Source organism: Variovorax sp. 679 (assembly GCF_003952185.1).
Classification (GTDB): Bacteria; Pseudomonadota; Gammaproteobacteria; order Burkholderiales; family Burkholderiaceae_C; genus Variovorax.
Genome location: NZ_RXFS01000001.1, coordinates 1 through 52,984, shown reverse-complemented (window position 1 = coordinate 52,984; position 52,984 = coordinate 1). Strand labels below are relative to the sequence as shown.

The 52,984-nt window shown below is 65.0% G+C and carries 63 protein-coding genes and 3 tRNA genes (1 of these 66 cut by a window edge); 44 read left to right on the top strand and 22 right to left on the bottom strand.

What is annotated here, in order from left to right; all coding sequences use genetic code 11:
• The 4 genes in view from EJO71_RS00325 to EJO71_RS00310 are tightly spaced (at most 32 nt apart) and all read left to right on the top strand, a layout consistent with a single transcriptional unit that may run on beyond the window.
• A protein-coding gene (locus EJO71_RS00325) for an ATP-binding cassette domain-containing protein (protein WP_125947331.1) crosses the window boundary here: on the top strand, window positions 1-763 show its 3' portion. 110 nt of this gene lie to the left of the window's left edge; the window shows 763 of its 873 coding nt (coding positions 111-873); the start codon falls outside the window, past its left edge; the stop codon is at window positions 761-763.
• On the top strand, window positions 756-1,418 hold the full coding sequence (locus EJO71_RS00320) for a methionine ABC transporter permease (protein WP_093200265.1): 663 nt from the start codon (window positions 756-758) through the stop codon (window positions 1,416-1,418). Before EJO71_RS00325 ends, EJO71_RS00320 begins: the two co-directional genes overlap by 8 nt.
• Before the next feature lie 32 nt (window positions 1,419-1,450).
• Window positions 1,451-2,278: a MetQ/NlpA family ABC transporter substrate-binding protein gene (locus EJO71_RS00315; protein WP_125947332.1), complete on the top strand. Its 828-nt coding sequence runs from the start codon at window positions 1,451-1,453 to the stop codon at window positions 2,276-2,278.
• Window positions 2,279-2,303: 25 nt separating this feature from the next.
• Window positions 2,304-2,654 (top strand): hypothetical protein, encoded by a 351-nt coding sequence (locus EJO71_RS00310; RefSeq protein ID WP_125947333.1) that lies wholly within the window; start codon window positions 2,304-2,306, stop codon window positions 2,652-2,654.
• Window positions 2,655-2,718: 64 nt separating this feature from the next.
• Here EJO71_RS00310 and EJO71_RS00305 read toward each other — a convergent pair whose 3' ends face one another.
• From EJO71_RS00305 to EJO71_RS00295, 3 genes are all read right to left on the bottom strand, one after another.
• Window positions 2,719-4,071 carry an LLM class flavin-dependent oxidoreductase gene (locus tag EJO71_RS00305; protein WP_125947334.1) on the bottom strand — a complete coding sequence of 451 codons (1,353 nt, stop codon included), beginning with the start codon at window positions 4,069-4,071 and terminating at the stop codon, window positions 2,719-2,721.
• A complete protein-coding gene (locus tag EJO71_RS00300; RefSeq protein ID WP_125947335.1) occupies window positions 4,068-4,901 on the bottom strand; it encodes a MetQ/NlpA family ABC transporter substrate-binding protein in 834 nt (277 codons plus the stop codon). Before EJO71_RS00300 ends, EJO71_RS00305 begins: the two co-directional genes overlap by 4 nt.
• A 103-nt stretch (window positions 4,902-5,004) precedes the next feature.
• Window positions 5,005-5,907 (bottom strand): LysR family transcriptional regulator, encoded by a 903-nt coding sequence (locus tag EJO71_RS00295; protein ID WP_125947336.1) that lies wholly within the window; start codon window positions 5,905-5,907, stop codon window positions 5,005-5,007.
• Between the two features lie 127 nt (window positions 5,908-6,034).
• On the opposite strand from EJO71_RS00295, the gene EJO71_RS00290 reads away from it, so the two are divergent.
• Entirely contained in the window at window positions 6,035-7,045 is a 1,011-nt protein-coding gene (locus tag EJO71_RS00290; RefSeq protein WP_125947337.1) for an aldo/keto reductase, read from the top strand.
• 6 nt (window positions 7,046-7,051) lie between these two features.
• On the opposite strand, the gene EJO71_RS00285 is transcribed toward EJO71_RS00290, so the two are convergent.
• Window positions 7,052-7,984: an alpha/beta hydrolase gene (locus EJO71_RS00285; RefSeq protein ID WP_125947338.1), complete on the bottom strand. Its 933-nt coding sequence runs from the start codon at window positions 7,982-7,984 to the stop codon at window positions 7,052-7,054.
• Between the two features lie 126 nt (window positions 7,985-8,110).
• Between EJO71_RS00285 and EJO71_RS00280 the strand changes: the two genes are divergently transcribed.
• The gene (locus EJO71_RS00280) at window positions 8,111-9,172 is read left to right on the top strand and encodes an aldo/keto reductase (RefSeq protein WP_125947339.1); all 1,062 of its coding nucleotides are present in this window, start codon (window positions 8,111-8,113) and stop codon (window positions 9,170-9,172) included.
• A gap of 9 nt (window positions 9,173-9,181) precedes the next feature.
• Here EJO71_RS00280 and EJO71_RS00275 read toward each other — a convergent pair whose 3' ends face one another.
• Genes EJO71_RS00275 through EJO71_RS00265 form a run of 3 tightly spaced genes read right to left on the bottom strand, consistent with a single transcriptional unit; the run spans window position 9,182 to window position 10,534 of the window.
• Window positions 9,182-9,748: a hypothetical protein gene (locus EJO71_RS00275; protein WP_125947340.1), complete on the bottom strand. Its 567-nt coding sequence runs from the start codon at window positions 9,746-9,748 to the stop codon at window positions 9,182-9,184.
• Window positions 9,748-9,969 carry a helix-turn-helix transcriptional regulator gene (locus EJO71_RS00270; protein ID WP_125947341.1) on the bottom strand — a complete coding sequence of 74 codons (222 nt, stop codon included), beginning with the start codon at window positions 9,967-9,969 and terminating at the stop codon, window positions 9,748-9,750. The genes EJO71_RS00275 and EJO71_RS00270 overlap by 1 nt, the downstream gene beginning before the upstream one ends.
• A 7-nt stretch (window positions 9,970-9,976) precedes the next feature.
• Window positions 9,977-10,534: a DUF2975 domain-containing protein gene (locus EJO71_RS00265; protein WP_125947342.1), complete on the bottom strand. Its 558-nt coding sequence runs from the start codon at window positions 10,532-10,534 to the stop codon at window positions 9,977-9,979.
• 91 nt (window positions 10,535-10,625) lie between these two features.
• On the opposite strand from EJO71_RS00265, the gene EJO71_RS00260 reads away from it, so the two are divergent.
• The 3 genes from EJO71_RS00260 (at window position 10,626) to EJO71_RS00250 (ending at window position 12,226) form a co-directional block, all read left to right on the top strand.
• Window positions 10,626-11,120: an aminoacyl-tRNA deacylase gene (locus EJO71_RS00260; RefSeq protein ID WP_125947343.1), complete on the top strand. Its 495-nt coding sequence runs from the start codon at window positions 10,626-10,628 to the stop codon at window positions 11,118-11,120.
• 97 nt (window positions 11,121-11,217) lie between these two features.
• Window positions 11,218-11,856 carry a glycerol-3-phosphate 1-O-acyltransferase PlsY gene (gene plsY / locus EJO71_RS00255; protein WP_125947344.1) on the top strand — a complete coding sequence of 213 codons (639 nt, stop codon included), beginning with the start codon at window positions 11,218-11,220 and terminating at the stop codon, window positions 11,854-11,856.
• A gap of 16 nt (window positions 11,857-11,872) precedes the next feature.
• On the top strand, window positions 11,873-12,226 hold the full coding sequence (locus EJO71_RS00250; protein ID WP_093200323.1) for a RidA family protein: 354 nt from the start codon (window positions 11,873-11,875) through the stop codon (window positions 12,224-12,226).
• Between the two features lie 117 nt (window positions 12,227-12,343).
• On the opposite strand, the gene EJO71_RS00245 is transcribed toward EJO71_RS00250, so the two are convergent.
• The gene (locus EJO71_RS00245) at window positions 12,344-12,988 is read right to left on the bottom strand and encodes a TIGR02281 family clan AA aspartic protease (protein WP_125947345.1); all 645 of its coding nucleotides are present in this window, start codon (window positions 12,986-12,988) and stop codon (window positions 12,344-12,346) included.
• A gap of 141 nt (window positions 12,989-13,129) precedes the next feature.
• Entirely contained in the window at window positions 13,130-13,615 is a 486-nt protein-coding gene (locus tag EJO71_RS00240; RefSeq protein WP_125947346.1) for a YajQ family cyclic di-GMP-binding protein, read from the bottom strand.
• Between the two features lie 47 nt (window positions 13,616-13,662).
• On the opposite strand from EJO71_RS00240, the gene murB reads away from it, so the two are divergent.
• Window positions 13,663-14,715, top strand: a complete 1,053-nt coding sequence (gene murB / locus EJO71_RS00235) for a UDP-N-acetylmuramate dehydrogenase (protein WP_125947347.1) — start codon at window positions 13,663-13,665, stop codon at window positions 14,713-14,715.
• Between the two features lie 16 nt (window positions 14,716-14,731).
• On the top strand, window positions 14,732-15,568 hold the full coding sequence (locus tag EJO71_RS00230; protein ID WP_125947348.1) for a hypothetical protein: 837 nt from the start codon (window positions 14,732-14,734) through the stop codon (window positions 15,566-15,568).
• 81 nt (window positions 15,569-15,649) lie between these two features.
• On the opposite strand, the gene argG is transcribed toward EJO71_RS00230, so the two are convergent.
• From argG to EJO71_RS00210, 4 genes are all read right to left on the bottom strand, one after another.
• Window positions 15,650-16,990 carry an argininosuccinate synthase gene (argG, locus tag EJO71_RS00225; RefSeq protein WP_125947349.1) on the bottom strand — a complete coding sequence of 447 codons (1,341 nt, stop codon included), beginning with the start codon at window positions 16,988-16,990 and terminating at the stop codon, window positions 15,650-15,652.
• Window positions 16,991-17,018: 28 nt separating this feature from the next.
• Complete coding sequence (locus tag EJO71_RS00220) at window positions 17,019-17,345, bottom strand: pyrimidine/purine nucleoside phosphorylase (protein ID WP_093200341.1); 327 nt, start codon at window positions 17,343-17,345, stop codon at window positions 17,019-17,021.
• Window positions 17,346-17,470: 125 nt separating this feature from the next.
• Window positions 17,471-18,085 (bottom strand): hypothetical protein, encoded by a 615-nt coding sequence (locus EJO71_RS00215; RefSeq protein ID WP_125947350.1) that lies wholly within the window; start codon window positions 18,083-18,085, stop codon window positions 17,471-17,473.
• Window positions 18,086-18,144: 59 nt separating this feature from the next.
• Window positions 18,145-18,501, bottom strand: coding sequence for an ArsC family reductase (locus EJO71_RS00210; protein WP_125947351.1), 357 nt, complete (start codon window positions 18,499-18,501; stop codon window positions 18,145-18,147).
• Window positions 18,502-19,198: 697 nt separating this feature from the next.
• Here EJO71_RS00210 and EJO71_RS00205 point away from each other — a divergent pair.
• From EJO71_RS00205 to EJO71_RS00190, 5 genes are all read left to right on the top strand, one after another.
• The gene (locus tag EJO71_RS00205) at window positions 19,199-19,543 is read left to right on the top strand and encodes a hypothetical protein (RefSeq protein WP_125947352.1); all 345 of its coding nucleotides are present in this window, start codon (window positions 19,199-19,201) and stop codon (window positions 19,541-19,543) included.
• Window position 19,544: 1 nt separating this feature from the next.
• Window positions 19,545-19,685, top strand: coding sequence for a hypothetical protein (locus tag EJO71_RS34250; protein WP_164546738.1), 141 nt, complete (start codon window positions 19,545-19,547; stop codon window positions 19,683-19,685).
• Window positions 19,682-19,990 carry a hypothetical protein gene (locus tag EJO71_RS00200; RefSeq protein ID WP_125947353.1) on the top strand — a complete coding sequence of 103 codons (309 nt, stop codon included), beginning with the start codon at window positions 19,682-19,684 and terminating at the stop codon, window positions 19,988-19,990. Before EJO71_RS34250 ends, EJO71_RS00200 begins: the two co-directional genes overlap by 4 nt.
• Entirely contained in the window at window positions 19,987-22,233 is a 2,247-nt protein-coding gene (locus EJO71_RS00195) for a phage/plasmid primase, P4 family (protein ID WP_125947354.1), read from the top strand. Before EJO71_RS00200 ends, EJO71_RS00195 begins: the two co-directional genes overlap by 4 nt.
• Before the next feature lie 175 nt (window positions 22,234-22,408).
• Window positions 22,409-22,840 carry a hypothetical protein gene (locus EJO71_RS00190; RefSeq protein ID WP_125947355.1) on the top strand — a complete coding sequence of 144 codons (432 nt, stop codon included), beginning with the start codon at window positions 22,409-22,411 and terminating at the stop codon, window positions 22,838-22,840.
• A gap of 626 nt (window positions 22,841-23,466) precedes the next feature.
• Here the strand turns inward: EJO71_RS00190 and EJO71_RS34245 are convergent.
• Window positions 23,467-24,009 carry a hypothetical protein gene (locus EJO71_RS34245; protein ID WP_137860451.1) on the bottom strand — a complete coding sequence of 181 codons (543 nt, stop codon included), beginning with the start codon at window positions 24,007-24,009 and terminating at the stop codon, window positions 23,467-23,469.
• Window positions 24,006-24,332 carry a hypothetical protein gene (locus EJO71_RS00185; RefSeq protein ID WP_125947356.1) on the bottom strand — a complete coding sequence of 109 codons (327 nt, stop codon included), beginning with the start codon at window positions 24,330-24,332 and terminating at the stop codon, window positions 24,006-24,008. Before EJO71_RS00185 ends, EJO71_RS34245 begins: the two co-directional genes overlap by 4 nt.
• A 103-nt stretch (window positions 24,333-24,435) precedes the next feature.
• On the opposite strand from EJO71_RS00185, the gene EJO71_RS00180 reads away from it, so the two are divergent.
• The 8 genes from EJO71_RS00180 (at window position 24,436) to EJO71_RS00145 (ending at window position 29,534) form a co-directional block, all read left to right on the top strand.
• Window positions 24,436-24,894 carry a hypothetical protein gene (locus EJO71_RS00180; protein WP_125947357.1) on the top strand — a complete coding sequence of 153 codons (459 nt, stop codon included), beginning with the start codon at window positions 24,436-24,438 and terminating at the stop codon, window positions 24,892-24,894.
• Window positions 24,891-25,322 (top strand): hypothetical protein, encoded by a 432-nt coding sequence (locus EJO71_RS00175; protein WP_125947358.1) that lies wholly within the window; start codon window positions 24,891-24,893, stop codon window positions 25,320-25,322. Before EJO71_RS00180 ends, EJO71_RS00175 begins: the two co-directional genes overlap by 4 nt.
• 13 nt (window positions 25,323-25,335) lie before the next feature.
• The gene (locus tag EJO71_RS00170; protein WP_125947359.1) at window positions 25,336-26,592 is read left to right on the top strand and encodes a hypothetical protein; all 1,257 of its coding nucleotides are present in this window, start codon (window positions 25,336-25,338) and stop codon (window positions 26,590-26,592) included.
• 3 nt (window positions 26,593-26,595) lie between these two features.
• Window positions 26,596-28,311 carry a hypothetical protein gene (locus EJO71_RS00165; protein ID WP_125947360.1) on the top strand — a complete coding sequence of 572 codons (1,716 nt, stop codon included), beginning with the start codon at window positions 26,596-26,598 and terminating at the stop codon, window positions 28,309-28,311.
• Entirely contained in the window at window positions 28,295-28,558 is a 264-nt protein-coding gene (locus tag EJO71_RS00160) for a hypothetical protein (RefSeq protein WP_125947361.1), read from the top strand. Before EJO71_RS00165 ends, EJO71_RS00160 begins: the two co-directional genes overlap by 17 nt.
• A 2-nt stretch (window positions 28,559-28,560) precedes the next feature.
• Entirely contained in the window at window positions 28,561-28,812 is a 252-nt protein-coding gene (locus tag EJO71_RS00155) for a hypothetical protein (protein WP_125947362.1), read from the top strand.
• A complete protein-coding gene (locus EJO71_RS00150) occupies window positions 28,793-29,128 on the top strand; it encodes a hypothetical protein (protein WP_125947363.1) in 336 nt (111 codons plus the stop codon). The genes EJO71_RS00155 and EJO71_RS00150 overlap by 20 nt, the downstream gene beginning before the upstream one ends.
• A 205-nt stretch (window positions 29,129-29,333) precedes the next feature.
• The gene (locus tag EJO71_RS00145; RefSeq protein WP_125947364.1) at window positions 29,334-29,534 is read left to right on the top strand and encodes a hypothetical protein; all 201 of its coding nucleotides are present in this window, start codon (window positions 29,334-29,336) and stop codon (window positions 29,532-29,534) included.
• Here EJO71_RS00145 and EJO71_RS00140 read toward each other — a convergent pair.
• A complete protein-coding gene (locus EJO71_RS00140) occupies window positions 29,531-29,806 on the bottom strand; it encodes a hypothetical protein (RefSeq protein WP_125947365.1) in 276 nt (91 codons plus the stop codon). The two genes, EJO71_RS00145 and EJO71_RS00140, sit on opposite strands and share 4 nt — an antisense overlap.
• Window positions 29,807-29,938: 132 nt before the next feature.
• On the opposite strand from EJO71_RS00140, the gene EJO71_RS00135 reads away from it, so the two are divergent.
• Window positions 29,939-30,346 (top strand): hypothetical protein, encoded by a 408-nt coding sequence (locus EJO71_RS00135; protein WP_125947366.1) that lies wholly within the window; start codon window positions 29,939-29,941, stop codon window positions 30,344-30,346.
• 1 nt (window position 30,347) lies between these two features.
• On the opposite strand, the gene EJO71_RS00130 is transcribed toward EJO71_RS00135, so the two are convergent.
• Window positions 30,348-31,502 (bottom strand): tyrosine-type recombinase/integrase, encoded by a 1,155-nt coding sequence (locus EJO71_RS00130; protein WP_164546739.1) that lies wholly within the window; start codon window positions 31,500-31,502, stop codon window positions 30,348-30,350.
• Window positions 31,503-31,504: 2 nt separating this feature from the next.
• Entirely contained in the window at window positions 31,505-31,834 is a 330-nt protein-coding gene (locus EJO71_RS00125) for a hypothetical protein (RefSeq protein WP_125947368.1), read from the bottom strand.
• Between the two features lie 205 nt (window positions 31,835-32,039).
• Between EJO71_RS00125 and folC the strand changes: the two genes are divergently transcribed.
• The 9 genes from folC to EJO71_RS00075 all read left to right on the top strand — a co-directional run bounded on the left by folC (window position 32,040) and on the right by EJO71_RS00075 (window position 39,318).
• Entirely contained in the window at window positions 32,040-33,347 is a 1,308-nt protein-coding gene (gene folC, locus EJO71_RS00115; RefSeq protein ID WP_125947369.1) for a bifunctional tetrahydrofolate synthase/dihydrofolate synthase, read from the top strand.
• Between the two features lie 61 nt (window positions 33,348-33,408).
• Window positions 33,409-34,278 carry an SPOR domain-containing protein gene (locus EJO71_RS00110; RefSeq protein WP_125947370.1) on the top strand — a complete coding sequence of 290 codons (870 nt, stop codon included), beginning with the start codon at window positions 33,409-33,411 and terminating at the stop codon, window positions 34,276-34,278.
• A gap of 30 nt (window positions 34,279-34,308) precedes the next feature.
• The gene (locus tag EJO71_RS00105) at window positions 34,309-34,794 is read left to right on the top strand and encodes a CvpA family protein (RefSeq protein ID WP_093051684.1); all 486 of its coding nucleotides are present in this window, start codon (window positions 34,309-34,311) and stop codon (window positions 34,792-34,794) included.
• A gap of 12 nt (window positions 34,795-34,806) precedes the next feature.
• The gene (gene purF, locus EJO71_RS00100; protein WP_125947371.1) at window positions 34,807-36,309 is read left to right on the top strand and encodes an amidophosphoribosyltransferase; all 1,503 of its coding nucleotides are present in this window, start codon (window positions 34,807-34,809) and stop codon (window positions 36,307-36,309) included.
• A gap of 11 nt (window positions 36,310-36,320) precedes the next feature.
• Window positions 36,321-37,544 carry an O-succinylhomoserine sulfhydrylase gene (locus tag EJO71_RS00095; RefSeq protein WP_125947372.1) on the top strand — a complete coding sequence of 408 codons (1,224 nt, stop codon included), beginning with the start codon at window positions 36,321-36,323 and terminating at the stop codon, window positions 37,542-37,544.
• A 4-nt stretch (window positions 37,545-37,548) separates the two neighbouring features.
• Window positions 37,549-38,937, top strand: a complete 1,389-nt coding sequence (gene gltX / locus EJO71_RS00090; protein WP_125947373.1) for a glutamate--tRNA ligase — start codon at window positions 37,549-37,551, stop codon at window positions 38,935-38,937.
• A gap of 35 nt (window positions 38,938-38,972) precedes the next feature.
• A tRNA-Ala gene (locus EJO71_RS00085) sits at window positions 38,973-39,048 on the top strand.
• A gap of 48 nt (window positions 39,049-39,096) precedes the next feature.
• A tRNA-Glu gene (locus EJO71_RS00080) sits at window positions 39,097-39,172 on the top strand.
• Between the two features lie 69 nt (window positions 39,173-39,241).
• Window positions 39,242-39,318 (top strand) — tRNA-Asp (locus EJO71_RS00075).
• Between the two features lie 74 nt (window positions 39,319-39,392).
• Here EJO71_RS00075 and EJO71_RS00070 read toward each other — a convergent pair.
• Window positions 39,393-40,373: a LysR family transcriptional regulator gene (locus tag EJO71_RS00070; protein WP_164546740.1), complete on the bottom strand. Its 981-nt coding sequence runs from the start codon at window positions 40,371-40,373 to the stop codon at window positions 39,393-39,395.
• 86 nt (window positions 40,374-40,459) lie between these two features.
• Here EJO71_RS00070 and gstA point away from each other — a divergent pair, with 86 nt between their 5' ends.
• Together gstA and EJO71_RS00060 are read left to right on the top strand one after the other, a co-directional pair.
• A complete protein-coding gene (gstA, locus tag EJO71_RS00065) occupies window positions 40,460-41,071 on the top strand; it encodes a glutathione transferase GstA (protein WP_125947375.1) in 612 nt (203 codons plus the stop codon).
• A gap of 132 nt (window positions 41,072-41,203) precedes the next feature.
• Complete coding sequence (locus EJO71_RS00060) at window positions 41,204-41,581, top strand: HU family DNA-binding protein (RefSeq protein ID WP_125947440.1); 378 nt, start codon at window positions 41,204-41,206, stop codon at window positions 41,579-41,581.
• Window positions 41,582-41,693: 112 nt separating this feature from the next.
• Here EJO71_RS00060 and EJO71_RS00055 read toward each other — a convergent pair whose 3' ends face one another.
• Window positions 41,694-41,903, bottom strand: coding sequence for a hypothetical protein (locus EJO71_RS00055; protein ID WP_125947376.1), 210 nt, complete (start codon window positions 41,901-41,903; stop codon window positions 41,694-41,696).
• 175 nt (window positions 41,904-42,078) lie between these two features.
• Between EJO71_RS00055 and EJO71_RS00050 the strand changes: the two genes are divergently transcribed.
• A complete protein-coding gene (locus tag EJO71_RS00050) occupies window positions 42,079-42,552 on the top strand; it encodes a hypothetical protein (protein ID WP_125947377.1) in 474 nt (157 codons plus the stop codon).
• Window positions 42,553-42,669: 117 nt separating this feature from the next.
• A complete protein-coding gene (locus EJO71_RS00045) occupies window positions 42,670-44,502 on the top strand; it encodes a bifunctional metallophosphatase/5'-nucleotidase (protein WP_125947378.1) in 1,833 nt (610 codons plus the stop codon).
• A 30-nt stretch (window positions 44,503-44,532) separates the two neighbouring features.
• Here EJO71_RS00045 and EJO71_RS00040 read toward each other — a convergent pair whose 3' ends face one another.
• Entirely contained in the window at window positions 44,533-45,192 is a 660-nt protein-coding gene (locus tag EJO71_RS00040; protein WP_206168989.1) for a DUF418 domain-containing protein, read from the bottom strand.
• 287 nt (window positions 45,193-45,479) lie between these two features.
• Between EJO71_RS00040 and EJO71_RS00035 the strand changes: the two genes are divergently transcribed.
• Window positions 45,480-46,055: a YSC84-related protein gene (locus tag EJO71_RS00035; RefSeq protein WP_240651271.1), complete on the top strand. Its 576-nt coding sequence runs from the start codon at window positions 45,480-45,482 to the stop codon at window positions 46,053-46,055.
• Window positions 46,056-46,094: 39 nt separating this feature from the next.
• On the opposite strand, the gene EJO71_RS00030 is transcribed toward EJO71_RS00035, so the two are convergent.
• Window positions 46,095-46,949 (bottom strand): plasmid replication/partition related protein, encoded by an 855-nt coding sequence (locus tag EJO71_RS00030; protein ID WP_125947381.1) that lies wholly within the window; start codon window positions 46,947-46,949, stop codon window positions 46,095-46,097.
• 281 nt (window positions 46,950-47,230) lie between these two features.
• On the opposite strand from EJO71_RS00030, the gene EJO71_RS00025 reads away from it, so the two are divergent.
• The 5 genes from EJO71_RS00025 to EJO71_RS00005 all read left to right on the top strand — a co-directional run.
• Window positions 47,231-47,752: a sigma-70 family RNA polymerase sigma factor gene (locus EJO71_RS00025; RefSeq protein WP_125947382.1), complete on the top strand. Its 522-nt coding sequence runs from the start codon at window positions 47,231-47,233 to the stop codon at window positions 47,750-47,752.
• A 54-nt stretch (window positions 47,753-47,806) separates the two neighbouring features.
• On the top strand, window positions 47,807-48,073 hold the full coding sequence (locus EJO71_RS00020) for a DUF4880 domain-containing protein (RefSeq protein ID WP_125947383.1): 267 nt from the start codon (window positions 47,807-47,809) through the stop codon (window positions 48,071-48,073).
• Window positions 48,074-48,225: 152 nt separating this feature from the next.
• Window positions 48,226-48,477, top strand: a complete 252-nt coding sequence (locus tag EJO71_RS00015; protein ID WP_125947384.1) for an MbtH family NRPS accessory protein — start codon at window positions 48,226-48,228, stop codon at window positions 48,475-48,477.
• The gene (locus tag EJO71_RS00010) at window positions 48,477-49,223 is read left to right on the top strand and encodes an alpha/beta fold hydrolase (protein ID WP_125947385.1); all 747 of its coding nucleotides are present in this window, start codon (window positions 48,477-48,479) and stop codon (window positions 49,221-49,223) included. The genes EJO71_RS00015 and EJO71_RS00010 overlap by 1 nt, the downstream gene beginning before the upstream one ends.
• A 128-nt stretch (window positions 49,224-49,351) precedes the next feature.
• The coding region (locus EJO71_RS00005) for a condensation domain-containing protein (RefSeq protein WP_125947386.1) at window positions 49,352-52,984 on the top strand (3,633 nt) is incomplete at its 3' end.

Here is a 52,984-nt window from a genome sequence, read left to right as displayed (position 1 = left end):
CGTGCAATCGCTATCGCTCGACATCCAGCAGGGCGACGTGTTCGGCCTGATCGGCAAGAGCGGCGCCGGCAAGTCCACGCTGCTGCGCCTCATCAACCTGCTCGAGCGGCCCGACGCGGGCCAGGTCTTCGTCGGCGGGCGCGACCTCACCACGCTCTCGCGCAGCGAGCTGCGCGACACGCGCCAGAACATCGGCATGATCTTCCAGCAGTTCAACCTGCTGCAGAACGCCACGGTGTTCGACAACGTGGCCTTTCCGCTGAAGATCCACGGCCGCCACTCCAAGGCCGAGATCGACGCGCGCGTGCGCGAGTGCCTGGCCCTGGTCGGCCTGGTCGAGAAGATCGACACCTACCCGGCCCAGCTCTCCGGCGGCCAGAAGCAGCGCGTGGCCATCGCCCGCGCGCTGGCGCCGCGCCCGCAGGTGCTGCTGTGCGATGAGCCCACCTCGGCGCTCGATTCCGAAACCACCCGCTCGCTGCTGGAGACGTTGCGCGACATCAACCAGAAGATCGGCGTGACCATCGTGATCGTCACGCATGAACTGTCGGTGGTCGAGGTGCTGTGCCGCAACGTGGCCATCCTCGAGAAGGGCCGGCTGGTTGAGCAGTTTGCGGTCGACGCTGCAGGCGCCGCCGAGCGCAAGACCGCGCTGGGCCGCGAGATCGACGAACTGGTGCGCCGCCGCGAGCGCGAGGCGCGCGAATCGCGCTCGGCGCAATCGCCGGCGCAGTTCGGTGCACAGGAGCTGGCCTATGTTTGAGAACATCGCCCCCATCCTCCCCGAGCTGTGGGTCGCTACCGGCCAGACCTTCATGATGCTGGCCATCGGCCTTTCGGCCGCCGTGCTGATCGGCGGGCCGCTGGGCATCCTGCTGTTCCTGTTGGGGCCGGGCCAGTCGCTGGAGAACAAGCCGGCGTTCCTGGTGCTCAACTGGCTGGTAAACACGGTGCGCTCGTTCCCCTTCATCATCCTGCTGGTGGCGCTGGTGCCGTTCACGCGGGTGATCGCGGGCACGTCGATCGGGCCGCTGGCGGCCGCGGTGCCGCTGTCGTTCGCGGCCATTCCCTACCTGGCGCGGCTGGTCGACCAGTGCCTGCGCGAAGTGCCGCGCGGCGTGATCGAGGCGGCGCACGCCATGGGTGCGACCGAGCTGCAGATCGTCTGGCGCGTGCTGCTGGTCGAGGCCCGCTCGGGCCTGGTGCTGGCGCTGACGGTGCTGGCCGTGAGCTTCCTCTCGTACTCCGCCGTGGCCGGCGTGGTGGGCGGCGGCGGCATCGGCGACCTGGCCATCCGCTACGGCTACTACCGTTTCCAGACCGACGTGATGGTGCTCACCGTGGCGCTGCTCGTGGTGCTGGTACAGATCCTGCAATTCGCCGGCAACGCCACGGCACGCAGGCTCGACAAGCGCTGATTCCTTTTCTTTCTTACTGTTTCTCCAATCTCATGAAGACCGTTTTCCTGCGCCGTTCCGTTCTCGCCCTGTCGCTGGCAGCCCTTTCGCTGGGCGGCTTCTCGCTGCAGGCCCATGCGCAAGACCCCGCCAAGAAGAACCTCGTGATCGGCGGCACCGCCGGCTCCAACGCCGACCAGCTCAAGCAGGGCATCGTGCCCATCCTCGAGAAGAAGGGCTACAAGGTGAAGCTGGTCGAGTTCAACGACTACGTGCAGCCCAACCTCGCGCTGGCCCAGGGCTCGCTCGATGCCAACTTCTTCCAGCATCAGGTCTACCTGAAGAAGTTCGCGGTCGACCAGAAGCTCGACCTCGCCGAACTGGTGCAGGGCCCGATCGCGCCCATGGGCGTGTACTCGACCAAGCGCAAGACGCTGGCCGACGTGAAGGAAGGCGATCGTGTGACGCTGCCGAACGACCCGAGCAACCTGGCCCGCGCGCTGGTGCTGCTGGAGCAGAACAAGCTGATCACCATCAAAGCCGGCATCGACCCGCTGCGCGCGTCCGAAAAGGACGTGGCCGAGAACCCGAAGAAGCTGAAGTTCATTCCGCTCGAAGCCGCCCAGCTGCCGCGCTCGCTCGGCGACACCGAGTACGCCATCGTCAACGGCAACTTCGCGATCTCGTCGGGCCTGAAGCTCACCGAGGCTGTGGTGCTCGAGAAGACGCCCGACTACTACCTGAATGTGGTCGCCGTGAAGACCGCCGACAAGAACACCCAGTGGGCCAAGGACATCGCCGAGGCCTACCGATCGAAGGAATTCAAGGCGGTGGTCGACAGCAAGTTCCAGGGCTACGCCAAGCCCAGCTTCCTGCAATAACTCTTCCTTCGGAAAAGGACATCCCATGCCCGTTCTGGCCGTATTCGATGCTCAGGGAAGCTGGCGCGACACGCATGTGTGCGACGGCTGGATCACCGAACACCTGGCCGGGCAGGGCGTGAGCTGGGGGCGCGGCAAGAAGAAGGGGCAGCGCGTGCTCGACAGCGCGGGCTTGTTCTATGTGCCGACCGCCGACGGCTATCTGGGGCTGCTGCTGGAAGCCGGCGAGTGGGCCTCGATGCCGGCGGGCAAGCCGCATTTCTTCGATGCGGGCGAGGCCGAATCCATCGAGGGCCTTCCCGCGGAGCTGCCGCTCTTCGAGGCCTTCGTCGAGGAAGTGCTGTCGCTCACGGGCAACGACGCCGACGAGGAGTGACGAAAAGGAAAACGAAAAAGGCCGCGGTTCTCGCGGCCTTTTACTTTGCCTTGCCTGTCGCGCTTCAGGCAGCCAGTCGTTGCGCCGTTCTCCCGCCAGGCCGCGCCAGCCCCAAGTGATCGCGCAGCGTGCGCCCCTCGTACTCCGTGCGGAAGATCCCGCGCTTGCGCAGGATCGGCACCACGCCGTCCACGAAATCCTGCAGCCCGTGCGGCAGCGCATCTGGCATCAGGTTGAACCCGTCTGCCGCACCCGCCTTGAACCAGCGCTCGATGTCGTCCGCGATCTGCTCCGGCGTGCCGACGATCACACGGTGCCCGCCGCCGCCCGCGAGTTCGCGGATCAGCTGGCGCACCGTGTAGCCGTGCGTGCGGCCTGCCGCGACCACCGCGTTGAAGAAGGTGTGGTTGCCGTTGCCATTGGCGGGCAGCGGCAGGTTGTCGGGCAGGCGCTCGTCCAGCTTCAGCCGGTCGGGCGTGATGCCCAGCGTGCCGGCGATGCGCGTGAGGCTGTAGTCCCACGGGATCAGGTCGACCAGTTCGTCGCGCCGGCGAATGGCTTCGGCCTCGGTGGAGCCGACGATGGTGGTCAGGCCCGCGAGCACCTTGACCGCGTCGGGGCCGCGGCCCAGTTCGGCGGCGCGCGTCTTCAGCGCGCTGGCATAGGCCAGCGACTCCTCGAAAGACTGCGAGGCCGAGAACACCGCCTCCGCGTGGCGCGACGCCAGCTCGCGCCCGTCAGCGGAAGCCCCGGCCTGCACCAGCACCGGGTGCCCCTGCGGCGGGCGAGGCAGGTTCAGCGGCCCCTGCACCGCGAAGTGTTCGCCGCGGTGCGCAATGGCATGCACCTTGGTCGTGTCGATGAAGCTGCCGGTGGCCTTGTCGCCGACGAAGGCGTCGTCTTCCCAGCTGTCCCACAGCGCCTTCACGATGTCGGTGAACTCCGAGGCGCGCGCATAGCGCTTCGCATGGTCGGGCACGGTGTCGAGGCCGAAGTTCCGCGCCGAGGGCAGGTCGGCCGTGGTCACCACGTTCCAGCCCGCGCGGCCGCCGCTCACATGGTCGAGCGTGGCGAAGCGGCGGGCGATGTTGTAGGGCTCGTTGTAGCTGGTCGATGCGGTGGCGATCAGGCCGATGTGCGTGGTGGCAGCGGCCACGCAGGCCAGCAGCACCGTGGGCTCCAGCGCGGTGATCGGGCGGAAGTGGATCTGGTCGACGATGGCCGCGTTGTCCGCGAGGAACACCGCGTCGAGCTTGCCCGCCTCGGCGATCTGCGCCGTGCGGATGTAGTGCGCGATGTCGGCGAAGGCCCGCGGATCGCTCTCCGGCAGGCGCCACGCCGAGGGCACGAAGCCCGAATGCAGGATGTTGACGTTGAGGTGCAGCTGTCGTGGCCGGGTCTTGTTCGGAAGGCTCATTGGGAGAAGTAGTCCGGCAGTCGGTAGCCGGCCCATGCCGGGTTTGCCTTGAAGAAGCGCTGGAACTCGGCGGACTGGTAGGCGGCCGCGATGTCCTGCGCGAACTTCGCCTTCTCGTTGCTGCGCTTGACGGCCACCACGTTCACGTAGGGCAGCGTCATGTTCTCCAGCTTCAGCGCCTCGGTGAGCTTGAGCCCCGAGGCGATCGCGAAGTTGCCCTGCACGGCCGCGATGTCGGCGTCGGCCAGCGAGCGCGGGGCCTGCGCGGCTTCGAGCGGCACGAGCTTCAGGCGTTTGGGGTTGGCCACGATGTCGCGCTCCGACACCGAGATCGGGCTCACGCCCGGCTTGAGCGTCACCCAGCCGATGCCCGCGAGGATGTTGAGCGCGCGCGCCGCGTTCACCGGGTCCGAGGGCAGCGTGACGGTGGCGCCATCAGGCACCGTGTCGAGCGACTTGTGGCGCTGCGAGTAGAGGCCCATCGGCGGCGTCGGCACGTGCACCACCGGCACCAGGTCGAAGCCCTGCTGCTTGTTGGTGGCCGCTAGGTACAGCGTGTGCTGGAAGATGTTGGCGTCGATCTGGCCGCGCTCCACCGCGTCGTTGGGCTGCACGCCCTGGCTGAACTCGACGTACTTGACGGTGTAGCCCAGCTTCTTCAGCTGGGGCTCGATGCCGTTCGTGAAGGCATCGCGGTACGGGCCGGGCATGAAGCCCACGCGCAGGTCGGCGGCGTGGGCGGAAAGCTGCACAGCCAGGCTCAGGGTGAAGCCACCGAGCAGCGGTGCGAAGCGGCGCAGCCAGGACGGTGCGCGCGAAGAGGAAGACATGACGACAACTCCAGGGGGACGGCGAAAGGAGTTGGGCACTCTAGGGCGCGGCAGGTGGCGCGCGAACGAAGATTCACGCGCTTGGTTATCCGCTCGGCAAATATCAGTCGGGCTGGCTCTGCGCCTTCAGGAAATCGACGAAGGCCCGCAGCGGCGCCGGCATGTGCGTACGGCTCGGGTAGTAGAGGAAAGGCCCCGAGAAGCCTTGCCACCAGTCCTCAAGGACCGGCGCCAGCGTGCCTCGCTCGATGGAAGGGCGCAGGTACTCGTCGAAGGTGCAGATCACGCCCAGGCCCGACTCGGCCGCATGCAGCTCGAGGTCGAGCATCGATGCGATGAGCGGCCCGCTCGGCGTGATCTTCACGGTCTTGCCCTTGCGCACGAAGCCCCAGGCCGCGAGCACGCCACTGGGAAAGCGATGGCCGATGCAGGCGTGCCGCAGCAGGTCGGTCGGGTGCTTCGGCACGCCGTGCTCGGCGAGGTAGGCCGGCGATGCCGCGGCCACGAACCGCTGGGTGCGTGGGCCCAGGGGCACGGCGATCATGTCGCGGGCGATGCTCTCGTCGTAGCGCACTCCCGCGTCGAAGCCGGCCGCGAGCACGTCGATGAAGGTGTCGTTGGTCGTGATCTCCAGCGTGATGCCCGGGTGCGTGCGCAGGAAGCGGCTGGCCAGCGGCGGCAGCACGCGCTGCGCCACGATGGTCGGCACGTTGAGCCGCAGGGTGCCGGTGGGGCTGTCGCGAAAGCTGTTGAGCGTGTCGAGCGCGCCGGCGATGTCGTCCAGCGCGGGCGAGATGCGGTCGAGCAGCCGCTGGCCCGCTTCGGTCGGCGTCACGCTGCGCGTGGTGCGGTTCAGCAGTCGCACGTCCAGCTGCGCTTCGAGCCTGCGCATGGCCTCGCTCAGCGAGGAGGGCGATACGCCCCGCAAGGCGGCCGCGCCCCGGAAACCACGCGCGCGGGTGACTGCCACGAAGGCGCCCAAGTCGGAGAGATCGGGTTCGGTCATCGCGAGATTGTGCGTTTTTCCGCACAACCCGTGCGATGGCGGACGGATTATCGAACGGCGTGTTTGCTTCCAGACTACCGCCATGCCGCTCGCCATCGCGTCCGGCTCCCCTGAAAGGACAGCTCCAATGAACACACTCCAACTCGGTGCTACCGGCCCCAAGGTCTCGGCCATCGGCCTCGGCTGCATGGGCATGTCGGGCATGTACGGCCCCTCCGACCGCGCGGAAAGCATCGCCACCATCCACGCAGCCATGGACACGGGCATCACCCTGCTCGACACCGGCGACTTCTACGGCAGCGGCCACAACGAGATGCTGATCGGTGAGGCCCTGAAGGGCCTGAAGCCCTCGCAGCGCGATGCGGCTTTGGTCAGCGTGAAGTTCGGCGCCATGCGCGACCCGGCCGGCGGCTGGGTCGGCTACGACGCGCGGCCGGCTGCGGTGAAGAACTTCGCGACCTATTCGCTGCAGCGCCTGGGCGTGGACCACATCGACATCTACCGTCCGGCCCGGCTCGACCCGAACGTGCCGATCGAGGACACGGTGGGCGCCATCGCCGACCTGGTGAAGGCGGGCTACGTGCGCCACATCGGCCTGTCGGAAGTGGGCTCGAACACCATCCGCAAAGCGGCGGCGGTGCATCCGGTCTGCGACCTGCAGATCGAGTATTCGCTGATCTCCCGCGGCATCGAGGACGACATCCTCGCCACCTGCCGCGAACTGGGCATCGGCATCACCGCTTATGGTGTGCTGTCGCGCGGACTGATCAGTGGGCACTGGAAGAAGGATGCCGCGGGCGCGAAGGATTTCCGCGCGCACAGCCCGCGCTTCCAGGGCGAGAACGTGGATCGCAACCTCGCGCTGGTCGAGGCGCTGCGCAGGATCGCCGACGCGAAGGGCGTGACCGTCGCGCAGATCGCCATCGCATGGGTGGCTGCGCAGGGCGAGGACATCGTGCCGCTGGTCGGCGCGCGGCAGCGCACGCGGCTCGACGAAGCGCTCGGCGCGTTGAACGTGAAGCTGGGGCCCGATGATTTCGCGGCCATCGAGCGCGCCGTGCCGAAGGGCGCCGCCGCCGGCGACCGCTATGCAGCGGCGCAGATGGCGAGCCTGGACAGCGAATCGCGCCGCGGTTGAATTGCTTCAGCCCGCCGCCAGGAAGTCTTCGATCATCCGCGCCACGATCTGCGGCTGGTCGTGATGCAGCATGTGGCCGGCGTCTTCCAGGCGCTCGATGCGCACGTTGCCGACCGACTTCAGGCGCTCGTGGAATTCGTCGAGCGTGTAGCGGTTCTTCCACCAGCCCTGCAGGCTGTCGTCGGAGGCCTCGACCATCAGCAGCGGCGCGGTGATGCGCGAATAGAGCGCCAGCGTTTCGTCGACGCGGAAGATGTGTGCGTTGACGATCTTGTGCGCCGCCTCGCCGAGGATCTGCCAGCGCTCGCTGCCGTCGGGCTGCGCGTGGTTCACCGACCAGTGGCTGGCGAGCCAGTTGGCCTTGTCGGGCGTGAGGCGCGGGTTGGTCTTCATGAGGCGGCGGGCCACGCCGTCCACGGCCGAGTAGCCGGCCAGCGCCATCTCGCCGCGGTGCAGGCGCTTGAGTTCGTCGATCCACTGGCCGTAGCGCGCGGGGGCTTCGTCGGGCTTGCGCGCGGGCATGCCGAAGCCTTCGAGGTTGACGAGGCGGCGGATGCGTTGGGGCCGCACGCCGGCGTAGTGCATGGCGACGTTGCCGCCCATGCTGTGGCCGACGAGGTCGACCTGCCGGCCGCTTTCGCCTTCGCCCGCGTAGTGGTCGAGCAGCCACTCGAGGTCCGCCAGGTAGTCGGCGAGCCAGTAGTTGTCGACGCCGCCGCCGTCGGTGAGGCCGAAGCCGCGCCAGTCGGGGGCGATGATGAAGCGGTCTTCTTCCATCGCGTCGACCACGAACTGCCACGACGCTGCCACGTCCATCCAGCCGTGCACCAGCACCAGCGGCGGGCGCGTGTCGGAAGGCTGGCCCCACAGCCGCACGTGGTAGCTGAGGTTGCGCACGGGCACGAATTCGCTGCGGGAGGGGCGGAGGGCTTGGTACATGGGCGTCGATGATAAGGAGGCCTTTGTACTGACGCAGTCCGGCACAGGACAGTGCTCGGACGCGCGGCGCTCGGGTTTTGGCGCGCCGGCCAGCGGGCCATGGGGCAGGGCGGTAGCATCCCGCGCATGAAAAAGATCCAACTCGGTCAAAGCGACCTGCACGTCACCCCGATCTGCCTCGGCACGATGACCTTCGGCGAACAGGTCGACGAGCCCACCTCCCACGCCATCCTGAGTCGCTCGCTGGAGCGGGGCGTCGATTTCATCGACACCGCCGAGATGTACTCGGTGCCCACGCGCAAGGAAACCTACAGCGTCACCGAGACCATCATCGGCAACTGGTTCGCCGCCAACCCCGGCGCGCGCGAGAAGCTGGTGGTTGCGACCAAGGTGGCCGGCCCCTCGCGCGGCATGCCCTGGGTGCGTGAAGGCAGCGGCATGACGGCGGCCGACATCGAGGCCTCGTGCAACGCCAGCCTGAAGCGGCTGCGCACCGACGTCATCGACCTGTACCAGATCCACTGGCCCGAGCGCCACGTGCCGCTGTTCGGCAACATCTACTACGACCCGGCGAAGGAAACCTCGAAGACGCCGATCCACGAGCAGCTCGAGGCGCTGGGCAAGCTGGTGAAGGCGGGCAAGGTGCGCGCCATCGGCCTGTCGAACGAAACGCCCTACGGCGTGCACGAGTTCGTGCGGCTGGCCGAGCAGCACGGGCTGCCGCGTGTGGCCACGGTGCAGAACGTGTACAGCCTCATCAGCCGCGGCCACGAGAACGGGTTGGACGAAACGATGCACCGGCTGGGTGTTTCGCTGCTGGCGTATTCGCCGCTGGCCTTCGGCCTGCTGACGGGCAAGTACGACCAGAGCGGCATCGAGGGGCCGGATGCGCCGAAGGGCGCGCGCATCTCCAGCTACGAATCGGTGCGCAAGCAGCGCTGGGGCCGCCCCGATTCGCTGCGCGCCGCGAAGCGCTACAACCAGCTCGCGCGAGACAACGGCCTGACGCCGACGCAGTTGGCGCTGGCCTTCTGCTACACCAAGTGGCAGGTGGCGAGCACGATCATCGGCGTGACCTCGCTGGCGCAGCTGGAAGAAGACCTGGACGCGTACGGCACCACGCTGTCGCCGGAAGTGCTGGCCGAGATCGACAAGATCCGCTGGGAAATCCGCGACCCTGCGGCGTGAGTCAGTAGATCAACGGGCGCATTCGCCCTGGGCTGCTGCCAGCGCGAGCGCGGGCAGGCTCAACAGGCCCATGTTGCTGCCCTTGAACTGGCCCTTCATGCAGTCGCCGTGCGCGGCCCCCGCGACGCCTGCGCTCAACCTCGAATCGAAGGCCGGGCGCGGGCTGCCGTTGAGGTCCTGGCTGGCCCGGTCGGCAAAGGAGCGCTCGCGGCCCACGTCGCGCAGGGCGCGACGGGTGCTTTCCGAGTTGAGGATCAGGGGCGGGAGGCTTGTGGTTTGCGGCGGCTCCGCGGCTGCGGTCGGTGCAGTGGGTGCCGTGATCGAGTTGTCGCGAGTGGCGATGGTCGAACGCCTGGTTGCCGGGCGCAAGGCCGGAGCTCGCGGCACTGCTTCCTTCAGCCGCGCAGGAGGCGCGGCCTTCACGGGAGGCACGACCTGCACCACTTCCATGGCGATGCGCTTCGGCGGGCCGGCAATGCTGCCATGCGGCTTCGTAGCGACCACCAGCAGCCAGAGCCCCGCCGCGTGCATCGCCACCACGGCCAGCACGAGCGCCGTCAGGGCGGGGCGGCGCATCAGCCCTCTGGCGGCGGTGGCGGCTGCCACTCGAGCAGGTCGCCAGGCTGGCATTGCAGCGCCTCGCAGATGCGCTCCAGCGTGTCGAAGCGCACGCCGCGCACCTTGCCGCTCTTGAGCAGCGAGAGATTCTGTTCGGTGATGCCGACATGCTCCGCCAGTTCGCGCGAGCGCATCTTGCGGCGGGCGAGCATCACATCGAGGTTCACGACGATGGGCATGGCGGGATCAGACGAAGCCGGCGTTGTCGTCGGCCAGGCGCCGGGCCTCGACCATGACGCGGGCGATGGCCACGAGCACGGCGCCGAAGAGGATGTGCAGGCAGTCGAACCACGCGATGCTGATCGACAGGAAGCGCTGGCCCGGCGGGTTGCCGATGCTGAGCGCCACGGTCATCAGTCCGCGCGCCAGCGGAAGCAGCAACGCCAGCAGCAGCACGGCCCACGCGAATCGCACCAGCGCGTCTTGAGCCGTGGCGCCGAAGACGCGGCCACGGCCGTACTCGCCGAACAGCCGCCAGAGATGCAGCAGCGCGTAGAGGCCGCCACCCACCGGCAGCAGGCTGACCAGCGCGGTGCGCCAGCGGCCCGCTGCGTCGGCCGGCAGGTTGGGCAGGCCGAGGAAACTGCCGAGGCCGAAGATTTCGAGCCAGTCGCTGGCCGTGAGCAGCAGCACCGGCTGCGCGACAAGCAGCGCAGCCCCGGCCAGGACGAGCGCCTGCACGACCTGCGCGTGGCGCTTCAGGTAGAACGAGGGCGTGGCGGCCGGGGCTGGCGTATGCTGCATGCGTGAGCCGGTATTCAATGGGATACGGCAAATTTTTATCGTAAAACAATAAATTTCCTGAAGCAATCCTGAACCAGGGACTGCCACCGAGATGGCCAAGAAGAGCACCCACACCTCCGAGACACCCGCTACGCAGTTGCTGCGCGCGCACAAGATCGCCTTTACCGAGCACCCCTACGAGTACGTCGAGCATGGCGGCGCGCAGCGCGGCGCCGAGATGCTGGGGCTGGACCCGTTCACCGTCATCAAGACGCTGGTGATGCAGGACCAGGACGCCAAGCCGCTGATCGTGCTGATGCACGGCAACCGCACGGTGTCGACCAAGAACCTCGCGCGCCAGATCGGCGCGAAATCGGTCGAGCCCTGCAAGCCCGAGGTGGCGCAGCGGCACAGTGGCTACATGGTGGGCGGCACCTCGCCCTTCGGCACGCGGCGCGAGATGCCGGTGTATGTGGAGGCGACCGTGCTCGAGCTGCCGCGCATCGTGCTCAACGGCGGGCGGCGCGGCTACCTGATCGGCATCGATCCGCAGGTGTGCGTGGCCCTGCTGGGCGCGAAGCCCGTGCAATGCGCGCTGGCAGAATAGCCGGCGCCATGGCGACGCCACCGTCCTCTGAATTCAACCGCTGCCTCTGGCGGTCGTCGCCGGATAGAAAAACAACCATCCCTCGCGGAGTGCCGTCTTGAGTTTCACCTTGCCTTCCATCATTGCCATCGTGGCGTCGTACCTGATCGGCTCGCTTTCGTTCGCGGTCATCGTCAGCAAGGCGCTCGGCATGGCCGATCCGCGCAGCTACGGCAGCAAGAACCCCGGCGCCACCAACGTGCTGCGCTCGGGCAACAAGGGCGCGGCGCTCGCGACGCTGCTGCTCGACGCGCTCAAGGGCTGGGTGCCGGTGTTCCTGATTCACCAGTTCGGCGCGCAGTGGGGGCTGGGGGAGGGTGTTGCCGCGCTGGCCGGGCTGGCGGCGTTCCTCGGACACCTGTATCCGGTGTTCTTCGGCTTCCAGGGCGGCAAGGGCGTGGCCACCGCTGCCGGCGTGCTGGTGGGCGTCGCGCCCTGGCTGGGGCTGGCAACCGGCGCCACCTGGCTGATCATTGCCGTCTTTTTCCGCTATTCGTCGCTGTCGTCGCTGGTGGCCGCCTTCTTTGCGCCGGCCTACTACCTGATCGGCGGCGGCATCGCATGGCCGCTCGACCGCACGGCGCTGGTCGCGATCATTGCGATGAGCCTGCTCCTGATCTGGCGGCACCGCGAAAACATCCGCCGGCTCGCGGCCGGCACGGAGTCGAAGCTCGGCTCCAAGAAGAAATCAACCTGAAGAAAGAACACTCTCCATGGCTTCCATCACCCGCTATCACGTCGGCCCGCGTCTCTCGGAGACGGCCGTGCACAACGGCACCATCTACCTCGCAGGCCAGGTGCCCGACGACACCACCCAGGACATCCGCGGCCAGACCACGCAGGTGCTCGGCATGGTCGACCGCCTGCTGGCCGAGGCCGGCAGCGACAAGTCGCGCATTCTCATGACGCAGATCTTCCTGGCCGACATCAACGACATCACCGCGATGAACGAGGTGTGGGACGCATGGATTCCGGCCGGCAACACGCCGCCGCGCGCCACCGTGCAGGCCAAGATGGCCAACGCGGCCTACAAGATCGAGATCGTCGTCACGGCCGCGCAGGCCTGAGCGGCAGGGGAAGTCTGTTCGCGAGGGCCGCCGCGCACGGCCGCCCGAAGCGGCCGGCCCGCCCCCGGTAGGGGGTTGGCGAAGCGCACGCAGTGCGCGCAGCCTGGGGGCGAGCAACTAGTACCGCTTCTCGAGGACCATCTGGTCCGCGTCGCGACGCATCGAGAAGCGGTTGATGAAGCTGTTGCCCAGCAGTACGTAGGGCATGCCCTGCGGCGAGACGATGGCGTCGATGTCATACACCTCCACGTCGCCCACGCGCACCGACTGCAGGCGCAGCCGGTAGCCGGTGGTCGTGCCGTTGGCCGTGTTCATCATGACGCGCTGGCCCTTGCTGTAGTCCAGGCCGATGCGCTGTGCATCGTCGGCCGAGAGCGCGACGGCCGTCGCGCCCGTGTCGAGCATGAAGGTGACCGGCCGGCCGTTGATGGCGCCCTGCGTCATGAAGTGGCCGCGGCTGTCGGCGGACAGCACCACGCGGCTGCCGCCGCCTCCGCCACCACCCCCGCCGCCGATGCTGACCGGCGTGTCCATGCGCAGGCTGACGCGCTTGCCCTCGAGCTCGACCACCGCCTGGTCGGCCTGCAGCGACACCAGCTTCACGCCCTGGTAGCTCTCGCCGACCGCCACTGTCTTGGGCGGATTGCCATTCACGATCAGGATCGCGCGGCTGCCGATGCTGCCGGTCAGGGTGACCGAACCGGCTGCGTGCGCCACGGCAGCGGCAATGAAGAGCTGCGCTGCGACGACGAGTTTTTTCATACGAGGCTTGCTACTCCAAGTGCCGGTTGTTCGGCGTGAATAGACCAGGAATACCGCGGAACCGGCTCCGCCGGGCCGCCGGTATTGCCCCCGGCGAGGGGGGTGGCGGCCACACGAAGTGGGCAAGCCTGGGGGTGTGCGTCAATCCCTGAAGTTGTTGAAGGTGAGCGGCATGTCCGGCACGTCCTTCTTGATCAGTGCCATGGCCGCCTGCAGGTCGTCGCGCTTGGCGCCGGTGATGCGCACCGCGTCGCCCTGGATCGCGGCCTGCACCTTGAGCTTGCTGTCCTTGACGATGCGGGTGATCTTCTTGGCCTGATCGCTTTCGATGCCGCTCTTGACCTTGATGACCTGCTTGACCTTGTCGCCGCCCATCTTCTGGACGTCGCCCTTGTCGAGGAAGCGCACGTCGACGCTTCGCTTGGTGAGCTTGCTGCGCAGGATGTCCTCGACCTGGACGAGCTGGAACTCGGCGTCGCCGATCATCGTGATTTCCTTGTCCTTGAGCTCGACGGCGGCGGCCGTGCCCTTGAAATCGAAGCGCGTTGCGATTTCCTTGGCGGTGTTCTCGACTGCGTTCTTCACCTCGGGAAGGTTGGGTTCGCAGACGGTATCGAAGGACGGCATGGACTCTCTCCTGAATTCTTCACGGGTGCAGATGCGACAATTCTCCCATGATCGTGGAGTCCAACGTCCCGCTGCAGCCCTACAACAGCTTCGGCATCGTCGCGCGTGCGCAGCATCTGGCGCGCATTGCCGGCGAGGCCGATCTGGCCGCGCTGCATGCCGATCCGGCATGGCGCGACGCGCCCCGTTTCGTGCTGGGCGGCGGCAGCAACATCGTGCTGACGGGCGACGTCAAGTCGCTGGTGCTGAAGGTCGAGATCAAGGGCCTCCGGCTGCTCGAAGAAACGCCGCGTGCCTGGATCGTGGAGGCCGGCGCGGGCGAAACCTGGCACGACGCCGTCGAGTGGATGGTGCGCAACGGCTATCCGGGGCTGGAAAACCTGGCGCTCATCCCGGGCACGGTGGGCGGCTCGCCTGTGCAGAACATTGGCGCCTACGGTGTCGAACTGCAGGACCGCTTCGATTCGCTCGACGCCTTCGATCTCGAAACCGGCCGCAGCTTCACCCTCGATGCAGCTCAGTGCGCCTTCGGCTATCGCGACTCGGTCTTCAAGCACGTGCGCAGCGGCCCGAACGATTTCGGCCTGGCGGGCAAGGCTGTGATCACCCGGGTGCGCTTTCGCCTGCCCAAGCCCTGGAAGGCTGTGGTCGGCTACCTCGATCTCGAACGCAAGATGGAGGAGACCGGCAACTTCACGCCGAGCGCGCAGGACATCTTCGACTGGATCTGCGCCATCCGCCGCGCCAAGCTGCCCGACTGGCGGGTGCTGGGCAATGCCGGCAGCTTCTTCAAGAACCCGACCGTCACGCCCGAGCAGTGCGCCGACATCATCGCGCGCGACCCCAAGATCGTTCACTACCCGATGGACGACGGCAGCATCAAGCTGGCGGCCGGCTGGCTCATCGATGCCTGCGGCTGGAAGGGCAAGTCGGTGGGCAACGCCGGCGTCTACGAGCGGCAGGCGCTGGTGCTGGTCAACCGCGGCGGCCGCGAGAACCCGGTGACCGGCGGCGAGGTGATGACCCTGGCCAAGGCCATCCAGACCAGCGTGTACGAGCGCTTCGGCATCCGGCTGGAGCCTGAGCCGGTGGTAGTCTGACGGACCGTTCGGCGGCATGGATCTCGACTTCCTGCAACTGAACTACCGCCGCCGCATCGGCGCGCTGGTGTGGGCCCGCCGGGCGGTGCCGCTCGTTGCGTTGCTCGCGTTGTTCCTGGGCACGCGCCGCTGGGGCTCGGTGGTGGCGGTGATCGTGTTTGCACTGCTCTTCTCGGCGGTGCTCAAGTTCCTCGAGACCAGCCTGCGGCGCCAGTTCATCCGCGAGGCACGGCTGCCGCCTTTTCTCATCGGCAAGCTGTGCGAGGCGCACCCGCAACTCAGCCGGCGCGACGCCGAACTGGTGTTGCGCGGCCTGCGGCAGTTTTTCATGGCGCACCTGCGCAGCGACCGCAAGTTCGTGGCCATGCCCTCGAAGGTGGTCGATACGGCCTGGCACGAGTTCATCCTGCACACGCAGGGCTACCAGAACTGGTGCAAGGCGGCCTTCGGCGGCATGCTGCACCACAGCCCGGCCGAGGTGCTGGGCAGGGACGCACGGCGCAACGACGGCCTGCGCCGCACCTGGTACTGGGCCTGCAAGGAGGAGAGCATCGATCCGCGCAAGCCGGCGCGCCTGCCGCTGCTGTTTGCGCTGGACATCAAGTTCGCGATCGCCGGAGGCTTCCACTACGTGCCCGATTGCCGGGCGGTCGAGCGCCACATCGGCTCCGACTCACATTGCGGCACCAGCTTCAGCGACTCTTCGTCCGATGGTGGCAGCGCTGGCGATGCCAGCGGGTTCGGCGGCAGCGAGTCGTCGAGCAGCGGCGACGGTGGTGGATCGGGCGACGGGGGCTCATCCGACGGCGGTGGTGGATGTGGCGGTGGCTGCGGTGGAGGCGGCGGAGACTGACCCGACTCTGTCGGCAGTAGCGCACTCAAGAAAAACGGGCCCCGAGGGGCCCGTTTTCATTGGAGACCGGGGTCGTCGCTATCAGCTCGCGTCGCCGTCGTTCGCCAGCTTCGGCAGCGAAGCGCCTTCGCTCGACGACAGCAGGCCGACCTGCGTGTAGATGCCCAGCTTCTCGCGCGTGTCGGTGATGTCGAGATTGCGCATCGTCAGCTGGCCGATGCGGTCCAGCGGGGTGAACGCGCCTTCGACCTTTTCCATGCTCAGGCGCTCGGGCTTGTACGTGAGGTTGGCCGACTCGGTGTTCATGATCGAGTAGTCGTTGCCGCGGCGCAGCTCGACCGTCACCTCGCCGGTGATGGCGCGTGCCACCCAGCGCTGCGCCGTCTCGCGCAGCATGATGGCCTGCGGGTCGAACCAGCGGCCCTGGTAGAGCAGGCGGCCGAGCTTGCGGCCGTTGTCGCGGTACTGCTCGATGGTGTCCTCGTTGTGGATGCCGGTGACCAGGCGCTCGTAGGCAATGAACAGCAGCGCCAGGCCGGGAGCCTCGTAGATGCCGCGGCTCTTGGCCTCGATGATGCGGTTCTCGATCTGGTCGCTCATGCCCAGGCCGTGGCGGCCGCCGATGCGGTTGGCTTCGAGGATCAGGTCGACCAGGTTCGAGTAACGCACGCCGTTCAGCGCGACGGGCACGCCCTGCTCGAAGCGCACCGAGACGGTCTCGCGTTTGACCTCGACCTCGTCCTTCCAGAAGGCCACGCCCATGATGGGCTGCACGATCGTGATGCCGCTGTTCAGGTGCTCGAGGTCTTTGGCCTCGTGCGTGGCGCCGAGCATGTTGGAGTCGGTCGAGTAGGCCTTCTCGGCCGACATCTTGTAGGCGAAGCCGGCCTTCTGCATGAACGCCGACATCTCGGCGCGGCCGCCCAGCTCGTCGATGAAGACCTGGTCGAGCCAGGGCTTGTAGATCTTGAGGGCGGGGTTGGTCAGCAGGCCGTAGCGGTAGAAGCGCTCGATGTCGTTGCCCTTGTAGGTGCTGCCGTCGCCCCAGATGTGGACGTCGTCTTCCTTCATGGCCGACACCAGCATCGTGCCGGTGACGGCGCGACCCAGCGGCGTGGTGTTGAAGTAGGTGACGCCGGCGGTGGTGACGTGGAAGGCGCCGGCCTGCAGGGCGGCGATGCCTTCGTTGGCAAGCTGCGCGCGGCAGTCGATCAGGCGGGCGTTCTCGGCGCCGTAGAGCATCGCCTTGCGGGGGATCTCGTCGTAGTCGGGCTCGTCGGGCTGGCCGAGGTTGGCGGTGTAGGCGTAGGGAATGGCGCCCTTGTTGCGCATCCAGTGGAGCGCCGCGCTGGTGTCCAGGCCGCCGGAGAAGGCAATGCCGACCTTCTGGCCGGCGGGAACGTTTTGGAGGATGGTCGACATGTCAGGGGTCCGGTTAGCGGTTCGCGGTTCAGCCGAAATGGCAGATGTAGCTGTAGGGCTCGCCCGTCACGCGGATCTTGAAGCTGGAGTTGCCGGGCACGTTGAACTTCTGGCCGGGGCCCGAGGCGACCCACTCGTCGGAACCTGCGAGTTGGTATTCGCAGCTGCCGGCGGTGCCTTCCATGATCTCGGGGGCGCCGGTGTTGAAGGTGAGGGTGGACGGCAGGATCACGCCGACCGATTTCTTCGTGCCGTCCGCAAGCGTGAGGCTGTGGCTCACGCACTTGCCGTCGAAATACACATTGGCCTTGGTGGCCACTGCGGCGCTGTTCAGAGTGTCGGTAGTCGTCGTCATTGGGTGGCGCCGGCGCCTGGGCGGCCGGCGAATCGAGGACGCACCGCACCAGCGGCGCACCCGTCAAGGGTTGGAAAAGTCCTCGATTTTAGGGGCTCGGGCGCTGCGGGCCGCCAGCCCGTGCCTCAGCGGTGCCAGCCGCCGCGGTAGCCACCCCAGCCGCGATAGCCGTAGCCGCGGTAATAGCCGCCGCCCCAGCCGCGCGAATAGCCGAGGTTCAGCGAGATGCCGACAGGCGGGTAGACGTAGGGATAGGCATAGGGGTACGTGTAGGCCGGCTCCACGTAGACGGGCGCGGTGTACACGGGGGCGCTGTACACGGGTGCCGGCTGGTAGACCGGCGCCGGAGCGCTGGAGACGACGACGCCCGGCTCAGGCACCACGTTGTCCCACGGCGAACCGCCGGATTGCGGGGCGTAGCCGCCGTTGTTGGCCTCGACCGGGTAGGCCTGCAACTGCGACTGCGGCGCCACCGGCGAGGTCGTCACGCCGTAGCCGCTGGCCTGGATCGGAATGGTCGCGCCGGGCCGGGTGTTCATGCGGGTGGTGTACTGGCGCCCGTTGTACTCGTACGTGACGTTGTAGTTCACGTCGCTGCCGGTCGTTTCGCGGATCGGGGTGGCGGAGATCACCCGGGCCTGGACCACCTGGTTCTGCTGGGCCTGCGCGAAGCCGGTGCCCGCAGCCAGCACGCCGGCCACGGAAATGCCGGCGAGAGTGCGAAAAGTGCGATTGTTCATGGTGTATCTCTCCTGCGGATCGGGTTTCGACGCCGGGGCGGCGGGCCGGGTTCCGGGATTTACACGGCGTTGACAGCCCAGGCTTCGGCGTCGAATCCCGTCGTAACGGGCTTTTTCGGGCCCCAGTTGACCACCGGCCGCTTGATCAGGCTGGGGTTGGCCAGCAGCACGGCGCGGGCCGAGGCTGCGTCGACCACGCCCTCGCGGGTAGCTTCGTCCAGCTTGCGCCAGGTGGTGCCCTTTCGGTTGACCAGGGCCTCCCAGCCGGGCGTCTTCAGCCACTGGTCGAGGTCGGCCTCGGGAACGCCCTGTTTCTTGAAGTCGTGGAAGCTGTAGTCCACGCCGTGTTCGTCGAGCCAGGCGCGGGCGCGCTTGACGGTGTCGCAGTTCGGGATTCCGTAAACGATAGTTTTCATTTGGAGGATCGCGTATAGCGGTGTTAGTTCGCTAGGAAAATCGCTAGCAAATTGAGCTGCAAACTTTCAGACGAACGGTAGTTTGCCGTAGCGCAAACGATACGCGTTGACGCCCGAATTGCCCACGATATGATGCCTCCAAGACCTCTTTGGTCAGGGATAGTGCGGTACGCAAGCGACCGTGAAATGCAGGCCTCGCGCCTCGCATACCCCCTGACCGGGCTCAACCGCAATGGTGGCCCGTGGAAGTTGATTCCCGCATCAATCTTCTTCAAGGCATAGCCATGTCTAACTCATCATCCGAGTGGATGACGCACCGGGAGACCGCTGCGTACCTCCGCACCACCGAAAACGCTCTCCACGTCGCCCGCTGCAAGCGGCGCTCCCACGTTCCCACTGCCTACAAATTCGGCAAGCGATTGCTCTACAAGCGTAGCGAAGTTGAGGCGTGCATCCGCCCCGTGGAGCACGAACGATAGTCGGCGTTCAGGGCGTTCTTTTCTCGCCTTTCGAGCGCCGGAAATCTACTATTACTCGTCGGTACGAAAGCCGATTACTCCACCTTAAACCCCGGACCTGCGCGGCCACCGGGGGCTTTTCCCCAATCACTTTTGGTAGTCCAGCCTCATCGGCTGAGCCGCCGCATGGAGCCGAAATGCCAGCCTCTGGACCCTTTGGTAAATGGACGAAGGCCGACTTGGCCGATGAACTCAGTATCAGCCATGGCTATATCACGCAAATTGTTCTCGACAAGGGCTGCCCGAAGCTTGTCCCCGATCTGGTTGCCGGTCGACTGCACCTGTTCAGCGACGACACAGCTGAGAAGTGGCTGCGTGACTACCGAGCTTGGCGCGAGGACGAGCCTGCCCGCAAAGCCGCCAAGCGTGCCGAGACGGCTGCTCGTGCTCGCGCAGAAATCGACGCGGAGACAGCTCGCAACGCAGCAGCGCAGAAGGTGTCTGAGGCTCTGCAAGATGCCCTGAAGCGAGACATTGCGGAAGAGGCCGCCCGAGTCCAGCGAGCCCAAGGTGGGGTGTACTGAAATGCGCGCGATCCTGCATGGCGCTGCCGCGATGATCCTCGGGTTCCTGATTGCGGAGGTTGCCAAGGGCGTTCACCCGCAGCTTGGGCTCTTGATTGTTCTCGTTGGGTTTCTCGGGCTGGTGATCTGGGAGGCCAAATGAAACTGCCACCCGGCTTCTACATGTACCCGGGGCGCTCGCTCGTGGCTGTGCTCTGTGACCTCGGCGTCCAGCCGCGCAGCTATGGCCAACTCAAGGCGCAGCAACGCCGAAGCCATCAGGACCAGTACGAACGCCCGATGCACAGCCGCATCAAGTCGTTTCGCAAGGAGTATCGGCACCTGCTGCGCCGCTATATGCCTGAGCCGCTGATCGAGCCGCCGCTGCCTACGTTTGAACGTCTGCCTGCTGATCGGTACGAGCGCGCGCTACACCTGGTGGCTGTGCTTAGGAGAGAAATGCCATGAACGCCGTGATGAACATGGTCGAGAGTTCGCAGGAGTTCATGGAGCGCGATCTTGCGCGATCTGGTCTTGTACCCGACGACTTTCCCATCCCGCTGCAACCGCTTACGGCGATGGGCGACGCCGCACGCTACCGCATCCACTACACCGCAGACTACTACAAAGACCGCATCGACCGCGAAGTCGACAAGTACATCGGCAAGAAGGGAGAAACGCCGCCAACCCCGATTCTCTCCCTCAGCGACAAACCGGAGCAGGCGTTCGCCCGTGCGAGCGTCAATGCCGTTGCTGAGGGCTACAAGAAGTCGTTGCTGTTCGCGTTGACGACCGAAATTCCCGTCGCGGTCATCGACCACTGCTGGGGCTTCGGCGAGGCTACCGATGACGGCGAAGCCAAGCAGATCAAGAACGAGTTGCTCGAAGGTCTTTCCCACGGCAAGGTGCACATCGCCTTGTTCGATGGTGACTGGTACGACAACGATAACGTCGGCAAGGCGCTCGCCACCTATGCGATGCAGTTGGACGCTCTCGGTGTTCACGCCGTTTTCCCAGACCTCGGAAAGGATGCGGACGGCGGTCGTCAAGGCTACGACGATTGGTTCGTCAACACTTATGGCGTAAACCGCGAAAACTGGCCGGGCAGCGAGGACGTCATCAAGGCTCTCCTGGCGCTCCCGCAGGTGCCTGTCACTGAGCTTGAGGCCGCTCGCAAATATGCGCTTGGTTCTGCAGAGCTTTTCAACAAAGGCCATATCGACTTCTCCGACCGCGGCAATGCAACTCAGTTTGCGCGGCTCGTCGGCAGCAACAACATTCGCTACCTCGTGGACACCCGTAAATGGGTGCTCTGGGAGGGCGGTCGTTGGCGCGAATATGACGAGCGACCGCTGGAGAAGACCAACATCGTCGGCCTGCACTACTACAAGCGCGCTGAGCGACTGGAGGCTATCGCGCACGGCATGCCAAACGATGAGAAACACGCAGCCAAGCGAGATGCCCTCTTAAAGCAGGCCGGGATGACGCGCAAGTGGGCGTCGGGTCACTGCTCTACCAACGGCGGTCGGAAGGCGATTCTTGAAGACATTCAGAGTCGGCGCGATTTTCAAGCCAAGCTATCTGACTTCGATGCAAACCCAGACGTGCTCGCCGTTGACAACGGCATCGTTGACCTACGAACGGGGGTGCTCCGGCCAGAGGTTCAAGAGGATCGAATCCTGAAGCGTGCGGTCGCGTCGTACAGCGAGAACGAGCCCACCGGCGAAGGCGCGTTCCGCATTCAGAAGTTCATTCGTGAGATCACCGGCTCTGCCCACGGCGCGTATGACGAGCAAAGCATGCGTTATCTCCAGCGACGACTAGGTGCATCGCTGCGCGGGCGGAACTCGCTCGACGCCCTGGAGATTTGGCACGGTCGTGGGTCGAACGGTAAGAGCGTGCTCTCCGGGATGATGGAGAAAGTACTCGGCGAATATGTGAAGACCATCCCCGCTTCGGCACTTATGTCTAATGCCAAAGGTGCCAACCCGGAGGGCGCAACACCGTTTCTTTCGATGGCCATCGGCCGACGCATCGTGTTCTTGCCCGAGTCGCGCGACACCGATCGGCTGAATGAGCAGATCGTCAAGCAAGTCACGGGCGGCGACAAACTCAACACCCGCGACCTATACATGGGCGGCTCGGCTCACGACATCACGTTTACGCCGATCCTGCTGACGAACGCGCTACCCCACGTCTCGGAAGGCGACGCTGCGTTATGGGACCGCCTGACGCCATTCTCGTTCCGCGTGCGGTGGAAGCGCCCTTCGCGGCTCGACTACGAAGACGATGAGATTGATCTGCCTTTGGGCGATCTATGGCTGCGGGACGAGGCCAAAGGTGATCCAGACGCTCAACGGTGGCTGCTCTGGTGGCTCATTCAGGGCAGCGTCGCATGGGGCCGTGACGGCCTCGGCTCGACCCCACCGCACTTGATCGCTGACGTACGCGAATACAAGGGCGCGCAAGACAAGATGGGCCGGTGGATGGACGAAGAGGGATGGGTGTTCGACCCTGAAGGCAAGGAAAAGACCGGGGATGTTTATGCGAGCTACGCGCAATGGTCAGAGCGGGAGGGTTCCAAGCCGCTCGCAGCTCCGCAATTCACTTCGCGGTTTAAAACCTACACGAAGGGGCGTGTTGAGGCGACCAAGTCTGGCGATACACGCTTTCTCAAAGGTATTCGCAGAGCGAGGCCGACGAAATGCTGAGTTATAGGGACGCTCCGGGGGACGGAGGGACGGTTAGGGACGCCTTTTCCGAAAGTGTCTATAAGAATAAAAATATTTCTCCGAAGTTTCTAACAAGGAGGAAGGAGCGTCCCTCACCGTCCTGCACCGTCCCTATTGCGGCGCTGTCGTACCCCCACAATTGAAGGAGAATTAAATGTTTTGGACCCCGGAAGACCTGTTAAATGGCCTCTGCACAGTTGCAGACCTTGGTACGCCGCGCCCGGAGCAGTTCGCCGTGGTAGACCCAGCGCCGTCCGCCGAAAGTGCCCCTGCGCCGTCGCTCCGCGAGCAGCTGACGAAGGACGCGCTGGTGGCCTACCGCGAACTGGGTGGTGTCGAGTACCTGAAGAAGAACCCGGCGCTGCTCGACAAGGTGCTGGCAAAGAGCATCGCCCCTGAGCCTGTTTCAGTCGTCAACAACATCCGGCTGGACGACATGCCTTGGATCACGGCCCAGCGCCACGCGTACAAATTCCGCGACCTCGCGGAAGACGCCGAGATTAAACATGGCGCTCCGGTCTTGCCCTCGCCTGGCTCCGCGAACGATCCGGGCGAGCCGGTACTAGCCCCGCCCGGCGAGAAATAACGCGTCTACGGGCCTTTAATCGCGTCGCGCCGCTAGATGATTGATGGCGTCGCTGAGTCGTTGGGAATGTCGGTCAGAGTAACCCGCCGCGCGTGCTTCAACACCTTTGAGGCGCCAATCAATCCACGCTTCTGCGCTTAGAGCTACGTAGACGATGGCGACGTACAGAGAGCGGTAAGCGAGCGCCGCAGCCCATGTGTACTCCCACCATATCGCCGCAGTTGGAGCTATCGCCAAGAGTACGAGCGGGACGGTGAGAGTTACGCCACGCGGAGCGGAATTTGAGCTTTTCATCGCTCGATTCTCGATGGCGCTCAATTCGTTTTCCTAATTGCTCTAGGGCACTTCCTAGCCACCCCGCGCTAAGTCATTGCAGTGCATAGAACACGGCGTATCGGCGAGGTATAGCGGGTGGGCCGGGCGGCTGTGGCGGTGACTAGGCAAGGCCTGTCGAGGTCAGGCGCTGCACCTGCTGCGACAGGGGCATGACCGTGTGCTGCAAGTGGGAGGGGGGTGGACTGCACGGCCTGCTGGTGATGACCCGGCTGCATGTGTGCGCAATCGGCGGGTGGGGGTGGGTGAGCATGTCATTGACTGGCCATGTCGACGCTGCACCCTAAACCGCATCAGTCTTCGCCGACAGGCTCTAGCGGTTCATACGGGGTAATGATGACTCTGCGCCGTATGCCCCGTGGCAAGTGTGGCGACGCAATTACGCAGTACAAACATCCGTCGCGACTTAACCTGACGAGCTCTTCATCCTGAGGACAAGTACCTATCCAGACCGCTCCGGCTTCCAGGGTGTGGGGGAAGGGTTGAATCACGTTTGGCGCGGCTACCACAAAGCCCTTCGTGCCCCCAAAGAGCCGTTTGCGGCCCCACGAAAACCAATTCGGCAATAGCGCTTGCGCAATCGCAATCGTCTTGCTGGGGAAGTATTCCAGGGTCATATTAGTCAGCGTTGTCGCTCGATCCCCAACATTGCTGACATTGGCAATGAGCTGAAGCCGCTCATCAACCCCTGGAGATCCAAAAAACTTCATGTTTCCTCGGGTGTGCATTTCCAATTTCGGCCCTGCACGCCTCCATTTGACAATGTCCCACACGAAAACAGCCGTTGCCACCACGGCTGCATAGGTTGCAATCCAATCCGTTCGATGAAAACTCATTGCAGGCCTTTACGCCGCGCAAGCTCGTCGAAAAGAGTGTTCGCAGCCTCGCCCGAATCATTCAGAGGGTTTTTGCGGCAATAGTTATCCATCCAAAGCATTACCGAAGATGCATCGGTGCCTTTTAGGACTTCCTTGCCGGTGGCGACAGCTTGCCCAGATAGAAAGCCCATTACCCAATAAGCATTTGTGATGGCGACACTTCCATCTGCCTCTCTATCACTAATCCATTTTCCACAGCTGGCCATTGCTTTGATGGTTACTGCGTGTGCAAAGGGCGTCGCAAAAAGGGCAATCAAGATTGTTATTGCTAAGCGCTTCATTATCCTCCTCCAAATAAGTAGAAATCCTAATTCCGCAAATAACGAATTATCTTTATAGGCGGCGCTAATTCCGGGAAAATAAGTTTTCGGAATTAATGTCGCAATGAATTCTAGTTCGCCTCCCAATTCAGAGCCAGAGAAATCGGGGCTCGGCTTCCTGCGTCTGGCTTCTGACGCGACCAAAGCGGAGCAACTGGACGAACTGCTCGCCCGCTACGAGTACCACGCCGCCAAGGCCGAGCGGACGCTGGTCGAGGCATACGCGCTGGACACGGCCTCGCTGGACCGGCACTACCCGCACCTACGCAAGGCCCATCTCCCCCGCCGCGAGCCGGACCCGCATCTGAACCCCGCATTTACGACGGTGGAGGGCGCGCTGTTGAAGGCCGCTGCCCCCAAGCGCCCGGCTCCAACTCCCTCTGTGGAGCGCAGCGATGCGCGATATCAGCCGCAAGAGCCCACCTACGTTTCTCCATTCCCGCGCGCTGCTCTCGACAAAGCCGCCGGACGCGCCCGCGCCCGCGCCGAGGGCGCACCTCAGCCTTGGAAGGACTCCAAATGAGCTTCACACCCAACTACACCTCCGATGAGGAGCTGGCCTTCTTTGGCAATCCCGGTGTCGTGTTTCGCGCGCGTCAACTTCCCCCGGAACAACGAGAGCATCTTGTTCGCGATCTGCAGCAATTCAGGCGCGCCGAGAACGGGGAGCGAGCACGCCCCGACGCAATCAACAACGCGACTGCCGAGCCCACCGTCGCCAACAAATACGGCCTCGCCACTCCGTTCGCCCCGCGTGACACGCACCGCCCCGACCGTGCCAACAACCGCGAAGTGATGCGGCACATGCGGGACCTAAATCAACGCATTGAGGATGAGAGCACGACGTACGACCTGCAGAAGCGGATGGGCACTGATGCCGACCGGCCTCTGCCTGAGCCCACGCTGCGCGACCAGATCGCGGCGGCAGTGAATGTCCACAACGCCGACTAACCCGGAGCGCACCATGTCTCTACTTCTCGATGGACTCTTTGCTCCGGATGACCCCTCGCTCCCCGCCAGCTTCGGCAACGAATCGCTGATGCGTCGACAGGCCCAATTGCGTGACCGTGAGGCTGATCTGAAGGAGGCTGCGAAAGCCGCACGCAACGCCGCACCCCCGCAGGGGCAGATGGTCTCTGGCATCTATGTGAAGCCGTCTACCGCTCAGCAACTGACGCCCATCGCGCAGCAGATCGTGCAGGCGATCCAGAAGAAGGGGTTGGAGGCGGACCAGACCGGTTACGACGCCGTGGAGGCAAGTGCGGTGCAGCAGCATATGGCCCAACAGCCTCCAGACTCCGCACCGGTTCAGTCGAAGCTCGCATGGGCCCAAAAGGGGGCACGGATTCCCGCCCTGCGCTCGCTGATGATGGACTACGCGAAGGACCTCACGATCAACGAGCCCGAGCGCATCGCGAATCGGGCCGACAAGAAGGAGGCGCGTGCGCAGGCCATCGCCGAGGCCCAGCGCAAGCAGCAGGAGGACCTGGAATACAAGCGCGACCGCGACGCAAGCAACGATCAGCTTCGGCGCGACCTCGCAGGTGACTCCAACGACCTAAAGCTGACCCTCGCAGCTGCGATCAAGGCGCAGGGCGGCGGGGGTGACAAGGCCAGCAACTACCAGATCGTTCAAGATGCCCAAGGCAATGCGGTACGCGTCAACAAGCTGACCGGCGAACAGTTCCCCCTTGGCGGCATTGGGCGCGAAGCGGCAGGCATCACGAAGGAACGCCAAGATCAGGGCGAGAAGGTCTCCAACGCGAAGAAGGCGCTCACAGATCTGGACGAGGCGGAGCGCTTGCTGCCGATGGCCACCGGTTCTGCGGCAGGTTCTTTGCGCGACACCATCGCGGGCGCGGCAGGTATCTCCACGGATGGTGCGAAGGCGGCTGCGCGGCTCGACCAGATCGCATCTACGCTCGCGGGGCAGGTACCTCGGCTCGGCGGTGCGACCTCGGATAGGGACTTGGTGTTCTACAAAGAGCAGGTCGGCAATCTCGGCGACCGTTCCAAACCGGTCGGAGTGCGCATGGCGGCGCTCAAGCAGGTTCGCAAGTTCATGGAGCGCGCCTCTGACCCATCGTCCTATGCGTCGCCTACTGGTCGACTTGCTGCTGGCCCAAGCATTCGTGATGCTGTCGAGGCCGCGGCCAAGAAGACGTCTGAGCCCAGTGGCAAGGTTCGTGTCTACAACCCCGACACTGGCCGGCTGGAGTAGGCCATGGCGAAGCTCATCGCGCTCCCGGACGGGTCTACTGGCTCGTTCCCCGACGACATGGATGACGGTGCGATCACCGCGGTGCTTCGCAAGCAGTTCCCACCGAAGGAGTCTGCGCCCAATCCCGCCGAGGGGATGTCCGCCACAGAGCGTTTCATTACGGGTGTAGGTGGTTCGGCAGCGCGGTTGCGGGACAAGATTTTCCCGCCGGGATCGCCCATTGACGCTCTCACGTTCAGTCAGACCGGAGATAACGGCAGGGCGCGCAAAGCTGACCTCGCCACCTACGAGGCCAATAAAGAAGCGCTGGGTACTGCGGGCAAGGCAGGGGAGATCACGGGTGAAGTCGCTGCTACCGCTGTTCCGATTGGGCGTGCGGCCTCGCTCGGCGGCAAGGTGCTCACCAGTACCCTTGGACGAATGGCCCCCGCGACGGCCGACATCGCCACGAACGCCGCCTATTCCGCTGGAACCGCAGAGCCCGGTGAGCGCGACTCGGCGGCGCTTGCTGGCGGGGTTGGGGCCGCTGGAGGTCGCCTGCTTGTTCGCGCGCTCGGCGGGCTGGCTCGCCCATTCATCTCCAAAGAGGCCCAAACGTTGATCGATGCGGGCGTGCGGCCGACCCCGGGGCAACTGTTCGGAGAGGGACCCATCGGGAGCACGATTCGCGGTATCGAGGACAGCGCTACGTCGATTCCCCTCGTGGGCAGCGTCATCAAGTATGCCCGGGGCCGCTCCATCAGCGAGTACGGCAATGCGGAAATCAACGCCGCGCTCAAGCCGCTCGGCGTCACGGTCAAAGGCTCCGGCGCAGAGGCCGTCGAGCAGGCCAGCAAAGCTGTGTCGGACACCTACGACCGTGTGTTGCCACAGACCTTCATTCGGCCGCAGAACGTCAAGGCAGCGCTTGCGAAAGCTACTGCGTCTATCGACAACATCCCGCTCATCACGGACGAGCAGAAGGGCGCAATCATGAAATATGCCGCCCAGAAGATCATGCCGGCGATCAGCGAGGCGACGCAGCGCGGTGGGCCAATCAGCGGCGAGGTGGCGAAGGGCATTGATTCGGAGATTGGCTATCTCGCTCGCAAGACCAGTGGCTCATTGAATCCGGCTGACCACCCACTGGGGGAGGCTCTGTACGAGCTTCAGGCCTCGTTGCGTGAGACCGTCGAGGGCATGACTCCGGAGGCGACGAAGGTGCTTGGCGCTGCTCGTACTGCCTATCGCAACCTGCTTCCGGTCATCAGCGCTGCCGACAAGAGCGCGACCGGCCAGTTCACCCCGCGCCAACTGAATCGCGCCAGCGGTCAATTCGACCAGACGCCCAGCGCTCTCAATCGGGCCGGTCAGAGCGTGCTGCCCAACACCGTGCCCGATAGCGGTACGGCGGGCCGCGCGCTTCTGGGGCTCGCACTGACGGGGGGAGGTGCTGCGCTCACTGGTCAAGTGGCCCCTGCCGCTCTTGCTGCGGCGTTCTACTCCGGCCCGGGGATGCGGCTGCTGGTGAACGGCTTGCGTTCTGACCTCGGCGCGAACGCCTATGAAGCCCTTGCGAAGATGGCGCCCCAACAGCAAGCCGAATGGTTGGGAAGGTTCGCGCAGCAGCACCCCCAGTTCCAAGCGCGTGCGGCTGAAGTGGGCAAGCAGGTTGTCTCGCAGATCGCTCGCTCGCTCGTGGTGAGTGGCAATGGAGGCGGAAATGATCAGCGGCAATAACATCCTTCGGGAAATTGTTGGTTCGCCAGACTTCGCCCGAAAGCGGGCGACCCTCTCATCCTCGAATTTCGAGGCCTGGCTGCTGCAGGAGGCCGAGCGGCGGATCGCGGGACTCAAGGGGTTTGAGCGGGTGGAGTGGATGCCTACGGACCGCTCCTATGACCCGCTGTGCTTGTCGATCAACGACTTGGTCTGTCGGGTCGCGAGCCGGCTGGCGCGTAAAGCCTTGAGTGGCGTAGGGAGGTAAAGGTGATTCCCATCAAGCGCAGTGCCGCCATGTCTCAGGCGGAACTCCAGCAATGGATGATCGCAGAGGCCCACCGACTGATCGAAGCGCGCAAGCAGATCGAGCGCCCCGCGCGCCCAGTCTGGACCAATCAAATTTTCAACCCCGAGAGCGTCAAGGTAGACCCCGAACGCGTTGCGATCGAGGGTGCAGCCACGGCGGTCGCCGCAAAGTTGGCGCAGCGGGACCAAGGCAATGACGCGACCGGCTGGTGATCTAACACACGTTGCCTACCTCGGCGCTTTCGTCGTGGCGGGGCTGCTTTGCCGCAACGATCTGTATCGAGATGCGGAGGGAGGCTACTGGGCCGAGCCGACGCGAACCAACCCGGACGGTTCATGGGTTTCTGCGCTCCATCGGCTTGATGCGACGGACGAGAGCGGGGCTGTGGGTGAAGCGCTTCTGTCGTCACTGGTGGCGCTAGACCGTGATGGTTTCGATCCCAAGTTCATGACGATCATTCACCATGCGCCGAGGCTCGCGGAGAGCGCTGCGCGGGTTGATCACGCTGCGTCGTCGCGCGTCCATTGAGGACTCAACAGTGTTCTCCCCAAAATACGCCTCGCGCCCGGGCTACGTCCCGGCTTTACTACCCGGAGAGACGCCCGCGCAGCCAGAAATCCGTGCCGCGAGCGCGTCGAAATCCGAAGGGGAGGGGGTAGGTAGCCCCGGGCGTCGCGGAGCGCCCCTAGAGGCCGGGCTCCCGAGCACACCTATCGAGGCGTGTCAGGAACTGATGCTCGCGATCATCCTTCAGGGGCTGCGAGACGACGACCTTGATTACGTGCTCAGCCCCACGTTCATCCATCACTGCTGCTATGTCGGGCTCGATCCGGACACGGCGCTGAACATCAAGATCAAGTACCTGCGGCGAGAGATTGATCCGGCGAATCTGCTGGCTGATCCACGCCGGCAGCGTCGAGTGCTGGACGACTAGTGGTACTTGGCCCAGTTATCGATCAACCATTGAAGAACATTCCGATGGCTCCGCACTTCTCCTGGAAGGTGGTTTCTGATCATGCGTTCAGCCTTAAGCGCGCCTTCCTTGCTCTTGGAGATGCGATTCAGAAAATGAAGCACCTCGTAGCCTTCATGTCGATTTAGCAGCGTGGAGTCGGGTTTGCCTGTGACCCGTGGATCATCATTGCTGCTGATCGCAGTCCATTTGTAATCCTTGTATTGAAGGTCGGCGCTCGAAACAAAAGCCATGATCACTCCTCATTGTTGGTAACGATTTATGACAGATGCCCAAATTCGATGCAACTGGGGTGAGCCCTGTATTGGACTAGCGGCATCCAAAACCTTCAACTTACGATCCGCGTCTAACAGAAGGAGAAGGCGATGAAGACGTTGTTTTGTGCAGTGTTGGCTTCGCTCGCGACCGTCGCGGTGGCCCAGACCCCCGAGGGCGCGAAATACATGAGATTCACGATGAGCGCGGAGCCGATGGTTCAAGTGAACTTCGCATCTGCTGAACTGTGCCGGGCCTATGACGAAGCGTCCAAGAAGCAGGTCGCCGAAGGCATGACGACAAACGGGATCAAGTTCGCTTGTTCAGAAACAAGCGTCGCTTCCCTGCTCCCGTACGAGGCGGTGCTGCGGGATGAGTTTTTCGGCGGTCCTGTGAGTGTCTCGGGAAAAACAGAGCTTCTGTGCCTTAACTCGGCCGCAGAGCTGCTCAAACTCAAAGACACGAAGTTCGCGCGACCAGTTTTCACGTCCATAACTGCGTGCAAACTCAAAAGCTGATTCAGCCCAGCGCGCGGCGGATGCCCTCCCGGACGGCCTGCTTCTCCATGAACGCGTAGTGACGGGCTGTCACGGCCGGATCGCGATGGCCGAGGGCTGCGGCGACCAGTTCCATCGACTCGCCTGCGCTCAGTAGACGCGAGCCGAAGGTGCGGCGGAGGTCATGCAGCGTCGCGTGCTTCTTCAGGCCTGCCAATTCACGGACTCGAGCCCACGCGTAGGTGGGCTCGACTAAATGGCCCGATTTGGAGTCTTTAGGGGACGGGAACACCCATTTCGACTCGGGGTGCCGCTTGCGTTGCTCTTGGAAGAGGGCGATGGCGTCCGGGATCAGTTGGATGTGCATTTCGTGCTTGCTCTTGCTGTCTTCGGCCCGAATGACCCACTCGCCATCGTCCAAGTGCACGTCGTCCCAGCTTGCCGAGCATAGGTTGCCCCACCGAACGCCGGTGAGCATGAGCAGTTTGAAGAACGGGCGAACGTAGGTGCCTGCGAATTCATCAGCGTCGAGCGCCTCGATGACCTGCGCTAGTTCTTGCGCCGAGAGCACGCGCTCACGAGGCTTCGACTCGACCAGATCGACGGCTTTGCCGGGGTTTTCGCCTCTGTACTTCTCCTTCTTGATCGCATTCGCATAGACGGCGCGGAAGGCTTTGAGCGCCCGGGTGGCGGCCCCCTGGCCGCGATCCTTGGCGATGTTTGCTTGCCGGGTTTCGACCATTTCTTGCGTGATCTTCGAGAGTGGCTTGCTGAGCCAGTCCTTGTAGACGCGATTGAATATCTCGTCTGCCCACAGCGGCTGCTTCTTGCCATCCTTCTTCAATCGCTTGGTGTACCGGTCGAGCGCATCCTTGAGGGTCATGGAGGCTTCTTTGGCGTCTTCTCCCTTGCGAAGTTGGCTGTACGCAGCCATGGCCGCGTCTCTGGCTTCTTCCACAGTCATTTCGCCCGGACCCGCCCGCCCGAGCGAGCGCCGAACGGCGTGCCCTCGGTCGGCCACCCATTTGTAGATGCCGAATGTCCTGACGCCCTTGTCGGACACGTACAGCCGCAGGTACTTCACTTCATCGTCAGCATGCTCTCCCGGCGCGGCGTCGGCCACCCGACGCTCGGTGAAGTGCATGACGGTGGCCTTCTTGGCGCGCGAGTGTTCCATGGTTATGCCTTCTTGACGCGGCGACGGCTGGGCTTGTTGGCCTCGGAGGCGGGCCGCTGCGCTTTTTCCCATTCGTCCGTTGTGATCACGAGGGCTTGCCGGGCTGCCGTGAGTTCGCCGGGACCGGCCACTTTGACGTAGTAAAGCGTCGCGCCGTCCTTGAAGTACACGTAGTGGCTTCCGCGCCCCTCGGTCGTCCAGGCTGGGGACGGGGTGCCGTTCACCGTCGCCTCAAATTGGTTGCTCTTCGGAGCGCTCGTGTATTTGGTCGCAACAACGCCGCTGAGGCGGGTAGAGGACGGAGCGCCAATGGTCAGATTGAAGTTGGTCATAGCTAGAAATCTCGCTAGGTGGAAGGTTAAGAACCGGAAAGCCACGGAATTCCGTAGTCAGGAAATTTTCCTTCTGTACCAATGAAAAAGTCGAGCCTGACTAAGCTAGAGAAAAGCCCGGAAAGGCGCAGGATTCGTCCCAGTTCGGAATGCCGTATAGGGTTGTCATGGCCGCGATGATGCCCCGGCCGACGGGTCGGCGACAATGCCCGCCTCCATGGAAACCCTGAACGACTGGCTCGCGCGCGCCGAGCAACTTCACCCCAAGAACATCGAACTCGGGCTGGAGCGCGCCAAAGAGATGGCGCAGCGCCTCGGCCTGCGCTTCGGCTGCCCCGTCATCACGGTGGCGGGCACCAACGGCAAGGGCTCGACCTGCGCCATGCTCGAATCGATCCTGACGCACGCGGGCTACCGCACGGCGGTGTTCACCTCGCCGCACCTGGTGCGCTTCGAGGAGCGACTGCGGCTCAAGGGCGAAGCCGTCGATGCTTCCAAACTGATAGCAAGCTTCGAAGTGGTGGAGAAGGCGCGCGGCGAGATGGCGCTGACCTACTTCGAGTTCACGACGCTCGGCATCCTGCACTGCATGATCGAGGAAAAGCCCGACGTGGCGATTCTCGAGGTCGGCCTGGGCGGGCGGCTCGACGCGGTCAACATCATCGACACCGACTGCGCCGTCATCACCAGCATCGACCTCGACCACATGGAGTACCTCGGCCCCGACCGCGAGAGCATCGGCTTCGAGAAGGCCGGGATCATGCGCCCGGGCAAGCCTGTGGTCGTGAGTGACCCGGTGCCGCCGCAGAGCGTGATCGACCATGCGAACGCCGTCGGCGCCGACCTCTGGCGCTTCGGCGTCGACTTCAACGTGTCGGGCGACAAGCAGCAGTGGGGCTGGTCGGGGCGCGGGCGGCGCTACAGCGGGCTGGCCTATCCGGCCTTGCGCGGGGCCAACCAGCTCATCAACGCGGCCGGCGTGCTGGCTGCGCTGGAGGCGTTGCGGCCGCAGTTGCCGATCACCGCCCAGGCCGTGCGCAACGGGCTTGCGATGGTCGAGCTGCCGGGCCGCTTCCAGATCGTGCCGGGCGAGCCGGCGCTGGTGCTCGACGTGGCGCACAACGCGCACGCCGTGGCCGCGCTGGCCGAGAACCTCGACGCAATGGGCTTCTATCCGACCACGCACGGCGTGTTCGGCGTGATGGCCGACAAGGACCTCGCACCGATCCTCGCGCGCATCGGGCCGCTGATCGACCGCTGGTACTTCACCGACCTGCCCACGCCGCGCGCCGCCAAGGCGGCCGACCTGCTGGCCAGCTGGCAGGCGCAGAACACGCGCGCCGACGCCTCGGGCAGCGTGCATGCAGGCCCGATGGAGGCGTTGCGCGCAGCCATCGAGCAGGCAGGGCCCGCTGATAGAATCGTGGTCTTCGGATCGTTCTTCACCGTGGGTGGCGTGCTCGAAAACGGAACCCCCCGGCTGCAAGCCAAACACCTGTCGCCGGGCGGCTGATCGTCGGGCTGTCCACACCATCTGGCACCACCTCGCTGCACTCCTTCAGGGATCGAACTTCATGGCGTTTTTCAAGTTCCGCACGCGCGGCCAGCAAGGCAACGAAGGACGAGGCGCCCCGGCCGCCGTTCCCGCGGAAAGTGTCGAAACCATGCGTCGGCGAGCGCGCCACAGGCTGCTCGGTGCTGCGGTGCTGGTGCTGCTGGGCGTGATCGGTTTCCCGTTGCTGTTCGATACACAGCCGCGCCCCGTATCGGTCGACATTCCCATCGAGATTCCGGACCGCAACAAGGTCAAGCCGCTGCCCGTGCCCGCCACGCCGGCGCCTGCCGTAAGCACCGCGCCGGCCGCGCCCGACAACAGTGGCAGTTCGCGCGTGGCCTCGGCTTCGTCCTCGTCCAGCGGCATGATCACCGAGACTGCCGACGGCACAGTGATCGACCCCGGCAAGCCTTTGCCCGCCACGCCGCCCGTCGCGGCCGTGGAGCCCAAGCCTGAACCCAAGCCGAAGCCCGAGCCCAAACCGGAGCCGAAGCCCGAACACAAGCCGGAACCCAAGCCAGAGGCAAAGCCGAAGCCGGAAGCCAAGCCCGAGGCGAAGCCCAAGCCCGCTGCCGTGGACGATGGCGCCCGTGCCCGTGCACTGCTCGAAGGCAAGCCCGTCACCACTGCCGCGGCCAAGCCCGCCGCAGCCGACGAAGGCGGCCGTTTCGTGGTGCAGGTCGGCGCCTTCGCCGATGCCGACAAGGCGCGCGAAGTGCGCCAGAAGCTCGAAAAGGCCGGCCTCAAGACCTATGTGCACGTAGCCAAGACGGCCGACGGCGAACGCACGCGTGTGCGTGTCGGCCCCTTCAGCTCGCGTGCCGACGCCGACCGCGCGGCCGAGAAGGTCAAGGGCTTGTCTTTGTCGGCCGCGATCCTCACGTTGTAAGGGCCGTAGTCGCCCGCTGTCGCTGTTGCCGTGGCCTTGCTCGACTGGATCGCCGTCGCGCTCATCGGGGTGTCGATGCTTTTCGGCCTGATGCGCGGGCTGGTGTTCGAAGTGATTTCGCTGATCGGATGGGTGGCCGCCTTCATTGCCGCGCAATGGCTGGCTTCGGGCGTGGCGGCGTGGCTGCCGTTCGGCGACCCGCAGGGGGCCTGGCGCTATCCGCTGGCCTTCGTGCTGGTGTTCGTGGCGGTGGTGTTTGGCGTGGGGCTGGTGGCAGCGCTTACGCGCAAGTTGATCACGGTCGTGGGTCTGCGGCCGGTGGACCGTATTTTGGGAGCCGCGTTCGGTGCGGCACGGGGGGCGGTGGCCTTGCTCGTGCTGGCCGTCGTTGTTCATTTGCTGGTGTTGAGCGACAGTGCCTGGTGGCACGAATCGCGCAGCGCCATTGTTCTCGATGCGGCATTGCAGGGCCTCAAGCCCTCGCTGCCTGAAAAGTTGGCAAGCTACCTGCCCTGAGAGGAATCGTTCATGTGTGGAATCGTCGGCGTTGTCAGCAACGCACCCGTCAATCAGCTGCTCTATGACGCGCTGCTGCTCCTGCAGCACCGCGGCCAGGACGCCGCTGGCATCGTGACCTTGCTCGAGCGCAAGTTCTTCATGCACAAGGCCAAGGGCATGGTCCGCGACGTGTTCCGCACGCGCAACATGCGCGCGCTGCCGGGCAACGTGGGCCTCGGCCAGGTGCGCTACCCGACCGCCGGCAATGCGTACAGCGAGGAAGAGGCCCAGCCCTTCTACGTGAATGCGCCGTTCGGCATCGTGCTCGTGCACAACGGCAACCTGACCAACGCGCATGCGCTGCGTTCGGAGCTGTTCTCCACCGACCACCGCCACACCAACACCGAGAGCGACTCCGAAGTGCTGCTCAACGTGCTGGCGCACGAACTGGAGCGCTCCTCGCGCGGAGTGCCACTGCACCCGGCCGAAGTGTTCGCCGCGGTCAAGAACATGCACAAGCGCCTGCGCGGCTCGTACGCTGTGGTGTCGCTGATCGCCGGCCACGGCCTGCTGGCCTTCCGCGACCCGTACGGCATTCGTCCGCTGTGCATGGGCCGCAGCGCCGACGGCACCGTGATGGTGGCGAGCGAATCGGTCGCGCTGGAAGGCTCGGGCCATGTGTTCGAGCGCAACATCAACCCCGGCGAGGCCGTGTTCATCGACCTCGAAGGCAACGTGCATTCGATGCAGTGCGCCGAGGCGCCGACGCTGAACCCCTGCATCTTCGAATTCGTGTACCTGGCTCGTCCGGACTCGGTGCTCGACGGCATCTCGGTCTACCAGGCGCGCCTGAACCTGGGCGAGACGCTGGCCAAGCGCGTGGTGTCGACCGTGCCGCCGAACCAGATCGACGTGATCATCCCGATCCCCGAGTCGAGCCGCCCGAGCGCCACGCAGCTCGCGCACCTGCTGGGCGTGCCGTACCGCGAAGGCTTCGTGAAGAACCGTTATGTCGGCCGCACCTTCATCATGCCGGGGCAGGGCGTGCGCAAGAAGTCGGTGCGCCAGAAGCTCAACGTGATCGGCAGCGAGTTCAAGGGCCGCAACGTGCTGCTGGTCGACGACTCGATCGTGCGTGGCACCACCAGCCGTGAAATCGTGCAGATGGCGCGCGATGCCGGCGCCCGCAAGGTCTACCTGGCCAGCGCCGCGCCGCCGGTGCGCTACCCCAACGTCTACGGCATCGACATGCCGACCAAGGACGAACTGGTGGCGCACGACCGCACCGTCGAGGAAGTGCGCGAGCTGATCGGCTGCGATGCGCTGATCTACCAGGACGTCGACGCCATGAAGCGCGCCATCGGCTCGCTCAACACCAAGCTCGACGGCTTCGACGCCTCGTGCTTCGACGGCGTGTACGTGACCGGCGACATCGACACCGACGCCATCTCGCGCATGAACGGCAACCGTCCCCGCATCGAAGAGACCGAAGAAGATTCTTCGCGCCTCGCGCTCCCCAATCACAGCGAATAAGAGTCGACGAAGTGTCCGACGAAAGAACCCTGCCACCCGGCCTGCATCCCGACACGCTCGCGCTGCGCACCGGGCTCGCGCCGAGCCAGTACGGCGAGCATTCCGACGCGCTGTTCCTGACCAGCGGCTTCGTGCAGCCCGATGCCGAGACCTCGATGCGCCGCTTTGCGGGCACCGAGCCTGGCTTCACCTATTCGCGCACCTCGAATCCGACGGTGACCAGCTTCGAGCAGCGCATCGCGGCGCTCGAAGGTACCGAGGCGGCGATAGGCGCATCGACCGGCATGGGCGCGATCCTCATGATGTGCATGGGCCTGCTGAAGGCTGGCGACCATGTGATCTGCTCGCGCTCGGTGTTCGGCTCCACGCTGAACCTGTTCGGCAAGGAGTTCGCCAAGTTCGGCGTCGAGACCACCTTCGTGTCGCAGACCGACGTGGCCGAATGGCGCGCGGCGGTCAAGCCCAACACCAAGCTGTTGTTCGCCGAGACACCGACCAATCCGCTCACGGAGGTCTGCGACATCCGCGCGCTGGCCGACGTGGCGCATGCCGCGGGCGCGTTGCTGGCGGTCGACAACTGCTTCTGCACGCCGATCCTGCAGCGCCCGGCCGAGTTGGGGGCGGACCTCGTCATCCACTCGGGCACCAAGCACCTCGACGGGCAGGGCCGCGTGATGGCGGGCGCGATCTGCGGTCCTTCGAAGCTCATCGTCGATGTGTTCGGACCGATCGTGCGCACCGCCGGCATGGCGCTGGCGCCGTTCAATGCGTGGGTCGTGCTCAAGGGCATCGAAACGCTCGGCGTGCGCATGAAGGCGCATTGCGCCAATGCGTTGGACATTGCGCAATGGCTCGAGAAGCAGCCTGGCATCGCGCGCGTGTACTACCCCGGCCTTGCGTCGCATGCGCAGCACGAACTGGCGATGCAGCAACAGTCGGGGCAGGGCGGCGCGGTGGTGTCGTTCGACGTGGTTGGCGACACGCCCGAGACTGCGCGCGCCAATGCATTCCATGTCATCAACAGCACGCGCGTGGTGAGCGTCGCCACCAACCTCGGCGATGTGAAGACCATCATCACGCATCCCGGCACCACCTCGCACGGACGCTTGACCGAGGCCCAGCGCCAGGCCGCCGGCATCGGCCAGGGGCTGATCCGACTCGCGGTCGGCCTCGAGCATGCCGAAGATATCAAGGCCGACCTCACGCGCGGCCTGAGCACCCTGTATTCACGATAACGAAATGACCGGCAAAGTACGCACCCGCATCGCACCGTCTCCCACGGGCTTTCTTCACCTGGGCACGGCCCGCACGGCGCTCTATTCGTGGGCCTACGCGCGCCACTACGGCGGCGAGTTCGTGCTGCGCATCGAGGACACCGACGTGGCCCGCTCCACGCAGGACTCGACGGACCAGATCCTCGCGTCGATGCACTGGCTCGGTCTTGAATATGACGAAGGCCCGATCTACCAGATGCAGCGCCTGGAGCGCTATCGCGAAGTGATCGCGCAGATGCTCGCGGCCGGCACGGCCTACCACTGCTACTGCACGCCTGCCGAACTCGAAGAGATGCGCGAGGCGCAACGCGCGCGCGGCGAGAAGACGCTCTACGACCGCCGTTGGCGTCCCGAGCCGGGCAAGGTGCTGCCGCCCGTGCCCGAAGGCGTGCCGCCGGTGGTGCGCTTCTGCAATCCGCCCGAAGGCGACGTGACGTGGAACGACCTCGTCAAGGGCGAGATCACCATCAACAACCGCGAGATCGACGACCTCATCATCCTGCGGCCCGATGGTGTGCCGACCTACAACTTCGCGGTGGTGGTCGACGACTGGGACATGAACATCACGCATGTGTTCCGCGGCGACGAGCACATCAACAACACGCCGTGGCAGATCAATATCTTCCGCGCGCTTGGCGCACCGCTGCCGCAGTTCGGTCACGTTCCCGTGATTCTTGGCGACGATGGACAGAAGCTCTCGAAGCGCCGCGGCGCAGTGAGCGTCACTGCCTACGAGGACAACGGCTACCTGCCTGAAGCGATGCTCAACTATCTCGCGCGCCTCGGTTGGAGCCACGGCGACGATGAGCTCTTCACCCGCGAGCAGATGGTGAGCTGGTTCGACGGCTCTCACCTGTCGAAGAGCCCCGCGCAGTGGGACGCGGCCAAGCTTGCGTGGGTCAATGCGCAGTACATCAAGGCGAAGAGCGGCGATGAACTCGCGCCGCTCGTTGCAGCACAGTTGCAAAAGCGAGGCATCGTTGCGGACGAGCGCCTGCCTGCAATCTGTGCGTTGTTCAAGGATCGTTGCGACACCACGGTGGCACTCGCCGACTGGGCTGCTGCGTTCTATGCGGACATCAACGTGAGCGATGCCGATCGCACGCAGCACATCACTGATGCAGTGAAGCCTGCAATCGCAACGCTCGCTGAAAAATTGATGACGGTCGCGTGGGATAAGGCCTCGATCGCAGTTATGATCAAGGAAGTCCTCGCGACACACGCATTGAAGATGCCGGTGTTAGCGATGCCAGTACGAGTGCTTGTGATGGGAACACCGCAAACACCGTCCCTCGATTCAGTCCTCGAAATTTTTTCCCGCGAAAAAGTTATCGAACGATTGAGAAAGGCCTGAAATTCGGGCTATAATTTGAGGCTCGACACCCACACGGGGGTATAGCTCAGCTGGGAGAGCGCTTGCATGGCATGCAAGAGGTCAGCGGTTCGATCCCGCTTACCTCCACCAAAGTGTCGAGAAGGTATGAGATGCTGATCGCAGCACGTCCAAGGTTTTGACCCTATCGTCTAGAGGCCTAGGACACCACCCTTTCACGGTGGCTACCGGGGTTCGAATCCCCGTAGGGTCGCCAGTTTCACTTCGGTGAAGCAGGCACGAGTTGTCAACACTCGGTTCCGCAAGGAGCGAACGTTGTCTACCAGGAGTGGTAGTTCAGTTGGTTAGAATACCGGCCTGTCACGCCGGGGGTCGCGGGTTCGAGTCCCGTCCACTCCGCCAGTCAGAAGCCCTTGCAGCTCAATGAGTTGCAAGGGCTTTTCACTTTCTGGCTCCTCTTTTCTCCTCTTCCCCATTCAATCGCCTGGCCTTGGCGCTTCTTGGCGCATCACGCCTGCAAGCTGATGCTTGCCCGACAGCAGGAAGTCGATGAAGACGCGTACGCGGCGTGGCATTGCCCGGCTCGCTGGATAGACCAGCGATGCTGGCTTCGGTGTGTGCTCGAAGTCCTGCAGCAATCTTTCAAGTCGGCCGTTGGCAATCTGCTTGCTCACAACGAACATCGGCAGGTGCGCGATGCCAAGCCCTGCCACCGTCATCGCCGCGAGATGATGCATGTCGTCCGAGCGCACTTCTGCTCTCGTCTCGATCTGCAGCTGGCCCTCCGGTGTCTTGAAGCTCCATGGCTCTTCGCGACCATCCGGCCGCGTGTACGCCAGGCGCCGATGCGCGAGGAGCTCTTCGGGCCGTGACGGCCGCGGTGCTTCCCTGAAACACGCAGGTGCCGCGACAGTGACGAACTGTCCATATCCGAGCGGCCTTGCCACAAGACTCGAATCGGGCAGGGCGCCCACTGCGATCGCGACATCGAGTCCCAGGTCGAAGATGTCGGACAGCCGCATGGTCGAGACGATCTCGATGCGCAGCTTCGGATGCTGCGCGAGCAGTGCAGGCAGCAGCGGCGCGACGACGAAGGTGCCGAAAAGCGGTGGCAACCCCACGCGTACGGTGCCAGCTACGGCGAGCGTGCCCGCACTGGCTTCCTCCGCCGCTTCGGCCAGCAGATCGAAGGCTCGTGCGCAGCGTTCGTGAAACGCCGTGCCTTCCTCGGTCAGATGAAGGGCGCGTGTCGTGCGTGCCAGCAGTTGCACGCCAAGATCGGCTTCGAGGCGGCCGATGGCCTTGCTCACGGCCGACGGTGTCATCGAATGCAAGACCGCTGCAGCGGTGAAGCTGCCCGCGTCGGCCACGGTCACGAACACGCGTGCATCGGCCTCCGAGATCGGCAACTCGTGAGTCCGGCTCATCAATCTTGTGCCTTCAACCCGCTTTTTCATGAAGCCCCTCGCGGCCACCATTCGTGGCGTGCACATCGATCACGTCGACACAACCCAACCCATCTGACCACCAACAGGAGCCGATCATGAAACTCTTCTACAGCCCCGGCGCTTCTTCATTGTCCCCTCACATCGTGCTGCGCGAGGCCGGCTTGAGCGCGGAGATGGTTCGCGTAGATCTCGAGGCGAAGACGTTGCCCGCCACCGGGCGGGACTACCTGCCGATCAACCCCATGGGCAAGGTGCCCGCGCTCGAACTCGATGACGGTGCGGTGCTCACCGAAGGCCTTGCCGTGCTGCAGTACCTCGCAGATCTCGCGCCGACTTCGCAGCTTGCGCCGGCTGCCGGCACCATGGCGCGTTATCGTCTGGCCGAAGCCCTGAGCTTCGTGGCCACCGAACTGCACAAGGGTTTCGCGCCGATGTTCGATCCCGATGTGCCGGCAAGCTACAAGCACGGCCTGATCGCCGACACCCGGGCTTTCGATCGCATCGCATCGATGGTTCAGCCGGGGCCTTACATCCTCGGCGAGCACTTCACCGTCGCCGATGCGTACCTCTATCCGATCCTGCGCCTCGGCCGTCATGCGGGACTCGATTTCTCCCCTTGGCCAGCGGTAGTCGGCTACATGGAATTGATCGCGAATCGCCCCGCCGTGCGCTCTGCAATGCGGGCAGAAGGCTTGATCGAAGGCTGATCGATGAAGGTCTGAAGCGACCGCGTTACATCCGGGCTCTCGCAGTCGAATACACTCCGGGCCGCTTGCAGCTTGTATTCGTGCTGCGCCGCCATAGGCAACATGGCGAAATCAAACCTACTAGGAACTCAGTTGAACCGCATCGAACTCGTCGAAAAAATCGTCGCCGCCCACAACGTCAGCAAGGCAGAAGCCGCGCGCATCCTCGAGACCGTCACCGGCTCGATCGTCGCCGCAGTGAAGAAGGGTGACCCCGTCCAGATCGTCGGCTTCGGCACTTTCAAGCAAGTGGCGCGCGCCGCACGCTCGGGCTTCAACCCCAGCGCCGGCACCAAGATCAAGATCGCCGCACAGAAGGTGCCGAAGTTCGTGCCGGGCGCTGCCTTCAAGGCCGCCGTGGACCCGAAGGCTGCAAAGCGCAAGGCCGACAGCAAGGCTGTGGCTGCCAAGCCCGCAGCGAAGAAGGCCGCCGCACCCGCCAAGAAGGCCGTTGCTGCCAAGAAGAAGTAAGAAGCAGTGATGATGCATCGTGGCCGTGCGCCGCGATGCAGAAATAAAAAACGGCCCCGTGGGGCCGTTTTTTATTGGGTGGCACTTCTGCCTGCCGGCGTGCATTGCTTCTTCAGTCGGGCTCGATCACGCCCTCGCTCAGATAGCGTTCGTATTCGGCAATCGGGATCGCAGTCGTCTGCGCGCTGCCGCCGTCTCCCCAGCTCAGCACGGCGCTGTCGGGCGCCAGCTGGACCTCGATCGGGCCCTGGGGAATGAGGATCAGGGGGCCGTCGCCGGCCCGGTATTCGACATTTCCTGTGACTTTCGCATTGGCTGCCATGGCTTCGTTCCTCGGGGTGTTGGGGAATGCGGGGGACGGAACTCAAGCGTATCGGAATCTGATGACCCGCGGGGGCTCCCCAATGTGTTTGTTTATCCGTGCGGGTGGCGTGGCTGCCTGCCGGAAGCGCTCGTCATACCGGCGTCACGTGCGGCGTGGCACGCTCGCGCCTCGAATGACCAAGCCCATCAGAAGAATTCTCGCGGTGCCAATGGCTTGCCTTGCGATCCTGGCGGCAGTTGTCGGGTGGTACCTGACTGCCGGCAGCGGCACCGAGGCTCGCACGGCTGAAACAACCCCGTCGCTCGAAATCCGCTGGCACGGTGGTGGCATCGTGTTGCAGGGAACGGTGCGGGACGCCGCCACGCAGCGCGTACTCGCGGAAGGGGCGGCTGCACGCCTGGGCGGCGAGAGCGACCAGGTGACCGACTGGCTCGACATCACGCCCACCGCGCTGCCGGTGGCGGACGCAGGGGCGCTGGCCCGCGTCATCCTCCTCGGGCAGGAGGGCTGGCATCTGCAACGCCGGGCGACGGAGAGCTGGCTCGCAGTGCAGTCACCGGCCGACGAACGCAGCGCGCAGGCAAGGGCGCTCCTGCAGGCGGCGTTCGGACCTGACGTCGCGATCCGTCTCGTCCAGCTGCCCTGAGAAGACGACGGCCTGTCTCCCGGTCTCCTCGCACCGTCATGGGGCCTTCATGGCCTCGTCATGTGCCATGTCCAGCATCCGCTGCGGCATTTCCAAAAACCAAGGAGAGAGGTTCCCATGCACACATCGTTGAAGCACTTCGCCCTTGCCGGCGTGGTGATGGCAGCCCTGACCGCTTGCGGCGGCAGCAACAACAATTCCACCATTCCCTTCGTGCCGCCACCCACGGCAAGCAACCCGCCGGCACCTGCGCCGGCTCCCGCCGTGCCCGGCACGGTGGACGTGAAGCTCATTGCCTTCAACGATCTGCACGGCAACCTCGAGCCGCCCAAGCTGTCGATCACCGCACCCGCCAAGGCGGGTGGCACGGTGCCGGTGCCTGCCGGTGGCGCGGCCTACATGGCCTCGGCCATTGCCTCGCTGAAGGAAAAGAACCCCAACAACGCCGTGGTGTCGGCCGGCGACATGATCGGCGCCTCGCCGCTGGTCTCTGCGCTCTTCCTCGACGAATCGACCATCGAGGCTGTCAACGCGATGAAGATCGACTTCAACGCGGTCGGCAACCACGAGTTCGACAAGGGCCAGACCGAACTTCTGCGCATGAAGAACGGTGGTTGCACCAAGAACACCGCGCTGGAGCCCTGCCGCGTGAACAAGAGCTTCCCCGGGGCCAACTTCGGCTTCCTGGCGGCCAACACCGTGAAGGGCGACGGCAACACGCTGTTCCCCGCCACCGGCATGAAGACCTTCACGAAGGACGGCGCCACGGTGAAGGTGGCCTTCATCGGCATGACGCTGAAGGGCACGCCGAACATCGTGACGCCCGCCGGCGTCGCGGGCCTGAGCTTCAAGGACGAAGCGGATACGGCCAACGCGCTGATCCCGCAGCTGAAGGCGCAGGGAGCTGACGCTATCGTTGTCGTCATCCACGAAGGCGGCACTACCACCGTTGGTTACAACGACAAGAGCTGCACGGGCCTGAGCGGCGACATCCTGCCGATCCTCAACAAGCTCGACAGCGCGGTCGACGTCGTGATCTCGGGGCACACGCACCGTTCGTACATCTGCGACTACAGCAAGACCAATCCGGCCAAGCCTTTCCTGCTGACCAGCGCAGGCCAATACGGCACGCTGCTGACCGACATCAACCTCACTATCGACACCCGCACGCGCAAGGTGACGGCCAAGGCTGCCGACAACGTGATCGTGCAAGGTGAGGCCTACACCAGCGGCGCGACCACCGTCGCGCTGACCGACCAGTACCCGACCTTCGGCAAGAACCAGGAAGTGGCTGCACTCATCAGCCAGTACCTTGCCATCGCCGGGCCGCTGGTGCAGCGTGTGGTGGGCTCGCTCACGGCAACGGCTACGCGTACGCAGGACCCGAAGTCGAAGGAAAGTGTGCTGGGAGACCTGATCGCCGACGCGCAGCTGGCCGCAACCAGCCCGGTCGGCAAGGGGGCTGCGCAGATCGCCTTCATGAACCCGGGTGGCGTGCGCGCCGACCTCGCACCTGCTGGCGACGGCAGCGTGACCTACGGCCAGATCTTCGCCGTGCAGCCCTTCGGCAACAGCCTCGTGGTGAAGACCATGACCGGCGCGCAGATCAAGGCAGTGCTGGAACAGCAGTTCAATAGCGGCTCCAACACCACGACTTCGCCGAAGGTACTGCTGCCTTCCGCAAGCCTCAAATACACCTTCGACCTTTCGGCGCCTGCCGGTTCGCGCATCACCAACATGTCGCTCAACGGCACTGCAATGGTCGACGCCACCAGCTACCGCGTGACAATGAACAGCTTCCTGGCCACGGGCGGCGACAACTTCACCGTCTTCAACCAGGGCACCGACGCGCTCGGCGGCGACCAGGACGTGGATGCCCTTGAGGCCTACATCAAGGCGAACAGTCCGCTTGCGCCGCCGGCGATTGGTCGCATCACGGCACTGCCCTGAGCGAGCGACAGGGGAGTGGGCAGGCCGGGCTCAGCCGGCCTGCTTGCCCAGACGTGTCCACGCGATGGGTCTCGGACGGGACTGCGCAAGCCATCGGCAGCTGAACACAGCTTGCAGCATGGCAAGCGCAACGCCGGGCACGGAGACGCCCAACAGGAGCCCGAAGCGCGGCTCCAGCGCGTGAAAGAGGCCGAGTACGAACAAGGCCTGCACAAGGTAGTTCGCAAGCGACATGCGTCCCATCGGGGCGAGCTTGCACAGCCATTGGCGCCAGCGCCGCTGCTGGAACAGCAGGACGAATGCCGCGATGCAGGGCAGGAGCACGGCCGGTGCGAGCGGCGCGACCCCGTGCGGTAGCGCGATCGCGACGAGGCTGATTGCGAGTGCCGCCATCAGCAGGCGGATCCACAGGTGCCGGTACGCAACGGAGTCCCTAAGCATGCGCCGGGCGAGCAGGCGTGCGGTTCCCGTCTTCTTGCCAGGTCGATCAACCCGCGCCGCGAAGCTCACGCCGAAGAGCAGGGCCGACAGCACGACGAACATCGCGGCGAGCTCGAGCATCGAAGTGCAGAACAGAGCGAGCAAGGGCACACAGATCAGTGCGAAGCCGCGCAGTGCGTCCGGCAGTTCAAGGCGGCGGGCGCTGCCGGCGCGCGAGTGGCGCGGAAGCCTTGCGGGATCGAGTGTCATGGGAGTGCGCGAAGTCGGTTCGGTGCCAGATCGCGGGCGGCCGTGTGCAGCCATCCGCACCAGAGCCGCGATGCTACGAATCAGCATTGCACGAACATTGCGCCAAGTTCGGTAGGACGAGCGGCCATCGGTTCATCGACACCGTGATCTTGCGTAGGCCGAAGCCTTCAACCGGATTCCCCCCGTTTCGGCGGCACTAGCATGAACCGATCTGCCGTTGCAGGCAGAGTTTTCGTTCATTGCCGATCCAGGTTCTTAGCAAAGGGGATTCAGTCATGAAGAAAGCCATGAACTTCCGAACGCTGGCGTTTTCGTCCATCGTGGCGGCGTGCAGCCTGGCATTCGTCGGGTGCACCACCACGCGGCCGCAGGATCAGGCCAGCAGCGCGTCCTCGCGCGCTTCCATCGACGCGCAGGTCGATGCCTCGCTGTCCAGGCTGTACGACTCCGTGAAGGGCTCGCGTGAGCTGGTCGCCAAATCGAGCGGCGTGCTGGTGTTCCCTGCCGTGGTGGGGGCCAGCGTGGGCGTGGGCGCCGAGTACGGGCGAGGCGCCTTGCGCGTGAACGGGCGCACGCAGTCCTACTACAGCACCACAGCCGGCTCCGTGGGATTCCAGGCCGGCGCGCAGTCGAAAGCGGTGATCTATCTCTTCACTACGCAATCGGCGCTGGACCAGTTCCGCAACAGCAAGGGCTGGACGGCCGGTGCTGACGCAACGGTGGCGCTCGCGACCATCGGGGCCAACGGCAGCATCGACACGAACACCGTGCGCCAGCCCGTGGTGGGCTTCGTGATGACGAACGTGGGCCTGGAGGCGGGCGTCTCGCTGTCTGGCGCGAAGATCAGCGTGATCCAGCCGTAAGAAGGAAGCCGGCTTGCCCTGGGCAGGCCAGCGGACTCATCAGTGGCCGAGCTGGGCCTGCAGTTCGGCGACCTGCCTGCGCAGGGACTCATTTTCGGTTGTGAGTTCAGCCACGCGTTGCTGGAGCGCTTGCACCGCGTCCGGCGCGGCCTGCTGTAGCTGCTCTTCTTCGCCTGCAGATGCTTCGGCGGAATCTGCACGTGGTTTCTTCTTCGACTCGCGCACGCGCTTGGCGGCCTGCTTGAGTTCATCCTTGCCGGCGTTCGCGGCCGAGACCTGCTCCTCGGCCGGCAGCGTGGCCACGGCAGCCGCGGTGTTGATCGAAATCACGCCCGATTTCACGGCCGCCACCAATTCAGGCGCTGCCTGTTTCTGGATCTTCTCGATCATCCCGACCTGGCTGCTGCTCAGGCGCGCAGCCCTGGCGATGGCTTCGCGGCTGTTGAGAGGCGCCGGTGGCGGCAGAGCGGACGCATTCGCCCCCTCGTCGACCGTGGCTTCGGCGGGCGGGTCGACGTCGAACGGAGCATCGGATGCCGAAGCCGGCTCCGCCGTGGCGGTGCGGGCGCGCTGCTGCTCGACGATGTCCTTTTTCCGCAGCGCCAGCACGCCGCGAAGAAAGTCTGAAATGCTGCGCCGGCCCAGGTGCTGGTCGATCATCCAGAGGTGCACGTCCTCGATGCTCCTGAAGCGCGGGTTCTGCACCGTCTTGAACGGCAGGCCGTGTTTCTGGCAGATGCCGTAGCGGTTGTGGCCGTCCACCAGGACGTCGCCCCACAGCACCAGCGCATCGCGGCAGCCTTCAGCCAGGATGCTTCGCTCCAGCGCTTCGTGCTCCTCCGGCGTCATGGGGTCGATATAGGCCTTGAGTTCTTCGTTGACGACGATGTTCATGAGAGGGCAGGAAGCGGAGCGGGGCAAAGGGGCGGGATTTTAGATGGGCCCGGTCGGCGGATCCGGCGCGCCGGCGGGCTGTCTCTGTTTGGTGCGTCCAAACGTCTTTACAGGTAAGGACACAACTGCAAATTTGCGCTGTCATCCTTTTGTAAATATTAATGATTCTTATTTAAATATGAGGCCCTGGCGCCAGAGCTGGATGGATCGCAGCCACGCCAATGGGCCCGACGCGTGCCGTTTCGAAATTCGATGCCTGGCCCAATCTGGAACTGTAAAAAATGCTGTCACTCTCGTCCGAGTCTTCGCTGGGGGATGTTTTCGTCGCCAACCGGGCCCAACTCCTCCACGTGGCCCGCAGGATCGTTCGCACCGCGGACCTTGCCGACGACGTCGTGCAGGAGGCCTATCTCCGGATCGCTGACGGCGCCTGCGGTCGCCAGATCGACAAGCCCATGGGCTATTGCTGCCAGGTGGTGCGCAACCTGGCGCTCGATCACTGCCGCCGCCAGTCTCTCGAGGCCACCTACCGCACCTTCGATGTCGATGTCGAGACGCTCGACGTTCCGGGGCCGGCATCGCCGGACCGCATGATGCGGGACAGGCAGGTCGTGGGCATGATCGAGAAGGCGCTGGCCGCCTTGTCCCCGAGGACGCGCGTGGCTTTCCAGCTGTACCGGCTCGAGGGGCTGACGCAGCGCGACATCGCGGCGCATATGGGTTGTGCGCTCGGGCTCGTGAATCGCCTGATCGCCGAGGCGGACGAAGCAATCGGCGCGATGCGCCACCTGATGAACGATTGACTTTCTTTGGGGCGGGGCTCCTGCCGGCCGGTGTGAGGTAAAACCGTACCCCGCATGGCACAAGAGCAAGACGACCTCATCTGGCGCACCGCATGGGACTGGGTGCGGCGCGAGCATGATCGCGAAAATTTCGGCGAGCGCGCGCGTGTCGAACTCGTGACATGGCTGCTCGCCGACCCAGCCCATCGCGAGGCCCACGACAAGGCCGCGCGGCTCTGGCTGCTCGCCGGCCTCGTGCCGCCCACCATCGACGTCGATGCGTGGAAGAAGAGTCAGGGCCAGACCGCCCCCGAAGACACGGAACCCGGCCGCGACGCCTGATCGTCGCCAGCCAATCTCCTTCCTGCCGCCCCCGAAGCCCGGGGTGAACAGATTCGGTCCCGGATCGTCATGTTGATCAGAAGCGCAGCAATCGGCCGCCCGCCGGCCCGATTGCCCGCCTGCTTCCTCCATCAACCGCACAAGGACCGCCCATGTCTACCAGCTGCTTCGATCGCGAAGACGAAACCTTCATCGTTCTGGTCAACCAGGAAGAGCAATATTCCATCTGGCCTCACTGGAAGGCCGTGCCCAGCGGCTGGAAGGCCGTCGATGGCGTGAAGGGCGACAAGAAGGCTGCACTCGAGTTCGTCGAGAAGAACTGGACCGACATGCGTCCCAGGTCGCTGCGCGACTGGATGGCCGCGCAGGATCGCGCGCCTTCCGCGGAAGCTGCCGCAGGCTGATGGCCGGGCCGGCGAGGGTTTCGCTGCTGTGCCTGCCTTGCGCGGGCGCCAGCGCAACGATGTATCTGCGCTGGCGGCAGTTGCTGCCGCGCTGGATCGAGGTCATGCCCGTCGAGTTGCCGGGCCGGGGCATGCGCATGGGCGAGCGCTTCGTCGAGACCTACGACGCATTGGTCGAGCGGATCTGCTCGGAGCAGGCAGCCGCGATGCAGGGCAGCTTCGCGATCTTCGGCCACAGCATGGGCGCGCTGCTGGCCCATGGCGTCGCGCAGCGACTGCGCACGCTTGGCCGGCCATTGCCGCTGGCGCTTTTGGCGTCGGGCAGTTCCGCCCCGTCCCAGCGCGATCCGGACCGCCTTCCCGACACGCATGACGACGATGCGCTGATCGCCGATCTGCGCAAGCAGGGCGGCACGCCCGAGGAGGTCTTCGCCAGTGCCGAGCTGATGCGCATCACCCTCGACACGCTGGGTGCGGACTACCGCGTCTGCCAGAGCTTCGAATATGTGTCGACGGACGCGCCTCTGCCCATGCCGTTGCATGTCTTCGCGGGCCGGCAGGACGACATCGACGCGGCGCGCATCGAGGCCTGGTCGGCGCATGCCGGCGGCGCGTTCTCGCTCGACTGGTTCGACGGCGGCCACTTCTTCATTCGCCAGCATGAGGCTGCGGTCCTGGCCGCACTGGCGCGCCGCCTGGGGCAGTCCATGGCTGGAGGCCCGTATGCATCTCTTGCGGTTGCATGACGCATCGCCCGCGGGCATCGAGGCCTGTTGCCTGGGCGTCGATCTGTGGCGCGTCAGCACGCCGGCATGAGCGAACGCTGCCGTCAGGGCACCGGCGGCGCCCTTTCTAATTTTCTGGAGTGAGCGAGATGGCACGCACGGCGACAACGACGCTGAACCTGGGGCATCACCCGATGTCCGCGAACTTCGTGGAGCACCTGCGGGCATTGGCGCAAGACCGGCCGGACGATGTCTGGCTCACGGTGGCGGGCGAAGCAGAGGGCGCCTACTTCGAGAAGCCGATCTCCTACGCCGTCTTCGAGACGCGCGTGCGCGCGCTGGCAGCCCGCCTGCAGCGGCAGTTCGCTAAGGGTGAGCGCGCCCTGGTCATGCTGGACAACGACGACCACTATGCAGTGAGCATGCTGGCGTGCTTCTATGCCGGCGTGATCGCGGTGCCGGTGTTTCCGCCCGAATCGATGCGGCCGCAGCATCTCGCGCGGCTGACGGGCATTGCGGAAGACTCGCAGGCGCGCTGCGTGCTGACCTCGGCGCAGATGCGTGCCGCGATGACCGATGCGGCCGACGCGTTCGCGCAGGCCGAAATGGTCGCCGTCGACGAGGTGGATCTCGCCCTCGCCGATGCCTGGGCGCCGTTCTCTCCTGCGGCGGACGCCGCCGCATTCCTTCAGTACACCTCGGGCTCGACCTCCGCTCCCAAGGGCGTGATCGTGACCCACGGCAACCTCATCGCCAACGAGCGCGCCATCCGTGACGGCATGGGTATCGGGCCGGACGACAAGTTCGTGTCGTGGGCACCGCTCTATCACGACATGGGTTTGATCGGCGGCCTCATGCAGCCGCTCTACAGCGGCATTCCGCTGGTGCTGACCTCGCCGCGCTACTTTCTCGAGAGCCCGGTGCGCTGGCTCGAGCTGATCTCGCGCCATCGGGCCACCCTGAGCGGCGGCCCCGACTTCGCCTATCGCCTCTGCCTCGACCGCGTGAAAGGCTCGCGGCTGGCGGGGCTGGACCTCTCGACATGGCGCGTCGCCTACACCGGCGCCGAGCCGGTGCGCGCCGACACCGAAACCGAATTCATCGAGCGATTCGCGCCCGCGGGCTTCGGCCCCGATGCCGTGTATGCCTGCTACGGGCTCGCGGAAGCGACCCTGTTCGTCACCGGTGGCCGGCGTGGCGCCGGACTGGTCGCGCGCACTTTCTCCGCCGATGCGCTGGCCAGGGGCGAGGGCGTGGAAAGCGCCGAGGGCACGATGCTTGTCGGTTGCGGTGCGGCGCCGGACGGCCATGAGGTGCGCATTACCGACCCGGGTTCGCTGGCTGCGCTCGACGCAGGCCGGGTCGGTGAAATCTGGGCCGGCGGCCCGAGCATCTGCGCCGGCTACTGGGGCAAGGAGCGCGAGACCGGCGAGACCTTCGCCATGCACGAAGGTCGGCGCTGGCTGCGCACAGGTGACCTCGGCTTCATGCACGACGGACAGCTCTACGTCACGGGCCGCATCAAGGACCTGATCATCGTACGCGGGCACAACATCTACCCGCAGGACATCGAGCGCACGGTCGAGGCCGAGATCGATGCCGTGCGCAAGGGGCGTGTCGCCGCCTTCGCGGTGTCGGGTCCCGATGGCGAAGGCATCGGCGTGGCCGCGGAGGTTTCGCGCAGCATGCAGAAGCTCGTGCCGCCGCATGTGCTGGTCGACGCGCTGGGTGCTGCTGTCAGCGAGGTGTTCGGCGAGGCGCCTGCCGCCGTGGTGCTGCTCAACCCGGGCGCGCTGCCCAAGACGTCGAGCGGCAAGCTGCAACGCCAGGCGTGCCGCGCAGGGCTCGTGGCGCGCAGCCTCGATGCCTATGCGATCCACGAACGTGGTGTCTTCACGCACGGCGGCGGCGGGTCTTCCATCCAACCGGAAGCGCCGGTGCGCGACGAAATCGGGCTGGCAGTCTCGACCATCTGGAAGGACGTGCTCAGGTGGCCCGAAGACCGTGCGCTCGCGCACGACGCGCACTTCTTCACCTCGGGCGGCAATTCGCTTGCAGCGGTTCAGGCTTGCGCGCGCATCGCCCGGCATTGGGGTATCGGGTTCGAGCTGCGCGATCTTTTCGAGCACCCTCGGCTGGCTGCCTGCGCGGCCATCGTGCGCAGCCGCAAGGACAGTCCGGTGCCCGGCATCGCAGCCGTCGAGCCACTGTCCGCCGAACGCCGGCTGCAGCCCTTGCCGCTGTCGCATGCACAGGAGCGCCAATGGTTCCTGTGGAGGCTCGCGCCGCAGAGCACGGCGTATCACATGAGCGGCGCTCTGCGCCTGTCGGGCGTGCTGGATGCCGCCGCCATGCATGCGGCCTTCGAAGACATCGCCGCGCGCCACGAGTCGCTGCGCACGGTGTTCCTGGCGGGGGGCGACGGCACGGCCGAGCAGCTGATCAGCCCGTCGTGGGCGCCGCTGCTGAGCCTGATCGACCTGCGCAACCTTGCGACCGTCGCCGAGCGCGAAACGCGTGCGGCAGAAGAGGCGCAGCGCCTGCACGCCACGCCGTTCGATTTGACGCTGGGCCCATTGCTGCGCGTTGCGTTGATCCGCCTGTCGGACACTTCGCACCTGCTGGTGGTGGTGATGCATCACATCATTTCCGACAGTGCGTCGATGCAGGTGCTGCTCGATGAGCTGGCCGCCGGCTACGCCGCGCGGCTGAAGGGCGAGGCGCCTTCGCGCCGAGTCGCGGCGCGCATCCAGTATGTCGATCATGCGGCGTGGCAGCGTGGCTGGCTGGCCGCGGGCGAGGCTGAACGGCAGCTGGCCTGGTGGCGCTCGCAGCTCGGCGAAGAGCACCCGGTGCTGGCGCTGCCGACAGACCATCCGCGCACGGCCCGTATCGGCTACCGCGCGGCACGCCACGGCGTCGAAGTGCCCGGGGAACTGCTGGCCGGCCTGCGCCGGGCTGCGGCAGCCGAGGGCGCCACGCTGTTCATGGTGCTGCTGGCCGGTTTCCAGGCGCTGCTGCACCGCTACAGCGGGCAGGAAGACATTCGCGTCGGCGCACCGGTGGCGAATCGTCGTGGGGTCGAGGCGGAGAACATCATCGGTTTCTTCGTCAACACACTCGTGCTGCGCAACCGTATCGGCGCCCGCATGCGCCTGTCGGATGTCGTGGCGCAGGCGAAAGAGGCGGTGCTGGGCGCGCAGACGCATCAGGATCTGCCGTTCGAGCAATTGGTCGAGGCGTTGCAGCCGCAGCGCAGCCTGAGCCAGAGCCCGCTGTTCCAGGTGATGTTCAACCACCTGATCGAAGACTACCGGGCGCTGGCACAGCTGCCGGGGCTCGAGGTGGCGCACCACGCGCTGCCAGATGGAGAGGCGCAATTCGAGCTCGTGCTGGAAGCCCGCGAGACGCCCGATGACCGGTTGACGCTGAGCCTGGTCTACGCCTCGGAGCTGTTCGATCGAGAGACGGTGGAGCGGATGGCAGGGCACTACCTGTCGGTGCTGCGGGCGCTGGTCGAGCAGCCGCAGCAGGCGGTGGGGGATGTGGCGCTGGTGGGGGCTGCAGAGCGAGCGCAGCTCGCGGCGTGGAGCGAGAACGATCGGCGCCACGTGGATGCCCAGCCGGTGCAACGGCAGATCGAGGCGCATGCGAGGCTCAAGCCGCAGGCGCCTGCGCTGGTCTTCGGCGATGACGCGCTGAGCTACGCCGAACTCAATGCCCGCGCGAACCGCCTTGCGCACCGCCTGATTTCTCTTGGTGTGGGCCCCGATGTGCTGGTC

Bases quoted from the DNA above. Each gene is read 5' to 3' on its own strand.
- EJO71_RS00320 (WP_093200265.1), top strand. From the start codon at position 756: ATGTTTGAGAACATCGCCCCCATCCTCCCCGAGCTGTGGGTCGCTACC.
- EJO71_RS00315 (WP_125947332.1), top strand. From the start codon at position 1,451: ATGAAGACCGTTTTCCTGCGCCGTTCCGTTCTCGCCCTGTCGCTGGCA.
- EJO71_RS00310 (WP_125947333.1), top strand. From the start codon at position 2,304: ATGCCCGTTCTGGCCGTATTCGATGCTCAGGGAAGCTGGCGCGACACG.
- EJO71_RS00305 (WP_125947334.1), bottom strand. From the start codon at position 4,071: ATGAGCCTTCCGAACAAGACCCGGCCACGACAGCTGCACCTCAACGTC.
- EJO71_RS00300 (WP_125947335.1), bottom strand. From the start codon at position 4,901: ATGTCTTCCTCTTCGCGCGCACCGTCCTGGCTGCGCCGCTTCGCACCG.
- EJO71_RS00295 (WP_125947336.1), bottom strand. From the start codon at position 5,907: ATGACCGAACCCGATCTCTCCGACTTGGGCGCCTTCGTGGCAGTCACC.
- EJO71_RS00290 (WP_125947337.1), top strand. From the start codon at position 6,035: ATGAACACACTCCAACTCGGTGCTACCGGCCCCAAGGTCTCGGCCATC.
- EJO71_RS00285 (WP_125947338.1), bottom strand. From the start codon at position 7,984: ATGTACCAAGCCCTCCGCCCCTCCCGCAGCGAATTCGTGCCCGTGCGC.
- EJO71_RS00280 (WP_125947339.1), top strand. From the start codon at position 8,111: ATGAAAAAGATCCAACTCGGTCAAAGCGACCTGCACGTCACCCCGATC.
- EJO71_RS00275 (WP_125947340.1), bottom strand. From the start codon at position 9,748: ATGCGCCGCCCCGCCCTGACGGCGCTCGTGCTGGCCGTGGTGGCGATG.
- EJO71_RS00270 (WP_125947341.1), bottom strand. From the start codon at position 9,969: ATGCCCATCGTCGTGAACCTCGATGTGATGCTCGCCCGCCGCAAGATG.
- EJO71_RS00265 (WP_125947342.1), bottom strand. From the start codon at position 10,534: ATGCAGCATACGCCAGCCCCGGCCGCCACGCCCTCGTTCTACCTGAAG.
- EJO71_RS00260 (WP_125947343.1), top strand. From the start codon at position 10,626: ATGGCCAAGAAGAGCACCCACACCTCCGAGACACCCGCTACGCAGTTG.
- EJO71_RS00250 (WP_093200323.1), top strand. From the start codon at position 11,873: ATGGCTTCCATCACCCGCTATCACGTCGGCCCGCGTCTCTCGGAGACG.
- EJO71_RS00245 (WP_125947345.1), bottom strand. From the start codon at position 12,988: ATGAAAAAACTCGTCGTCGCAGCGCAGCTCTTCATTGCCGCTGCCGTG.
- EJO71_RS00240 (WP_125947346.1), bottom strand. From the start codon at position 13,615: ATGCCGTCCTTCGATACCGTCTGCGAACCCAACCTTCCCGAGGTGAAG.
- murB (WP_125947347.1), top strand. From the start codon at position 13,663: ATGATCGTGGAGTCCAACGTCCCGCTGCAGCCCTACAACAGCTTCGGC.
- EJO71_RS00230 (WP_125947348.1), top strand. From the start codon at position 14,732: ATGGATCTCGACTTCCTGCAACTGAACTACCGCCGCCGCATCGGCGCG.
- argG (WP_125947349.1), bottom strand. From the start codon at position 16,990: ATGTCGACCATCCTCCAAAACGTTCCCGCCGGCCAGAAGGTCGGCATT.
- EJO71_RS00220 (WP_093200341.1), bottom strand. From the start codon at position 17,345: ATGACGACGACTACCGACACTCTGAACAGCGCCGCAGTGGCCACCAAG.
- EJO71_RS00215 (WP_125947350.1), bottom strand. From the start codon at position 18,085: ATGAACAATCGCACTTTTCGCACTCTCGCCGGCATTTCCGTGGCCGGC.
- EJO71_RS00210 (WP_125947351.1), bottom strand. From the start codon at position 18,501: ATGAAAACTATCGTTTACGGAATCCCGAACTGCGACACCGTCAAGCGC.
- EJO71_RS34250 (WP_164546738.1), top strand. From the start codon at position 19,545: ATGCGCGCGATCCTGCATGGCGCTGCCGCGATGATCCTCGGGTTCCTG.
- EJO71_RS00200 (WP_125947353.1), top strand. From the start codon at position 19,682: ATGAAACTGCCACCCGGCTTCTACATGTACCCGGGGCGCTCGCTCGTG.
- EJO71_RS00195 (WP_125947354.1), top strand. From the start codon at position 19,987: ATGAACGCCGTGATGAACATGGTCGAGAGTTCGCAGGAGTTCATGGAG.
- EJO71_RS00190 (WP_125947355.1), top strand. From the start codon at position 22,409: ATGTTTTGGACCCCGGAAGACCTGTTAAATGGCCTCTGCACAGTTGCA.
- EJO71_RS34245 (WP_137860451.1), bottom strand. From the start codon at position 24,009: ATGAGTTTTCATCGAACGGATTGGATTGCAACCTATGCAGCCGTGGTG.
- EJO71_RS00185 (WP_125947356.1), bottom strand. From the start codon at position 24,332: ATGAAGCGCTTAGCAATAACAATCTTGATTGCCCTTTTTGCGACGCCC.
- EJO71_RS00180 (WP_125947357.1), top strand. From the start codon at position 24,436: ATGAATTCTAGTTCGCCTCCCAATTCAGAGCCAGAGAAATCGGGGCTC.
- EJO71_RS00175 (WP_125947358.1), top strand. From the start codon at position 24,891: ATGAGCTTCACACCCAACTACACCTCCGATGAGGAGCTGGCCTTCTTT.
- EJO71_RS00170 (WP_125947359.1), top strand. From the start codon at position 25,336: ATGTCTCTACTTCTCGATGGACTCTTTGCTCCGGATGACCCCTCGCTC.
- EJO71_RS00165 (WP_125947360.1), top strand. From the start codon at position 26,596: ATGGCGAAGCTCATCGCGCTCCCGGACGGGTCTACTGGCTCGTTCCCC.
- EJO71_RS00160 (WP_125947361.1), top strand. From the start codon at position 28,295: ATGATCAGCGGCAATAACATCCTTCGGGAAATTGTTGGTTCGCCAGAC.
- EJO71_RS00150 (WP_125947363.1), top strand. From the start codon at position 28,793: ATGACGCGACCGGCTGGTGATCTAACACACGTTGCCTACCTCGGCGCT.
- EJO71_RS00145 (WP_125947364.1), top strand. From the start codon at position 29,334: ATGCTCGCGATCATCCTTCAGGGGCTGCGAGACGACGACCTTGATTAC.
- EJO71_RS00140 (WP_125947365.1), bottom strand. From the start codon at position 29,806: ATGGCTTTTGTTTCGAGCGCCGACCTTCAATACAAGGATTACAAATGG.
- EJO71_RS00135 (WP_125947366.1), top strand. From the start codon at position 29,939: ATGAAGACGTTGTTTTGTGCAGTGTTGGCTTCGCTCGCGACCGTCGCG.
- EJO71_RS00130 (WP_164546739.1), bottom strand. From the start codon at position 31,502: ATGGAACACTCGCGCGCCAAGAAGGCCACCGTCATGCACTTCACCGAG.
- EJO71_RS00125 (WP_125947368.1), bottom strand. From the start codon at position 31,834: ATGACCAACTTCAATCTGACCATTGGCGCTCCGTCCTCTACCCGCCTC.
- folC (WP_125947369.1), top strand. From the start codon at position 32,040: ATGCCCGCCTCCATGGAAACCCTGAACGACTGGCTCGCGCGCGCCGAG.
- EJO71_RS00110 (WP_125947370.1), top strand. From the start codon at position 33,409: ATGGCGTTTTTCAAGTTCCGCACGCGCGGCCAGCAAGGCAACGAAGGA.
- purF (WP_125947371.1), top strand. From the start codon at position 34,807: ATGTGTGGAATCGTCGGCGTTGTCAGCAACGCACCCGTCAATCAGCTG.
- gltX (WP_125947373.1), top strand. From the start codon at position 37,549: ATGACCGGCAAAGTACGCACCCGCATCGCACCGTCTCCCACGGGCTTT.
- EJO71_RS00070 (WP_164546740.1), bottom strand. From the start codon at position 40,373: ATGAAAAAGCGGGTTGAAGGCACAAGATTGATGAGCCGGACTCACGAG.
- gstA (WP_125947375.1), top strand. From the start codon at position 40,460: ATGAAACTCTTCTACAGCCCCGGCGCTTCTTCATTGTCCCCTCACATC.
- EJO71_RS00055 (WP_125947376.1), bottom strand. From the start codon at position 41,903: ATGGCAGCCAATGCGAAAGTCACAGGAAATGTCGAATACCGGGCCGGC.
- EJO71_RS00050 (WP_125947377.1), top strand. From the start codon at position 42,079: ATGACCAAGCCCATCAGAAGAATTCTCGCGGTGCCAATGGCTTGCCTT.
- EJO71_RS00045 (WP_125947378.1), top strand. From the start codon at position 42,670: ATGCACACATCGTTGAAGCACTTCGCCCTTGCCGGCGTGGTGATGGCA.
- EJO71_RS00040 (WP_206168989.1), bottom strand. From the start codon at position 45,192: ATGACACTCGATCCCGCAAGGCTTCCGCGCCACTCGCGCGCCGGCAGC.
- EJO71_RS00035 (WP_240651271.1), top strand. From the start codon at position 45,480: ATGAACTTCCGAACGCTGGCGTTTTCGTCCATCGTGGCGGCGTGCAGC.
- EJO71_RS00030 (WP_125947381.1), bottom strand. From the start codon at position 46,949: ATGAACATCGTCGTCAACGAAGAACTCAAGGCCTATATCGACCCCATG.
- EJO71_RS00025 (WP_125947382.1), top strand. From the start codon at position 47,231: ATGCTGTCACTCTCGTCCGAGTCTTCGCTGGGGGATGTTTTCGTCGCC.
- EJO71_RS00020 (WP_125947383.1), top strand. From the start codon at position 47,807: ATGGCACAAGAGCAAGACGACCTCATCTGGCGCACCGCATGGGACTGG.
- EJO71_RS00015 (WP_125947384.1), top strand. From the start codon at position 48,226: ATGTCTACCAGCTGCTTCGATCGCGAAGACGAAACCTTCATCGTTCTG.
- EJO71_RS00010 (WP_125947385.1), top strand. From the start codon at position 48,477: ATGGCCGGGCCGGCGAGGGTTTCGCTGCTGTGCCTGCCTTGCGCGGGC.